The 46063-nt window shown below is 63.8% G+C and carries 44 protein-coding genes and 1 riboswitch (1 of these 45 only partly in view); of the genes, 22 read left to right on the top strand and 22 right to left on the bottom strand.

The features are described 5' to 3' along the window. The first annotated feature begins 392 nt into the window (after window positions 1-392). The 13 genes from cobT to AC07VL_RS17965 all read left to right on the top strand — a co-directional run bounded on the left by cobT (window position 393) and on the right by AC07VL_RS17965 (window position 13276). The gene (gene cobT, locus AC07VL_RS18025; RefSeq protein ID WP_494807044.1) at window positions 393-1433 is read left to right on the top strand and encodes a nicotinate-nucleotide--dimethylbenzimidazole phosphoribosyltransferase; all 1041 of its coding nucleotides are present in this window, start codon (window positions 393-395) and stop codon (window positions 1431-1433) included. 4 nt (window positions 1434-1437) lie between these two features. Beyond that, the gene (locus tag AC07VL_RS18020) at window positions 1438-2244 is read left to right on the top strand and encodes an adenosylcobinamide-GDP ribazoletransferase (RefSeq protein WP_494807043.1); all 807 of its coding nucleotides are present in this window, start codon (window positions 1438-1440) and stop codon (window positions 2242-2244) included. Between the two features lie 17 nt (window positions 2245-2261). Next, window positions 2262-2816 carry a histidine phosphatase family protein gene (locus tag AC07VL_RS18015; protein ID WP_494807042.1) on the top strand — a complete coding sequence of 185 codons (555 nt, stop codon included), beginning with the start codon at window positions 2262-2264 and terminating at the stop codon, window positions 2814-2816. Window positions 2817-2860: 44 nt separating this feature from the next. After that, window positions 2861-3102: riboswitch (cobalamin riboswitch) on the top strand. Window positions 3103-3229: 127 nt separating this feature from the next. After that, a complete protein-coding gene (locus tag AC07VL_RS18010; RefSeq protein WP_494807041.1) occupies window positions 3230-5101 on the top strand; it encodes a TonB-dependent receptor domain-containing protein in 1872 nt (623 codons plus the stop codon). A gap of 89 nt (window positions 5102-5190) precedes the next feature. Then, on the top strand, window positions 5191-6216 hold the full coding sequence (locus AC07VL_RS18005; RefSeq protein ID WP_494807040.1) for a FecCD family ABC transporter permease: 1026 nt from the start codon (window positions 5191-5193) through the stop codon (window positions 6214-6216). Window positions 6217-6223: 7 nt separating this feature from the next. Beyond that, on the top strand, window positions 6224-6997 hold the full coding sequence (locus tag AC07VL_RS18000) for an ABC transporter ATP-binding protein (RefSeq protein WP_494807039.1): 774 nt from the start codon (window positions 6224-6226) through the stop codon (window positions 6995-6997). Then, window positions 6994-7626 (top strand): cob(I)yrinic acid a,c-diamide adenosyltransferase, encoded by a 633-nt coding sequence (gene cobO / locus AC07VL_RS17995; RefSeq protein WP_494807038.1) that lies wholly within the window; start codon window positions 6994-6996, stop codon window positions 7624-7626. Before AC07VL_RS18000 ends, cobO begins: the two co-directional genes overlap by 4 nt. A 7-nt stretch (window positions 7627-7633) precedes the next feature. Further along, window positions 7634-8200, top strand: coding sequence for a bifunctional adenosylcobinamide kinase/adenosylcobinamide-phosphate guanylyltransferase (gene cobU, locus AC07VL_RS17990; RefSeq protein WP_494807037.1), 567 nt, complete (start codon window positions 7634-7636; stop codon window positions 8198-8200). Then, the gene (cbiB, locus tag AC07VL_RS17985) at window positions 8194-9147 is read left to right on the top strand and encodes an adenosylcobinamide-phosphate synthase CbiB (RefSeq protein ID WP_494807036.1); all 954 of its coding nucleotides are present in this window, start codon (window positions 8194-8196) and stop codon (window positions 9145-9147) included. Before cobU ends, cbiB begins: the two co-directional genes overlap by 7 nt. After that, window positions 9140-10126: a threonine-phosphate decarboxylase CobD gene (gene cobD / locus AC07VL_RS17980; RefSeq protein WP_494807035.1), complete on the top strand. Its 987-nt coding sequence runs from the start codon at window positions 9140-9142 to the stop codon at window positions 10124-10126. The genes cbiB and cobD overlap by 8 nt, the downstream gene beginning before the upstream one ends. Then, window positions 10123-11022, top strand: a complete 900-nt coding sequence (locus tag AC07VL_RS17975; protein WP_494807034.1) for a cobalamin-binding protein — start codon at window positions 10123-10125, stop codon at window positions 11020-11022. The genes cobD and AC07VL_RS17975 overlap by 4 nt, the downstream gene beginning before the upstream one ends. Continuing rightward, window positions 11019-11825: an ABC transporter substrate-binding protein gene (locus AC07VL_RS17970; RefSeq protein ID WP_494807033.1), complete on the top strand. Its 807-nt coding sequence runs from the start codon at window positions 11019-11021 to the stop codon at window positions 11823-11825. Before AC07VL_RS17975 ends, AC07VL_RS17970 begins: the two co-directional genes overlap by 4 nt. Next, entirely contained in the window at window positions 11822-13276 is a 1455-nt protein-coding gene (locus AC07VL_RS17965; RefSeq protein ID WP_494807032.1) for a cobyric acid synthase, read from the top strand. The genes AC07VL_RS17970 and AC07VL_RS17965 overlap by 4 nt, the downstream gene beginning before the upstream one ends. Window positions 13277-13279: 3 nt before the next feature. Here the strand turns inward: AC07VL_RS17965 and AC07VL_RS17960 are convergent, their stop codons facing one another. Both AC07VL_RS17960 and AC07VL_RS17955 read right to left on the bottom strand, forming a co-directional pair. After that, window positions 13280-14434, bottom strand: a complete 1155-nt coding sequence (locus AC07VL_RS17960; RefSeq protein WP_494807031.1) for a hypothetical protein — start codon at window positions 14432-14434, stop codon at window positions 13280-13282. 114 nt (window positions 14435-14548) lie between these two features. Beyond that, complete coding sequence (locus AC07VL_RS17955) at window positions 14549-15508, bottom strand: helix-turn-helix transcriptional regulator (RefSeq protein WP_494807030.1); 960 nt, start codon at window positions 15506-15508, stop codon at window positions 14549-14551. Window positions 15509-15687: 179 nt separating this feature from the next. Here AC07VL_RS17955 and AC07VL_RS17950 point away from each other — a divergent pair, with 179 nt between their 5' ends. The 6 genes from AC07VL_RS17950 (at window position 15688) to yacG (ending at window position 21093) form a co-directional block, all read left to right on the top strand. Further along, a complete protein-coding gene (locus tag AC07VL_RS17950) occupies window positions 15688-17160 on the top strand; it encodes a DHA2 family efflux MFS transporter permease subunit (protein ID WP_494807029.1) in 1473 nt (490 codons plus the stop codon). Between the two features lie 73 nt (window positions 17161-17233). Next, complete coding sequence (locus AC07VL_RS17945; RefSeq protein ID WP_494807028.1) at window positions 17234-18430, top strand: type II secretion system F family protein; 1197 nt, start codon at window positions 17234-17236, stop codon at window positions 18428-18430. Window positions 18431-18536: 106 nt separating this feature from the next. Next, window positions 18537-19406 carry a prepilin peptidase gene (locus tag AC07VL_RS17940; protein ID WP_494807027.1) on the top strand — a complete coding sequence of 290 codons (870 nt, stop codon included), beginning with the start codon at window positions 18537-18539 and terminating at the stop codon, window positions 19404-19406. Window positions 19407-19427: 21 nt separating this feature from the next. Then, window positions 19428-20075 carry a dephospho-CoA kinase gene (gene coaE, locus AC07VL_RS17935; protein WP_494807026.1) on the top strand — a complete coding sequence of 216 codons (648 nt, stop codon included), beginning with the start codon at window positions 19428-19430 and terminating at the stop codon, window positions 20073-20075. Window positions 20076-20137: 62 nt separating this feature from the next. Next, complete coding sequence (gene zapD / locus AC07VL_RS17930) at window positions 20138-20893, top strand: cell division protein ZapD (RefSeq protein WP_494807025.1); 756 nt, start codon at window positions 20138-20140, stop codon at window positions 20891-20893. A gap of 11 nt (window positions 20894-20904) precedes the next feature. Beyond that, entirely contained in the window at window positions 20905-21093 is a 189-nt protein-coding gene (yacG, locus tag AC07VL_RS17925; RefSeq protein ID WP_494807024.1) for a DNA gyrase inhibitor YacG, read from the top strand. Window positions 21094-21096: 3 nt separating this feature from the next. Here yacG and AC07VL_RS17920 read toward each other — a convergent pair whose 3' ends face one another. The 5 genes from AC07VL_RS17920 to argJ form a co-directional block, all read right to left on the bottom strand. Continuing rightward, the gene (locus AC07VL_RS17920; RefSeq protein WP_494807023.1) at window positions 21097-21513 is read right to left on the bottom strand and encodes a PIN domain-containing protein; all 417 of its coding nucleotides are present in this window, start codon (window positions 21511-21513) and stop codon (window positions 21097-21099) included. 6 nt (window positions 21514-21519) lie between these two features. After that, window positions 21520-21729 carry a FitA-like ribbon-helix-helix domain-containing protein gene (locus AC07VL_RS17915; RefSeq protein ID WP_290601241.1) on the bottom strand — a complete coding sequence of 70 codons (210 nt, stop codon included), beginning with the start codon at window positions 21727-21729 and terminating at the stop codon, window positions 21520-21522. Between the two features lie 118 nt (window positions 21730-21847). Then, window positions 21848-22270 carry an NUDIX domain-containing protein gene (locus AC07VL_RS17910; RefSeq protein ID WP_494807022.1) on the bottom strand — a complete coding sequence of 141 codons (423 nt, stop codon included), beginning with the start codon at window positions 22268-22270 and terminating at the stop codon, window positions 21848-21850. A gap of 5 nt (window positions 22271-22275) precedes the next feature. After that, complete coding sequence (locus tag AC07VL_RS17905) at window positions 22276-23157, bottom strand: ATP-binding protein (protein ID WP_494807021.1); 882 nt, start codon at window positions 23155-23157, stop codon at window positions 22276-22278. After that, window positions 23154-24392: a bifunctional glutamate N-acetyltransferase/amino-acid acetyltransferase ArgJ gene (argJ, locus tag AC07VL_RS17900; protein WP_494807020.1), complete on the bottom strand. Its 1239-nt coding sequence runs from the start codon at window positions 24390-24392 to the stop codon at window positions 23154-23156. The genes AC07VL_RS17905 and argJ overlap by 4 nt, the downstream gene beginning before the upstream one ends. Before the next feature lie 258 nt (window positions 24393-24650). On the opposite strand from argJ, the gene AC07VL_RS17895 reads away from it, so the two are divergent. Then, window positions 24651-26021, top strand: a complete 1371-nt coding sequence (locus AC07VL_RS17895) for an alpha/beta hydrolase (RefSeq protein WP_494807019.1) — start codon at window positions 24651-24653, stop codon at window positions 26019-26021. Window positions 26022-26096: 75 nt separating this feature from the next. Here AC07VL_RS17895 and secA read toward each other — a convergent pair whose 3' ends face one another. Continuing rightward, window positions 26097-28865, bottom strand: a complete 2769-nt coding sequence (gene secA / locus AC07VL_RS17890; RefSeq protein WP_494807018.1) for a preprotein translocase subunit SecA — start codon at window positions 28863-28865, stop codon at window positions 26097-26099. Between the two features lie 280 nt (window positions 28866-29145). Here secA and AC07VL_RS17885 point away from each other — a divergent pair, with 280 nt between their 5' ends. Next, entirely contained in the window at window positions 29146-29655 is a 510-nt protein-coding gene (locus AC07VL_RS17885) for a DciA family protein (RefSeq protein WP_494807017.1), read from the top strand. A gap of 158 nt (window positions 29656-29813) precedes the next feature. Here the strand turns inward: AC07VL_RS17885 and lpxC are convergent, their stop codons facing one another. The 3 genes from lpxC to AC07VL_RS17870 form a co-directional block, all read right to left on the bottom strand. After that, the gene (lpxC, locus tag AC07VL_RS17880; RefSeq protein ID WP_494807016.1) at window positions 29814-30749 is read right to left on the bottom strand and encodes a UDP-3-O-acyl-N-acetylglucosamine deacetylase; all 936 of its coding nucleotides are present in this window, start codon (window positions 30747-30749) and stop codon (window positions 29814-29816) included. 75 nt (window positions 30750-30824) lie between these two features. Beyond that, a complete protein-coding gene (locus AC07VL_RS17875) occupies window positions 30825-31667 on the bottom strand; it encodes a DMT family transporter (RefSeq protein WP_494807051.1) in 843 nt (280 codons plus the stop codon). Between the two features lie 166 nt (window positions 31668-31833). Then, window positions 31834-32604, bottom strand: a complete 771-nt coding sequence (locus tag AC07VL_RS17870; protein ID WP_494807015.1) for a helix-turn-helix transcriptional regulator — start codon at window positions 32602-32604, stop codon at window positions 31834-31836. Window positions 32605-32708: 104 nt separating this feature from the next. On the opposite strand from AC07VL_RS17870, the gene AC07VL_RS17865 reads away from it, so the two are divergent. Then, entirely contained in the window at window positions 32709-33476 is a 768-nt protein-coding gene (locus AC07VL_RS17865) for a class I SAM-dependent methyltransferase (RefSeq protein ID WP_494807014.1), read from the top strand. Window positions 33477-33617: 141 nt separating this feature from the next. Here the strand turns inward: AC07VL_RS17865 and AC07VL_RS17860 are convergent, their stop codons facing one another. The 11 genes from AC07VL_RS17860 to AC07VL_RS17810 form a co-directional block, all read right to left on the bottom strand. Then, a complete protein-coding gene (locus AC07VL_RS17860; RefSeq protein ID WP_494807013.1) occupies window positions 33618-34124 on the bottom strand; it encodes a peroxiredoxin in 507 nt (168 codons plus the stop codon). Window positions 34125-34347: 223 nt separating this feature from the next. Beyond that, a complete protein-coding gene (ftsZ, locus tag AC07VL_RS17855) occupies window positions 34348-35556 on the bottom strand; it encodes a cell division protein FtsZ (RefSeq protein WP_290601223.1) in 1209 nt (402 codons plus the stop codon). A gap of 155 nt (window positions 35557-35711) precedes the next feature. After that, a complete protein-coding gene (gene ftsA / locus AC07VL_RS17850; RefSeq protein WP_010394955.1) occupies window positions 35712-36944 on the bottom strand; it encodes a cell division protein FtsA in 1233 nt (410 codons plus the stop codon). 53 nt (window positions 36945-36997) lie between these two features. After that, entirely contained in the window at window positions 36998-37810 is an 813-nt protein-coding gene (locus AC07VL_RS17845; RefSeq protein WP_494807012.1) for a cell division protein FtsQ/DivIB, read from the bottom strand. 1 nt (window position 37811) lies between these two features. Further along, window positions 37812-38780 carry a D-alanine--D-alanine ligase gene (locus AC07VL_RS17840; RefSeq protein ID WP_494807011.1) on the bottom strand — a complete coding sequence of 323 codons (969 nt, stop codon included), beginning with the start codon at window positions 38778-38780 and terminating at the stop codon, window positions 37812-37814. Window position 38781: 1 nt separating this feature from the next. Continuing rightward, window positions 38782-40185 carry a UDP-N-acetylmuramate--L-alanine ligase gene (gene murC / locus AC07VL_RS17835; protein WP_494807010.1) on the bottom strand — a complete coding sequence of 468 codons (1404 nt, stop codon included), beginning with the start codon at window positions 40183-40185 and terminating at the stop codon, window positions 38782-38784. Between the two features lie 10 nt (window positions 40186-40195). Further along, entirely contained in the window at window positions 40196-41290 is a 1095-nt protein-coding gene (gene murG / locus AC07VL_RS17830) for an undecaprenyldiphospho-muramoylpentapeptide beta-N-acetylglucosaminyltransferase (RefSeq protein WP_494807009.1), read from the bottom strand. After that, complete coding sequence (gene ftsW / locus AC07VL_RS17825; protein ID WP_131376201.1) at window positions 41287-42498, bottom strand: putative lipid II flippase FtsW; 1212 nt, start codon at window positions 42496-42498, stop codon at window positions 41287-41289. Before ftsW ends, murG begins: the two co-directional genes overlap by 4 nt. After that, on the bottom strand, window positions 42498-44054 hold the full coding sequence (gene murD / locus AC07VL_RS17820; protein ID WP_494807008.1) for a UDP-N-acetylmuramoyl-L-alanine--D-glutamate ligase: 1557 nt from the start codon (window positions 44052-44054) through the stop codon (window positions 42498-42500). The genes ftsW and murD overlap by 1 nt, the downstream gene beginning before the upstream one ends. Further along, the gene (gene mraY, locus AC07VL_RS17815) at window positions 44054-45229 is read right to left on the bottom strand and encodes a phospho-N-acetylmuramoyl-pentapeptide-transferase (protein WP_494807007.1); all 1176 of its coding nucleotides are present in this window, start codon (window positions 45227-45229) and stop codon (window positions 44054-44056) included. The genes murD and mraY overlap by 1 nt, the downstream gene beginning before the upstream one ends. A gap of 2 nt (window positions 45230-45231) precedes the next feature. Continuing rightward, a protein-coding gene (locus tag AC07VL_RS17810; protein ID WP_494807006.1) for a UDP-N-acetylmuramoyl-tripeptide--D-alanyl-D-alanine ligase crosses the window boundary here: on the bottom strand, window positions 45232-46063 show its 3' portion. 599 nt of this gene lie beyond the right edge of the window; the window shows 832 of its 1431 coding nt (coding positions 600-1431); the start codon falls outside the window, past its right edge — the gene reads right to left on this strand; its stop codon occupies window positions 45232-45234.

The raw sequence follows: 46063 nt of genomic DNA, 5'->3' as shown, positions 1-46063 counted from the left end.
AAGTATCCTATTTCATTATTTCTTGTGAACATTTGATATTTTAAGTATGACGCCAATCCGAAGATCGGCGCTGCACTTGCATCAAATGTCCACACTTATCGACTGTTAATTGTTAAAGAACGGTATTCGGCACTGCTTATTTGCCACTCTCGCGCTATCGACAAAGCGTTGTGTTTGTCAGCTGCGAAGAAGGAAGAGTATGAAGCATTTCGCTACGTCCGTCAACTCCTTCTTTTTTCTCACTTTACGTTGCATTTGCATGCGTCGTTCAGCGAGGGGGCGAATTATAGCCCTGTCCCGCGCAGCCCGCAAGCGCTAATTTGCAGCTGGGCAAATATTGCTGTGTGATATCGTAGCGCCGACTACACTTTGCCTCATCCATATAGAGTCCCATGCCTATCCCACATATTTTCCCTACCGCCAACGCCGCGCTGTCCAGCGAACTCGACCACGCCATCAATAGCAAGACCAAGCCGCTGGGCAGCCTGGGCTTACTGGAAACCCTGGCCCGCCAGGTCGGCCTGATCCAGCAAAGCACCCGGCTGGCACTGCATCAGCCTGCCATCATCGTTTTCGCCGCCGACCATGGCGTCGTTGCGGAAGGCATTTCCGCCTATCCACAGAGCGTGACCTGGCAAATGGTGGAGAACTTCCTCGGCAACGGCGCCGCCATCAATGTCTTTGCCCGCCAGGCCGATTGCGCCCTCCATATAGTTGACGCCGGGGTGAATCACGATTTCGGCCCGCGCGACGGCTTGCTTGACCGCAAGCAAGGCCCTGGCACGCGCAACTTCGCCCAGGAACCCGCCATGAGCGAGGCCCAATGCCTGGCCGCCATGCAGGCGGGCATGGTCCTGGCCGCCACACTGGAAGGCAATGTGCTGGGCTTTGGCGAAATGGGCATCGGCAATACTACTGCTGCCGCCGCACTGATGCACAAGCTGACCGGCACGCCCGTCGCCGACTGCGTGGGCGCAGGCACCGGCCTGTCCAAGGAAGGTATATTGCACAAGCAGCAGGTGATCGAGGCGGCCGTCGCCCACCATGCGGCAATCCATGAGCCACTGGCCGTGCTGGCCACCTTTGGCGGTTTCGAGATCGCCATGATGACCGGCGCCATGCTCAAGGCAGCCGAACGGCGCATGATTCTGCTCATCGACGGCTTCATCGTCAGCAGCGCCCTGCTGGTGGCGGCCCGCTTGCAGCCAGCCATCCTCGATTACTGCGTGTTTTCGCACTGCTCCGATGAAAACGGCCACCGCCAGTTGCTGGCCAGCCTGGGCGCGCGTCCGCTGCTGCACCTCGATTTGCGCCTCGGTGAAGGCACGGGATCGGCGCTGGCCTTGCCGCTGCTGCACGCGGCCGTCAACTTCATGCGCGAAATGGCCACCTTCACCTCGGCCCAGGTCAGCGAAAAGTCCACGCCAGACTGAGATCATGAGCAATCCCGTTTCCGCCGCAATCCATCAGTGCCGCCTGTTCTTCATCGCGCTGCAGTTCTTCACGCGCCTGCCGATACCACGCTGGGTGGGGTTCGAGCCGACCTGGCTGCAGCACGCCTCGCGCTACTTTCCGCTGGTCGGCGTGGTGGTGGCGGCGCTTTGCGGCGCAGTGTATCTGCTGGCCAGCTGGCTGCTGCCGTCCGCAGTGGCAGTGCTGCTGGCGGTGGCCGCCGGCATCTACCTGACGGGCGCCTTCCATGAAGACGGCTTTGCCGACATGTGCGACGGCTTCGGCGGCGGCCTGACGCGCGAGCGGGTGCTGGAAATCATGAAGGATTCGCGCATCGGCGCCTATGGCGCCATCGGCATCATCTGCCTGCTCGCCGTCAAATGCATGGCACTGGCAGCGCTGCCACCGGCCGTCGTCGTGGCCACACTGTTCATCGCCCATCCGCTCTCGCGCCTGGCGGCCGTCTCGCTGATCTGGCTCATGGACTATGCACGCGACGAAGGCAAGTCCAAGCCCATGGCGCAGGAAATGCGCACGGGAGAATTCATCATCGCCGCCGCCTGCGCCCTGCTGCCCGCCATCGCCTGCAGACTGCTGGGCATATTTGACTGGGGGGCGCTGGTCCTTGCCATCGTGGCGGCGGCGGCTGCCGCATTCTGGCTGGGCCGCAAATGCCAGCGCCGCCTGCAAGGCTACACGGGCGACTGCCTCGGCGCCGTGCAGCAACTGGCGGAAGTGGCGATTTACCTGGCCATCCTGTCCAGCTTTCAGCCCCCTGTCCGCTTCTACTAGATAGAGTCGAAATACCCATGCGCCTGATCCTCATTCGCCACCCCGCACCGCAAGTGACGGACGGCACCTGCTATGGCCGCAGCGACGTGGCAGTGGCGCCGCATGAAATGAGCAGGGCACGCGCCAGCCTGCAAGCGACCCTGCCCGCCGGCGTCCCGCTGTATGCCAGCCCGCTGCGCCGCTGCGCCGACCTGGCGACACTGCTGGCGCAGGACCTGCCCGCCACTGCCCTGCATCTTGACTCCCGCCTGGCAGAGATGGATTTCGGCACATGGGAAATGCGTCCCTGGCACGCGATCGCGCGCCAGGAAATCGATGCCTGGGCCGCCGACGTGGCCTACTACCGGCCCGGCGGCGGCGAGAATGTCGTGGCGATGGCCGCCCGCGTGGACGCGTTTTTAGGCGAACTGTTGCGTGAACAACACGAAACGGCCGTCATCATCTGCCATGCCGGGACCATCCGCCTGCTGTCCGCGCTGCAAACAGGATTGCCATTGGAGGACACGGCCCTGCTGGCGGCCCGTTCCGCCCACAAAATCGCCTACGGCGCGGCGCTCGCCCTCGATTTCTGATACCGAATCGTCCAGCCTGCCATTTCAGTCCCCGCTCACTGCACGTATAATGGCGGGGTTTTGGTGCCCGCGCTCATGTCCATGAGCGCAGTTAAACGGGAAACACGATGCCGCGCCTGCGGCGAACGTGTGCTGCCCCCGCAACGGTAAGCAAGTGTCGCCCCTCCCGACCGGAAGCGGACGACAAGCTCTCTCTGACAACCACTGTGCTTGCAATCATCGAGCATGGGAAGGTGGGATAGCCGTACTTGCCAGCCCGGATACCGGCCAGGACAGGTGGAAGTGTGCGAACGGGGATGTTCGCGATCCGAATGGCCCATGGCCATCTTCGATCGTCATCTTCAGTTCCCACTTCTGTTCAATCTGGCCAACGGGGACGTCGGCTGGTTGCATATTACTTACTGAAAATTATCATGACCCATGCTGTTTCCCGCCACGCGGCGCTCACGTCGCTCGCGCTAGCCATTGCCGCGCCTGCCGCTTTCGCCCAATCCACGCCCGACACCTTCGACCCGGTGGTCGTCACCGCCAACCGCTATCCGCAGCACCTGAGCGAAGTACTGAGCGACACGCAGACCATCAGCTCGGAAGAAATCGCCCGTTCGGGAGCCGGCTCGCTGATCGACCTGCTGCAAAAGCAGCGCGGTATCGAAGTGACCCGCAATGGCGGCGCAGGCACCTCGGCCAGCGTGTTCATCCGCGGCGCGAACAGCAACCAGAATATCGTCCTGGTAGACGGCGTGCGCATCGGCTCGTCCACCCTGGGCACGGCCAACTGGAGCGCCCTCCCCCTGTCGAGCATCGACCACGTTGAAATCGTCTACGGTCCGCTGAGCACCACGTACGGCGCCGATGCCATCGGCGGCGTGATCCAGATCTTCACCAAGAAAGGCGACGGCGCCACGCGCTTCTCCGCTTTCGCCGGTTACGGCAGCAACAACACGCGCCAGGCGGAAGCCAGCGTTGCCGGTTCGACAGGCGGCGTGAACAGCTTCAGCTACGCGCTGGCGGCAGGCAAGGAAAAATCGGATGGTTTCTCCGCATCCAAGCTGGGCGCCTCCTCGTTCACCTACAACCCGGACAAGGACGGCTACGACAAGGAAAGCATCAGCGGCCAGTTCGGCTACCAGATGGCCAAGGGCCATGAAGTCGGCCTGGTGTTTCTGAATAGCGAACTGAAAGCCCAGTACGACGCCGGCCCGGGCTACGATGCGCGCAGCAACCAGAAGCTGCAAAACGTTTCCGTCTTCACCAAGAATGAATTCCTGCCTAACTGGACCAGCGAACTGCGCTACGCGGAAGCGCGCGACAAGTCGGGCGACGACAGCAGCGCGGCATCGTATGGCAAGAGCCAGATCGACACCAAACAGACCGACTTCACCTGGCAGAACGACATCCGCATCGGCCGCGACAACCTGCAATTGCTGGCCAGCTACCGCGATGAAGACGTCATGTCGAGCAGCACGCCGGAAGTGACGGGCGCACGCAATACCAAGTCCTACGCAGCGGCATACAACATGGTACGCGGCGCGCACCTGTTCAATATCAGCGGCCGCCGCGACGACAACTCGGCATTCGGCTCGCACAACACGGGCAGCATCGCCTACGGCTACCGCATCAGCAATGCGCTGCGCGCAAACGCCAGCTACGGCACCAGCTTCCGTGCGCCGACCTTCAATGAACTGTACTACCCGGGGTATGGCCTGGCATCGAACAAGCCGGAAACGGGCCGCAACGCGGAAATCGGCCTGCACTACAACGACGGCGTCTCGCAAGCCAGCGCGACCTACTACCATAACAAGGTCACCGACCTGCTGGTCAACACCACGCCATGCCCGGACCCGCTGTTCAACGGCAGCTATGGCTGCGCCTACAACGTCAACAAAGCCCTGCTCGAAGGCGTGACCCTGGCGGCCAGCCGCAAGTTCGGCGCCTTCAATGTCAGTGGCAATATCGACCTGCAGGACCCGCGCGATGAAACCAAGGACAAGCAGCTGCAGCGCCGTGCCAAGCAGCACGCCAATGTCGCCGTTGACTACACGCTGGGCGCGCTGACCTCGGGCGCCGAATGGCAGCTGTCGGGCAAACGCTACGACGATGCCGCCAACAAGAACATTCTGGGCGGCTATGGCCTGGTCAATCTGTACGCCACCTACCAGTTTGCTCCTGAGTGGTCGGTGCTGGCCCGCTGGAACAACATCGCCAACAAGAACTACGAACTGGCCCGTTTCTATGCGACGCCAGGCTCGAAAGTCTTCGTCGGCGTACGCTACGGCATGAAATAAGCATGATGTAATGATGTAAGCTGCGGGCAATGGCATCCACGCCATCGCCCGCAGTGCAGTCCTGCAGTCCCCGCTTCTTAAGGCAGTCAATGCACCCATTCTTTCGCAACATGCGCCACCGCGCCACCGTGATCATCACGGTACTGGCCGCGTGCGCCGTTGCCAGCCTGATTTTCTCCGGCATGATCGGCTCGATCGCGATCCCGCTCGCCGACCTGCCTTCCGCCCTCTTCCATCTGCTGCAAGGCAAGACCGATACCCTCGCCGCCACCCTGCTCGATCTGCGCCTCGGGCGCGCGCTGACCGCCTTTGTCACGGGCGCGGCGCTGTCGCTGGCTGGCGTCATGATGCAGGCCCTCCTGCGCAATCCCCTGGCCGATCCGTATGTGCTGGGTATTTCGGCCGGTGCTTCCGTCGGCGCCCTGGCCGCGCTGCTGTTCATGTGCGCGCTGTGGGTGGTCGATGCGGCGGCATTCGCCGGCGCCGTCGGCGTGTCCATGCTGCTGTACTTCTTTGCCCGGCGCGACCTGCGCGGCGGCGCGGCGGCCGAAGGCGGCGCTTCGCTGTTGCTGCTGACGGGCGTGATCCTGGCCTCGGCCTGCATGGCCATCGTCACCCTGATGCTGTCGATTGCCCCGGAAAGCCGCCTGCGCAGCATGATCTTCTGGATGATCGGCGACCTGTCCGGCGCGCCGGCGCGGCTGATGCCCTGGCTGGTCCTGGCGGGCGCCCTGTTCTTCGCCCTGCGCTGCGCGCGCTCGCTCAACATCATGGCGCTGCACGCGGAAGCGGCCAGCACCCTCGGCGTGCGCGTGGGCGCCCTGCGCAAGGGCCTGTTCTTCTGTTCCGGACTGCTCACGGCCAGCGCCGTCACCAGCGCCGGCAGCGTGGGCTTCGTCGGCCTGATCGTGCCGCACGCGCTGCGCTTTGCCTGCGGCCCCGACCACCGCCTCCTGATTCCAGCCGCGGCGCTGGCCGGCGGCACCTTCCTCGTGCTGGCGGACACCTTGGCGCGCACCGTGCTGGCGCCCTTGCAGCTGCCCGTCGGCGTCGTCACGGCGATGATTGGCGCGCCCGTCTTCCTGTACCAGTTGCACCGGCTGCGCCGGAGATGAAACAACCATGATCCGCACCTACCAACTTGGCCTGAAGGCAGGCACGCGCTCCCTCGTGGAAAACCTCACCTGGCAAATCAAGGATGGCGAATGCTGGAGCGTGATCGGCCGCAACGGCGCCGGCAAGAGCACCCTGCTGCGCGCGCTGGCCGGCCTGCGCGAACCGGATGCCGGCCACGTGACGGTGCAGGGCCGCGCCCTGGTCGACTGGCCGCTGGAGGAATTGGCGCGCGAACGCGCTTTCCTGGCGCAGGCGCGGCATGACGCGTTTTCCTACCGCGTCATCGAAACCGTGCTGTCGGCGCGCCACCCGTATCACGACAGCCATTACTGGGAAGGCAGCGACGACCAGCGCATCGCCCTGGCGGCGCTGGCCTCGATGGAAGTGGAACACCTGGCCGAGCGCGATGTGCGCAGCCTGTCCGGCGGTGAGCGCCAGCGCGTGGCAATCGCCGCCATGCTGGCGCAGGACACGCCCCTGCTGCTGCTGGACGAACCGGCCAACGCGCTGGACCTGGCGCACCAGGTCAGCGTCATGGGGCTGCTGGCCCGGCTATGCCGCGAACAGAACAAGACCGTGGTGATGGTGGGGCATGACCTGAACTTGGCGCACAGCATCTCGACGCATGCGCTGCTGCTGATGGGCGACGGCGGCTGGCTGGCCGGTCCCGTGGCCGACGTGATGCAGGCATCCATCCTGGGCGACTACCTGGGCCACCCGATCGAGATCATCGATCACGGCAAACGCAAGATATTCATACCGAAAGAGGATTTAACATGAGCGATAACAAACCCATCGACGCGGACACCGCCGCCATCAACGAGCGCCACCGCGTGCGCATGGAACGCAAGAAGGCCATCATCGATGCGGCCATCGCCAAGGCCGACAAGGAAATCGGCATCATCATCGTCAACACGGGCAATGGCAAGGGCAAGAGTTCGAGCGGCTTCGGCATGGCCATCCGCGCCATGGGACACGGCATGAAAGTGGGCGTGGTGCAGTTCATCAAGGGCGCCATGTCCACGGGCGAAGAAAAATTCCTGCGCCGCTTCCCCGATGAAATCAGTTTTCATGCGATGGGCGAAGGCTATACCTGGGAAACGCAGAACCGCGAACGCGACATCGAAAAGGCCGAACTGGCGTGGGAACAGGCGAAGAGCTTCCTGGCCGATCCCGCCTATGGCCTGGTACTGTTCGACGAACTCAATATCGCCCTCAAGTACAAATACCTCGACGTGCACAAGGTCATCGCCGACCTGCTGGAACGCCCGCACATGCAGCACGTGGTCATCACGGGCCGCGGCGCGCCCGATGAACTGATCGCCATCGCCGACACCGTCACCGAGATGGCCGTCGTCAAGCATGCGTATGCGGCCGGCATCGGCGCGCAACTCGGCACCGAGTGGTAACAGCGCCATGACGCGCACCCTGGTCTTCGGCGGCGCCCGTTCCGGCAAGAGCGCCTACGCCGAGCAGCTGGCCCGCGCATCGGGCAAGGAAGTGCTGTACATCGCCACGGCGCAGGCGGGCGACGGCGAAATGGCCACGCGCATCACGCATCACCGCGCGCAACGCCCGGCCGAGTGGACCACACTGGAAGAGCCGCTGCGCCTGGGAGACGCGCTCCTGCAGCATGCGCGCCCCGGCCGCCTGCTGCTGGTCGACTGCCTGACCCTGTGGCTGACGAACCTGATGTTTTCCAGCGGCGAGAGCTATCCCGACGTGGGCGATATCGCCCTGCCGGAGCTGTTCCACAGCGAGCGCGCGCACCTGCTGTACGCGCTGGCCGAAATCGGCGACACGGACTGCGACCTTGTGCTCGTCTCGAACGAAGTGGGCATGGGCATCGTGCCGTATGGCGCCATCTCGCGCTGCTTCACCGATGAAGCGGGCCGCCTGAACCAGGCCGTGGCCGCCGTCTGCGACAGGGCCGTGTTTGTCGCCGCCGGCCTGCCCCTGTACCTGAAAGGCGGCCCATGCTGAGCGGCTTGTCGCTGCCCATGCTGGCCGCCCTCATGACGGCCGGCGTGCTGCTCGACATGCTGCTGGGCGAGACGCGCCGCTGGCATCCACTGGTGGGCTTCGGCCGCCTCGCCAGCGCGCTCGAGCGCCTGCTGAACCGGGGCCGCGGACGCTTCCTGCGCGGCGCGCTGGCCTGGTCATTGGCCGTGCTGCCCATCAGCTATGCCGCCTGGTGGCTGTGCGGCCTGGCGGGCGCCGCCCTCCACGTCTTCCTGCTGTACCTGTGCCTTGGCTTGCGCAGCCTGCGCGACCATAATCAGCCCATCGCCGACGCCCTGGCCATGGATGACCTGGACAACGCGCGCCTGCTGACGGCGCGCATCGTCAGCCGCGATACGGCCAACGCGGACGCGGCCAGCCTGGCCAAGGCCAGCACAGAATCCCTGCTGGAAAACGGCAACGACGCCGTCTTCGGCACCCTGTTCTGGTTTGCCGTGGCCGGCGGCCCCGGTGCCGTGCTGTTCCGGCTCGCCAATACGCTGGACGCCATGTGGGGCTACCGTAACGAACGCTACGACTGGTTCGGCTGCTGCGCCGCGCGCATCGATGACATCCTCAATTATCTGCCGGCGCGCCTGACGGCCCTGTCGTACGTCTTGCTGGGCAAAAGCATGGCCGACAAGCGGCGGGCCTGGCACTGCTGGCGCACGCAGGCACCGACCTGGGGCAGCCCGAACGCGGGTCCCGTGATGGCCAGCGGCGCCGGCACCCTGGGCCTGGCCCTGGGCGGCGACGCCGTCTACGACGGTGAACTGGAACGCCGCCCGCCGCTGGGCAGCGGCCGTCCCGCAGAAGCGCGCGACATCGACCGCGCCTGGCGCCTGGTGGCCGAAACGGCCGTGCTGTGGCTTATCTGGGTGGCGCTGCTGGCAGGCCTGTTTTATCTACGGGAGACCTATCTTGCTTGAACATGGCGGCAACCTGCGCGACGCCGCGCGCGAATACGGCCGGCCCATCGGCGAGTGGATCGACCTGTCAACGGGCATCAACCCGCACGGGTATGCAGCGCCAGCACCGGATGCCAACGCCTGGCACCGGCTGCCGGAAGCCGATCCCGCCCTGGCCGCAGCCGCCTGCAGCTACTACGGCGCGCCAGCCATGCTGCCTGTGGCGGGCACGCAGGCGGCCATCCAGGCCCTTCCCCGCCTGCGCGCGCCATCGCGCGTGATGGTGGCGGCGCCCTCGTATGCGGAACACGCGCACCACTGGGCCCAGCACGGCCACCAGCTGCGCCAGCTGCCGTATGCGCAGCTGGGCGATGCGGTGGACCACTGCGACGTGCTGGTCGTCTGCAATCCGAACAATCCCACGGGCGAGCGCATCGCCGCTGAAGTTTTGCTGGAGTGGGCGCATAAACTGGCCGCACGCGGCGGCTGGCTGGTGGTCGATGAAGCCTTTGGCGACACGGAAGCGCATGCCAGCCTGGGACAGCATACGAGCCAGCCGGGCCTGATCGTGCTGCGCTCGGTGGGCAAGTTCTTTGGCCTGGCGGGACTGCGCCTGGGCTTTGTCGCCGCCCATCCCGCCTTGCTGTCCCAGCTGGCCGACCTGCTGGGACCGTGGACCGTCAGCGGTCCGGCGCAGCAGGTGGCGCTGGCCGCCCTCGCCGACACACACTGGCAGGACACCATGCGCGAGCGCCTGCGCGGCGAAGGCCTCCGTTTGCAGCAGCTGCTGGCCGCCCACGGTATCGCCAGCGGCGGCACGGCGCTGTTCCAGTGGTGGCCGGAAGCGCGCGCCGAAGCCTGCTGGCGCCATATGGCCGAACAAGGCATCTGGGTGCGCCTGTTCCGCCACGCCGCCCACGGCATCCGCCTGGGCCTGCCCCACGACGAACACGCCTGGCTGCGCCTGCAGCAGGCCCTCACCGCATGGAAAAACACATGAACACCTTGAAAATATCGCTGCTGCTGGCCGGACTGATCTCGCTGCAGGCGCATGCCGCCATCAGCGTGCGCGACGACGATGGCAATGTCGTCACCCTGGAAAAACCGGCACAGCGCATCCTGGCCCTGGCGCCGCACATCACGGAAGTACTGTTCGCGGCCGGCGGCGGCGAAAAGATCGTCGGCGCCGTCAGCTATAGCGACTATCCGGAAGCGGCAAAAAAAATCCCGCAGGTGGGCGACAACCGCCAGTACGACATGGAACGCATCATCGCCATGAAGCCGGACCTGATCGTCGTGTGGATGCATGGCAGCGCCGAACGCCAGATCGCCATGCTGCGCCAGTTGAAGGTCCCCATCTACCACAGCGAGCCGCGCAAGCTCGCCGACATCCCCAGCGGCATCGAGCGCCTGGGCCAGCTGATGGGCACGGAAGCGGTGGCGAAACCGGCCGCCGCGCAGCTGCGCGCCAAACTGGCCAGCCTGACGGCGCAATACGCGCAGCGCCCGCCCGTGCGCGTGTTTTACCAGGTGTGGGACAAGCCGCTGTACACCCTGAGCGGCGCGAGCATCGTCAGCGATTCCATGCGCGTGTGCGGCGGCCAGAACATCTTTGCCGCGATGAAGGTGGTGGCGCCCGTCGTCACGCCGGAAGGCGTGCTGCAGGAAGACCCGGAGGTCATCTTCGGCACCAGCGAAAAGAGCGACCCGCGCAGCGAAGGCGGCCTGGCCATGTGGCGCACCTTCCCGTCGATGACTGCCGTGCGCAAAAATAACCTGTTCCGCCTGAACGGCGACCTGCTGAACCGCGCCGGACCGCGCATGATCGAAGGCACGGCCGCCATGTGCGAACAGCTGGAGGTGGCGCGCCAGCGCCGCGCCAAGTCCGCGCCATGAGCCACTACGAGCGCATCGCCTGTCTGTCGACGGAAGCCGTGGAAACCCTGTATGCGCTGGGCGCGGAAGACGTCATCGCGGGCATCTCCGGCTTTACCGTGCGCCCGCCCCGCGCGCGCGAGGAAAAGACCAGGATCAGCGGTTTTTCGTCTTCGAAGCTGGAACGCATCCTGGCCGTGAAACCGGACCTCGTGATCGGCTTTTGCGACATGCAGGCCGATATCTGCCGCGACCTGGTCAAGGCCGGCATCGAAGTCCACCAGTTCAACCAGCGCACGGTCGACGGCATCCTGCGCATGATCGGCGTGCTGGCCGCGCTGGTACAGCGCGAAGAGGCGGGCAAGGAGCTGGTAGCCAGCCTGCGCGCCGACATCGCCGCCGCGCAAGCCCGCGCCGTAGCCTGGACGCGCAAGCCCGTGGTCTACTTTGAAGAGTGGAACGACCCCCTGATGAGCGGCATCGGCTGGGCGGCGGAACTGATCGGCATCGCCGGCGGCGCCGACGCCTTCCCGGAGCTGTCGACGCAGCCGGGCGCGAAGGAGCGCATCATCGCCGACCCGCAGGACGTGGTGGCGCGCGCGCCCGACATCATCATCGCCAGCTGGTGCGGCAAGAAATTCCAGCCCGCGCAACTGGCGACGCGCCCGGGCTGGGCAACGATACCGGCCGTGCGACACCAGATGCTGTTCGAGATCAAGTCGCCCGATATCCTTTCGCCCGGCCCGGCCGCCATCACGCATGGCTTGCGCCAGATCAGCGACATCATCGCGCAATGGCAGCATCAGCAGGAGCAAGCAACATGAAGACACCCTTCCCCGCCCTGATGGTACAGGGCACGACCTCCGACGCGGGCAAGAGCACCGTCGTCGCGGCCCTGTGCCGCCTGCTGAAACGGCGCGGCGTGACGGTGGCGCCCTTCAAGCCGCAAAACATGGCCCTGAACAGCGCCGTGACGAGCGACGGCGGCGAGATCGGCCGCGCCCAGGCCCTGCAGGCGCTGGCCTGCGGCATCGCGCCGCACACGGACATGAATCCGGTGCTCTTGAAACCGTCGTCGAACACGGGCGCGCAAGTGATCATCCACGGCAAGGTACGCGCGGAAATGGATGCGCGCGACTACCAGCAATATAAGACCATCGCCATGGACGCCGTGCTCGAATCCTACGCGCGGCTGCGCAGGCAGTACGACGCCGTCGTCGTCGAAGGCGCGGGCAGCCCGGCGGAAGTGAACCTGCGCGCGCGCGACATCGCCAATATGGGTTTTGCCGAAGCCGTCGACTGCCCCGTGATCCTGGTGGCCGACATCGACCGGGGCGGCGTCTTCGCGCACATCATCGGCACCCTCGCGTGCCTGTCCGACAGCGAGCGGGCACGCATCGTCGGCTTCGTCATCAACCGCTTCCGCGGCGACATCTCGCTGCTCACGCCAGGCATCGAGTGGCTGGAACAGCAGACGGGCAAGCCCGTGCTGGCCGTGCTGCCCTACCTGCAAGGCCTGTTCCTCGACGCGGAAGACGCCGTCGAGGCGATGCAGGCCGAACGGGGCGCCTTCAAGGTAGTGGTGCCGCAGCTGCCGCGCATCAGCAACCACACGGACTTCGACGCCCTGCGCGCCCATCCCGACATCGACCTGCAATTCGTCAAGCAGGGACAGCCGATTCCGCCGGCCGACCTGGTGATCCTGCCCGGCAGTAAAAACACACGCGGCGACCTGGCCTGGCTGCAGCAGCAGGGCTGGCCTGCCTATCTGGCGAAGCACCTGCGCTATGGCGGCAAGGTGATCGGCATCTGCGGCGGCTTCCAGATGCTGGGGCAGAGCGTGCGCGATCCGCTGGGCGTGGAAGGCACGGCGGGAGAGTCAATCGCACTGGGCCTGCTCGACATGGCGACTGATTTAACAAGCGAGAAGCGGCTGGAACAGGTACGCGGCCACTGCGCGTTTGCCGGCCCGGCCGACGCGCCCGTGGCCGGCTATGAAATCCACATGGGCGTCTCGCATGGCGCGGCGCTGGCGCAGCCAGCCTTCGTCATCGACGGCCGGCCCGAGGGGGCCGTATCGGACGACGGGCAAATCCTGGGCAGCTATTTGCACGGCATGTTCGACACGCCCACCGCGTGTTCGGCGCTGCTGCGCTGGGCGGGGTTGGAATCGGCGCACTCGGTCGATACGGCAGCCCTGCGCGAAGCCAGCCTGGAACGCATCGCCGATGCCGCCGTACCGCTGCTCGCTGCGCTCGATCACATGAAACGCTAGCAATTATTTTTTCAGGCACGTGCCCATGTACGTGCGATCAGTCGAAAACTCGACCGCCATGCTCGACGACACCGGCATGAACATCGAGTAATCTGCCGGCACGTCGGCCGGGTCCTTGAACACGGCGATGCCATCGAAATCGACGGCTTGCGCGCCCAGGCCCAGCTTGTTGACGGTGATGGTTTCCGCATGCGTCTTGCCAGTCGTGTTATTCGTCAGGGTGGCGGTGCTGCCGGCAACCTCGATCTTCGCGCTGATGCCCGGCGCCGCGCAGGCGTAGCTACCGGCGATTTCGGTGCCGATCTTTTGCTGTTTGGCGGCGACGATGGTACCGACGCGCAGCACGTTTTCCTGGTTGCGGCCATAGCGGTCGATGAACAGCGCCAGCCCCCGGTCGCCGGCATGCACGTGGACAATGCCGAATTCCTGCTGGCCCTGGCGGGCGATGATCAGGCCACGCGCCGCGTCACGGACGAAGGTCAGGCTGGCGTTTTCCGCTTCCAGTTGCGGAGAAACCGCAGAGCACACGCCTTGCGCATTGAACACACCGCCATTGCACAATTGCGCGCTACCATCGGCCGCCACCTTGAGACTGCCCTTCGGATTGAAGCGGTCGCCACCATTCGAGGCATTGCGCATGGCGCCCAGGAAGATATAGTTGCCGGCCAGCTTGGCCACGTCGGTGGCGGCATAGCCACTGCCGCTGACGTTGGAATTCATGCTGCCCAGCTTCACCGTACCTGTCAGCAGGCGCGTGCGCGCATCGACGGTAACGCTGAAATCCGTTGCCGTGTAAGTGGTGAGATGGCCGGTGGTGGACGCGGTAAACGTACCGCTGCGGTCGCTCAAGCCGAATTGCGTCGACAGGACACGGATGGCGTAGGTCTTCTTTGCGCTGTCGAACGTGATGCGCCAGGTGTCGCCGATATCGGCGGCCACGTCATACACCGTCTCGTCCGCATTGGCGCCAGCGATCACGGTCAGGCCAGCCTGTGCCGCGACCGCTTGCGAGGCGACCATCACGCTGTCGGCGGGGACGACAGGAGGCGTCACCACGACGGGCGGCGTGACCGGTGCTTCCGGCGTGCCGCCATCGCTGCCGCCACCGCATGCGGAAAGGGCCGCACCTAACAAAACGATTGAAATTGCATTCTTCATCAGTAACCTTCCAGGAATCCGCGACAAATTGCGAGCAAGAGACATCGCAACGACAGCGCTCATGCTAGGTCCGGCCGGAAGTTATTGCTATAGGACATATGTTCTATGGACTTTCTACGGCAACATCTCGGTCAGCACGGCCAGCGCCGCCGCCAGCGCCGTCTTGTTTCCCACGTCGAGCTTGGCATACACGCTGTGCAGCTGATTCCTGACCGTGGCCGGCGATACGCCATGCCGCCGGGCAATGTCCTTGTAACTGAGGCCACTGGCCGCAAGCCGCGCCACCGCTGCTTCGCCCCCGGTCAGCGGCCGCCCCGCCGGGCGTTGCGCCAGCTGGATATGCAAGTAGCCGCCAGACTCCGCCACCTGCGCTACCAAGGTTTTACCCACATAGCGCCCCGGGCCGGGGCGCCGCAGTTCTTCAACCAGGTCTGCTGGCAACATGGGCGGTTCCCACTCAGGCCATTCCCGCTGCAGCATGTCGGCGGCAATCGGCTCCACATATTGCAGACAGCCATTCAGGCTGGCCAGCAGGCGCACACTGCCGGGTGGCTCCACGTCCGGTGCCCGAAACAAACGGCTGTTGATCGCCTGCGCCTGGGTCAGGTGCGGCAACAGCAGGTTACCCAACTCGGTCTCGGCAGCGGAATACGCGCGTTCCGGCCCTGCCCGCCACAAGGCAACCAAGTCCAGGTTGGCGTGGTGAGTGGCCGGTGAAATTAGTACCATGCTGTGGGCAATCGCATATTTCCTGCAATAGGCGTGCAAGTCGAGGTATCTCCTGTCGATATCGACCGACTCCATCGTCACGCAGCGGCCGCGCGAACGGCAGGCCTCGGCCAGGATGGCATCGGGGCTGACGAGCGCCTTGCGGTCGGCCAGTTTCTCGATCGGTTGCTGATACATATGCAGGCTGTGCAGCGAAATCGCCATATCAGGGGAAAAAGAGGCGGCGATGATGGCGGCGGAATCGAAGGGCAGCGCCTGCCTCAGCATATCGAGCGCCTGCCCCTGGAACTCGCCCGACGTGCATTCCTGGGCCGTGCCGTACAGATTCAGGATCAGGTGATTCAATTCTCTCATGGTGCAATGAGTCCGCTTTCATCCAGGAATGGCGGCATTGTGCTGCGCGGCAAAAGCCATGTCAACATTGCAACCACGGCAAACCGGAGGGCACGGGCGGCACGTCTGCGCCATTTATGTAACAATTCATCGCACTGTCGGCTCCGTTTCTCTTCCCCAGGCTCGCATCCATGACCAGTTCCCCCATAAAAAGCTACCTTCCCTGGGTGGTCGCCACCGCCCTGTTCATGGAGCAACTCGACTCCACCATCGTCAACACCGCCATTCCCGCCATGGCCGCCAGCCTGAATGTGACGCCGCTGAGCTTGAAGGCGGTCGTCACCAGCTATATTTTGAGCCTGGCCGTGTGCATTCCCATCAGCGGCTGGATGGCCGACCGTTTCGGCACGCGGCGCGTATTTTCCGCCGCCGTTGCCATCTTCACCATCGCCTCCATCCTGTGCGGCCTGTCCGTCAATTCGCCGATGCTGGTCGCAGCGCGCCTGCTGCAGGGAGTGGGCGCGGCCATGATGATGCCCGTGGGCAGGCTGACCATCATCCGCACCTTTCCCAAGTCACAATTGCTGGCGGCCATGAATTTCGTCATCATCCCGGCCCTGATCGGCCCGCTGCTGGGCCCCACCGTGGGCGGGCTGATCGTGCACTGGCTGTCGTGGCGCGAGATTTTCTTCGTCAACGTGCCCGTGGGCCTGGTGGCGCTGTACCTGGCGCACCGCTACATGCCCGACTATTACGGTGACAAGCCGCGCCCGCTGGATCTGATCGGCCTGGTGCTGTTCGGCACGGGCATCGCCCTGCTGTCGTGGCTGCTGGAAATCTTTGGCGAACACAAGATCGATCCCACCTCGGCCGCCGTGCTGCTGTTCATCTCCATCAGCCTGCTGGCCGCGTATGCCTGGCATTCGAGCGAAGTGCTGCACCCGCTGCTGCGCCTGACCCTGTTCAAGATCCGCACCTTCCGCGTCTCGGTCGTGGGCGGCTTCGTCACGCGCCTGGGTGTGGGCGGCCTGCCCTTCCTGCTGCCGCTGCTGTACCAGCTGGGCCTGGGCTTGCCCGCCTGGCAGTCGGGCTTGCTGATGATGCCGTCGGCGGCCGCTGCCATGGGCATGAAATTCATTTCCGCGCGCGTGCTGGCCCGCTTCGGCTACCGCCAGGTGCTGATCGTCAACACGGTCTTGATCGGCGTCACCATCGCCATGTTTTCGCAAGTGAGCGCGGGCACGCCCCTGTACGTGATCGTCTTCATCAGCCTGTGCATGGGCTTTTTCAACTCGCTGCAGTTTTCCAGCATGAACACGATTGCCTATGCCGACGTCGACAAGAGCGACTCCAGCATGGCCAGCACCATCGCCAGTTCCATGCAGCAACTATCGATGAGCTTTGGCCTGGCCTTCGGTTCGCTGATCACGGGCTGGTATCTGGGCGACATGCCGCAGTCCGACCGTGCCATGCTCAGCACGGCACTGCACCATGCTTTCCTGACCCTGGCGGCACTGACGATCCTGTCCTCGCTGACCTTCTGGACCTTGCGCCGCGACGATGGCGAAAGCATCAGCAAGGGCAACGATAGCGATGCAGATGACGCGGACGACGTCAAGGCCCAGGCCGTTGTACAGACGGAAGTGCAAACGACGAAAGGCTGAGCCAGATCAAGCCTGCCCCTGCCGCGGCTGGCGCTTTCACCTGGCCCTGCTACCGTGACGGCAGGAGGCGCACATGGCGGCCGAGCGGCGGTTTGCATGGAAGGGAACGGACCGGCATGGCAAGGCGGTCGATGGCATCGTGCGCGCCGCCGATGCGGCCGCTGCCGGCCTGGCCCTGCGGCGCCAGGGCATCCTGGCAAGCAAGATCAAGGCCGCCCGCGCCGGGCCGGGCAAGGCCATCACGCACAAGGATATCGCCCTGTTCACGCGCCAGCTGTCGACCATGATGGCGGCCGGCGTGCCGCTGCTGCACGCCTTCGATATCGCCGGCAAGGGCCACGCCAAGCCCGCCATCACGCAGCTGATGCGCGACCTGCGCCACGACATCGAAGCGGGCAGCAGCCTGCAACAGGCATTCCGCCAGTTCCCCCTGCTGTTCGACGAGCTGTATTGCAACCTGCTGGCGGCCGGCGAACAGGCAGGCATCGTGCAGGAATTGCTGGCGCGCCTGGCCACGCACCAGGAAAAAGCCATCGCCCTGCGGCGGCAGGTGCGCGGCGCGCTGATGTATCCGCTGGTCATCGTGCTCGTCGCCATCGTCGTCACGGCCATCATCCTGAGCGTGGTCGTGCCCGCCTTCCGCCAGGTCTTCGACAGCTTCGGCGCGCCCTTGCCGCTGCCGACGCTGGTCGTCATGCGCGTATCCGCCTTCTTTGTCCGCTACTGGCTGGCCTTGCTGGCGGTGCTGGTGCTGGCCTGCGTGCTGCTGCGCGTGGCCTGGCGCCGCTCTCCCGCCCTGCGCCGCCACGCGCAAATGCAGACGCTGCGTCTGCCCCTGTTCGGCCCGCTCCTGCGCAAGGCGGCGATCGCCCGCTGGACACGCACCCTGGCCGCCATGTTTGCCGCCGGCGTGCCGCTGCTCGACTCGCTCGGCCTGGTGGGCGCCGCCGCCGGCCACGCGCTATACCGGGAAGCGACAATCCAGATCGACCGCGAGATCCGCGCCGGCGGCAGCCTGGCCCTGGCCATGGAGCACAGCGGCGTGTTTCCCCCGCTGCTGACCCAGCTGACCCTGATCGGCGAGGAATCGGGGGCGCTCGACGCCATGCTGTCGCGCGCGGCCGACATCGTCGAAGCGGAAATCGAAGCGACCGTCGCCGTGCTCGCCTCGCTGCTGGAACCGGCGCTGATGGTGGTGCTGGGCGTGCTGGTCGGCTCGCTCGTCATTGCCCTGTATTTGCCGATTTTTAAGCTCGGCGCCGTCATTTGACAGATCGCCCCATGCAAAACGGCCCCATGTGGTGGCGGATGTTTTACACTGCGGCAGTGCCAGGCAATGTTTGCGCGGCAACAACTTTCACCTCAGACAAATCACCATGCTGCAAGATACCCTGTTGTTCGCCGCGCCAGGCAATCTGCCTGTCGCCCTCGTCGCCGCCCTGTTCGGCCTGATCGTCGGCAGCTTCCTGAATGTGGTGATCCACCGCATGCCGAAGATGATGCAGCGCGACTCCGACAATTACGTGGCGGAAGAAAGCGGCCAGCCGCTGCCGCACACGGACCGCTACAACCTGATGCTGCCACACTCGAACTGCACCGCCTGCGGCCACCGCATCACGGCCATGGAAAACATTCCCGTCGTCAGCTACCTGTTGCTGCGCGGCAAATGCAGCGCCTGCCAGGCGCCCATCTCGGTGCGCTATCCGCTGGTGGAACTGCTGACGGGCGCGCTGTCTGCCGTCCTGATCTGGCATTTCGGCAGCGGCTGGACGGGCCTGGCCACGCTCGTGTTTGCCTACCTGCTGATCGCCATGACCTTCATCGATGCCGATACGCAAATGCTGCCCGATGACCTCACCTTTCCCCTGCTGTGGGCGGGCCTGCTCGTCAATATCAACGGCACCTTCGTGCCCCTGCAGGACGCCGTCATCGGCGCTGCCGCCGGCTATCTTGCACTGTGGAGCGTCTACTGGGCCTTCAAGCTGGCGACAGGCAAGGAGGGAATGGGCTATGGTGACTTCAAACTGCTGGCGGCACTCGGTGCGTGGCTGGGCTGGACCATGTTGCCGACAATCATATTGTTGTCGTCGCTGGTGGGCGCCGTGGTCGGCATCGGCCTGATCGTTTTCGCCAGGCGCGGGCGCGACAAGCCGATCCCGTTCGGCCCCTATCTGGCGGCGGCTGGCCTGATCGCGCTGCTGTACCGCACGCCCCTGTCGCAGCTCACGCTGGGCCTGGCCGGCTGACCGGCCACACTGGATAAATACATGCACATACAAAACGCCCCCTATTTCAGCGTGGGACTCACCGGCGGCATCGGTTGCGGCAAGAGCACGGTGGCCGACATGTTCGCCGCGCTGGGCGCGTCCATCGTCGATACGGACCAGATCGCCCATAGCCTGACGGCGCCGAATGGCGCTGCCATGCCCGCCCTGGTGACGGAATTCGGCCCCGACTGTGCCGATGCGCGTGGCGCCCTCGACCGCAAGAAAATGCGCGAGCTGGTATTTTCCGACCCTGCCGCCAAGGCCAGGCTGGAAGCCATCCTGCATCCGCGCATCCGCCAGGCCACGTTGACGGCCGCCGCCGAAGCGACGGGCAGCTACGTGATCTTTGCCGTGCCCCTGCTGGTCGAGTCGGGCGGCTGGGTGGAGCGGGTCAACCGCGTGCTGGTCATCGATTGCCTGGAAAGCTTGCAGATTGCACGTGTGATGGCGCGCAACGGATTATCGGAAGAACAAGTCAAAGCCATCATGGCCACGCAAGCGACGCGCGCCATGCGCCTGGCGGCGGCGGACGACGTCATCGACAACAATGGCGATTTGGCCGCCCTGGCACCGCAGATTGCCCAGTTGCACGATTTATATCTGGCATTTACAAAAAGAATGGCCGGAATCGGGTCGCAACGTTTGTAATTTGTCGACGCTTGGTTCAAAATCACGGGATTGTTTGCAGGTCCTTACTTAAGGGAATTATTTTGATTGTCTACGAATACCCTTTCAACGAACGCATACGTACCTTGTTGCGGCTGGAAGACCTGTACGACAAATTCAAGTTCTTCATCCAGCAAGAGCATGCAATGCAACACCATGTCGCCTTGGCAACAATTTTCGACATGCTTGAAGTGGCCGGCCGCGCCGATTTGAAATCGGACCTGCTGCAGGAACTCGAACGCCAGCGCCAGAGCCTGCTGGGCTACCGCAGCAATCCGAACGTGGAACCGGAAACCCTGGACGCCATCTTGGGCGAACTCGACAGCGTCAGTGGCGCCCTCGTGGCGGCGCAAGGCAAGACGGGCCAGAATATCCGTGACAATGAATGGCTGATGAGCATCCGCGGCCGCACCATCATCCCGGGCGGCGCCTGCGAATTCGATTTGCCGTCATATTTCGCCTGGCAAAAACGCAGCTCGGAACAGCGCCTGGCCGATATCCAGGCCTGGTTTGCCCCGCTGGCCCCCCTGTTCGATGCGCTGGCCCTCGTGCTGCGCCTGCTGCGCGATTCCGGCGGCCCCGTCAAACTGATCGCCAGCGGCGGCAGCTACCAGCAAATGCTGCAGGGCAAGGTGTACCAGATGTTGCGCCTGAGCCTGGATGAAAGCAGCGGTGCCATCCCGGAAATTTCCGCCAATAAATACATGCTGTGGGTACGTTTTACCACCCAGGGCGGCGATTTGAAACCCAAGCCGCTGGAAGAAGATGTACCATTCGAGCTCACGCTCTGTAATTTTTAACTGTAATTGCCATGACTGTAGTCAACTGCCCTACCTGCGCCGCCAAAGTCGAATGGACTGAAGCCAACAAATACCGCCCCTTCTGCTCGGAGCGCTGCAAGCAGATCGACCTGGGTGCCTGGGCGGAAGAGAAATACACGATCCCCGCCGCCGACCATTTCGAAGATCCGCTGGCAGACGAAGACAACAAGCCCCAATAAGCCTCAGCGAAACGGATTTTCCAGGCACAGCCCCTGCGCCACGAAACTGTCGAGCCTGCCACTGACCACCGTCAAGCCATAGGCGATGCCCATCGCCGCGATCTGCCTGTCCACACCCTGTACGGCGCCACGACCCTGCAAACGGGCACAGACGAGCGCGCAATCGAGGTCGAAGTCAAGCAGCCGCGCCGCATAATCGGCCAGCAGCGCTTCCAGCCAGCCTTCCAGGGCCAACGCTTCCAGGGATGCTTCGCGCCGCCAGCTGCACTGTATGCCTGCGCGCAATTGCCCGATCACCTGTACCGGTAAGTAGCGCGCCTCGGGCGCCACCCGCTCGAAGAAAGCGGCAATGCCCGCCGGTGCACCTGTCCCTTTGCGTGCCGCAACGATCACATCCGTATCGACCAGATAGGCGCCCATGGCGGCTCAGGAGCGGCGCTCGAAGTCCCCATCGGCTCCCACGTCGGGCATGCCGCGCAAAATATCGTCGAGCGGCCGCTTCGGCAACGGCCGCAAGGCGCTGCGCAGGATGTCGCGGTGCTCTTCCTCGATGCTGCGCCCATGGGCGCGGGCACGCTTGTGCAGCGCCGCGAGCAGCAGTTCATCGGTATCGGTGAAGGTCAGGGTCAGCGGCATGCGAACTCCCCAGTGCGTCATGAGAGCACTGTAGCGCAAAATACCGGCGTTACAAGGGAAGGACAGCACAGGTTTGCGCCAGCGCAGCGCACGGGCTGCATGCTGGCACAAATCGGACTCAGGCGGCCAGGGATTCCCGGCGCACCTCATCGAGCCATTCCAGCAAGGGAATGGTGGCGGGCAGCAAGGGTTCCACGCCCACCGTGCCTTGCCAGGCGAACGCCTGCCCTTCCAGGCTTTGCGGCTCGCCGCGCCAGTCGCGGCTGATGTAGAAATGCAGGCGCACATGGGCGTGCGGATATACATATTCGACGCCGCACCAGGCCTCGGCGCTGTCGATGTATAAACCCAGCTCCTCGACAAACTCGCGTTTCAAGGCGTCGAGGATGGCTTCACCCGGCTCGACTTTGCCACCAGGAAACTCCCAATAGCCGTCATACGGCTTGCCGGCCGGGCGCTGGCCCAGCAGCACGTCACCATTCGGCTTCATCAGGATGCCGACGGCCACGTCAACCGGCTGGATTTTTTCATTCAATGTCATCTCGCTCATTGCGGCAGCTTTCCCGCAGGTAGTTTCCCAGCATAGTCGCGCGCGAATTGCCACGCCACCCGGCCCGAGCGCGAACCGCGCTGCAAGGCCCAGCGCAGGGCGTCGCCGCGCGCTTGCGCGACCTGTTCCGGCGTGCAACCGAACGAGGCCAGCCAATGCGCGGCAATATCAAGGTAGTCATCCTGCTTGAACGGGTAGAACGACAGCCACAGGCCGAAGCGCTCGGACAGCGAGATTTTCTCTTCCACCGTCTCACCCGGATGCAGATCGCCATCGTCGTCCGTCTTGTAGCTGCTGTTGTCCGACATGCGTTCCGGCATCAGATGACGGCGGTTCGAGGTGGCGTAGATGAGCACATTGTCCGATTGCGCGGCAATGCTGCCGTCTAGCGCCACCTTCAGCGCCTTGTAGCCGCTTTCGCCCTCTTCGAACGACAGGTCGTCGCAAAAAATGATGAAGCGCTCGGCGCGGGCCGCCACCAGGTCGACGATGTCGGGCAAGTCGGCCAGGTCGGCCTTGTCCACTTCGATCAGGCGCAAGCCCTGGTCGGCGAACTGGTTCAGGCACGCCTTGATCAGCGAGGACTTGCCCGTGCCCCGTGCACCCGTCAGCAGCACGTTGTTGGCCGGACGGCCGCTGACGAACTGGCGCGTATTCTGCTCGATCTGCGATTTTTGCGTGCCGATGTTGTGCAAGTCATCGAGGGCGATGGTCGACACGTGGGCCACGGCCTGCAGATACGGCACGGCGCCAGGGCGCCGGCGCCAGCGGAAGGCAAAGCTGTTCCAGTCCGGCGCGGGCGCGGCCTGCGGCAGGATCGCTTCCACCCGCGCCAGCAACGCCTCGGCACGGATAAGGAATTGATCGAGGCCGGTCATGAGCGGTAATCGGCGTTGATCGACACGTAGTCATGCGACAGGTCGCACGTCCACAGGGTGGCCGTCGCATCGCCGCGCGCCAGTTTCACGCGAATCGTGATTTCGCTTTGCTGCATCACGCGCTGGCCATCCTGCTCCTGGTAGTCGGGATTGCGGCCGCCATTCTTGGCCACCCACACGTCGTCCAGGTACAGGTTCAATTGGCCCACGTCCAGGTCGTCCACGCCCGCATAGCCGATGGCGGCCAGGATGCGGCCCAGGTTCGGGTCGGAGGCGAAGAACGCCGTTTTCACCAGCGGCGAATGGGCGATGGAATAGGCGATCTTGCGGCACTCTTCCACGTTGCGGCCGTCTTCCACGGTCACGGTCATGAACTTGGTGGCGCCTTCGCCGTCGCGCACGATGGCTTGCGCCAGGAAGGTCGACAGTTCGGTCACGGCAGCGGCCAGTTCAGCGTAGTGCGGCGAATCGATGGAATCGATGACCAGGCTGCCGGCGCCCGTGGCCACCAGCATGAACGAGTCATTGGTGGACGTGTCGCCATCGATGGTGATGCAATTGAACGACTTGTCGGCCGCCTGTTTCACCAGCTGGTCCAGCACGGGCTGGGCCACGGTGGCGTCAAAGGCCAGGAAACCCAGCATGGTGGCCATGTTCGGCTTGATCATGCCGGCGCCTTTGCTGATGCCCGTCAGGGTCACCGTGTGGCCACCGATGGTGACCGTGCGCGAACCGGCTTTCGGCTGCGTATCGGTGGTCATGATGGCTTCGGCGGCCGAGAACCAGTTGTCCGACGTCAGCGCGGCGACGGCTTGCGGCAAACCGGCGACCAGGCGCTGCACCGGCAGCGGTTCCAGGATCACGCCCGTGGAAAACGGCAGGATTTGCTGCGGCGTGCAGCCCAGCAGTTCGGCCAGCGCGGCGCAGCTGGCCTGCGCGTCGGCCAGGCCCGATTCGCCCGTGCCCGCATTCGCGTTGCCCGTGTTAACCAGCAGCGCGCGGATCGGCGCGGCGCCGGCCGTCACGGCCGCCAGGTTGGCTTTCGAGATTTGCACGGGTGCGGCGCAGAAGCGGTTCAGGGTGAACACGCCGGCCACGGTGGCCGTCGGCGCCAGTTTCAATACCAGCAAATCCTTGCGATTGGGTTTCTTGATGCCGGCTTCGGCAACACCGATTTCAATGCCGGCGACGACTTTCAAGTCGGCGGCGACGGGCTTGGGAGAATTGACGGCCATAGGAGTTCTTCTGCGAGGGAAAATGGAAGCGCTATTGTAGCGCCTTCGCGCCGCAGGTGAACATGCGGCAAGTGAATAGTCGCGGCGGTCGCGGCAGCGTCGCAGCGGACTGGCAGCATGGCCAGGCTTGCGATTTATCAGAACCATGCCACCAGGCGACGCTAAGATGGAGGAACCGATGATCGCGGGTCTGGCGCAAGCGCCCTGGGAGACGTCATGGTGCACGGCAAATCATATCGAAGCCTGGGGAAGGGAACGGTGTGTTCATATCCGCTGTACTTGCTTTGCCTGCTTGGCCTGTCAGCCGGGCTGACGGCATGCACGGCGCCGCGCGGCCCCGCCGACAACACCGACCGCGCCACCCTGCCTGCGCCCGCGGAACAGGAGACTGCGCCGCCGGTCGTCCACGCGCCGCCAGCCCAGGATGCCCCGCGTCCTGACGCGCAAGCTCCTGCGCCTCCGGCAGTCCCAGTCCCGCCGCCCGGCGACACGGCCCGGCCACCCGAAAGCAGCCGCTGGAGCAGTTCATGGCCTGGCCTGGGCGGGCTGCTCGGCAACCTCGGCAAGCTTGGCGGCGCAGCCATCGGTGCAGGCCACGCCAAGGCCAAGGCCGCCCCACCCGCCAAGGCCCATGGAGATAGCGGCGCCACGCAAGTCACCGTGTACTACGCCACCGACAGGCAATACCAGCCGGAGCGCAACAACTATGGCTGGCAGCCCAACCGCGCAGCGCCCTATCTTACCTACGGCAGCGTGCAGGTGAGCATCCCTGACAAAAGGGCGCCGGGCGAGCTGCCGCTGCCGCCCTGGTATGCCATCCTGGCCGGCGACGATGCGCAAAAATATGTGCTGATCCAGGGAGTTACGCGCCTGTCGCGGGCGGAATTTCTCGCCACCGTCCAGGCCAGGATACGGGCAGCCCCGGAACGGCACGCCGCCTTCATCTACATCCATGGCTACAGCAACTCCTTCGACGATGCGGCCCGGCGCACGGCGCAGATGGCGGTCGACCTCGATATCGGCGCCCTGCCCGTCTTCTACAGCTGGCCGTCGAAAGGCACCTTCGCCGGCTATGAATTCGACGAAAATTCCGCCGAATGGACCCAGGCGCACCTGCAGGCCTTCCTCGCCGACTTCGCCGAGCACTCCTCCGCCACCGATATCTACATCATCGCCCACAGCATGGGCAACCGCCCCATGACCGTGGCCCTGGCCAACCTGCTGGAAAAACGCCCCGACCTGCTGCCACTGTTCAAGCAGGTCGTGCTGGCCGCGCCCGACATCAATGCCGACGTCTTCCGCGACCAGATCGCCCCCCGCTTCGCCAGCCTCAAGCTCCCCGCCACCCTGTACGCGTCCGCGAACGACAAGGCCATGCGCGCTTCCTACAGCTTTGCCGACTGGGACAGGATAGGCGACATCCGCGGCCCCGTCGTCGGCATCCCCGGCATGGAACTGGTCGATGCCTCCGCCGTCATCATGAACTTCATGGGCCATGATTACTTCGCCAGCAACCGCGTCCTGCTGACCGACATCGCTACCATGATCAAAACGGGGCAGCGGGCCAGGAACCGCGGCGGCCTGAAAGGCATTCCCTCGCAGGCGCCGCAGTACTGGGCGTTTCCCTGAGCAGGCGGCCACGCGCGGCTGGCAAAAAAAAACGGAGACCGCAGTCTCCGTTTTTTTCAAGCCGGTACCACCGGCTTAGGCCAGCTTGCCGTGGCAAGCCTTGTACTTCTTGCCGCTGCCGCAAGGGCATGGATCGTTGCGGCCCACTTTGACGCCCATGCTCACGCTCATGTCGTCGACGTTATCCATGTTACCGCCAGGCGCAGGCGCCAGCAGTTCTTCCGGCGCCGCGTTCGGGTCGAATTCGGCGTGCTGGTAGTGCACGTTTTCCACGTGCGACTGCTGCATCGCCTGTTCGGCCGCATCGACTTCTTCGCGCGACTGGATACGCACCGTCATCACGTGCTTCGTGACGTCGTTCTTGATCATGTCGAGCATCTGGCCAAACAGTTCGAACGCTTCGCGCTTGTATTCCTGTTTCGGGTTCTTCTGCGCATAGCCGCGCAAGTGGATACCCTGGCGCAGGTGGTCGAGCGCTGCCAAATGTTCGCGCCAGTGGCTGTCCACGCTTTGCAGCATGACATTGCGCTCGAAGCCGCCAAACGATTCCTTGCCGACGATGTCGATCTTCGACTGGTACACGGCGTCGGCCGCGGCCAGCACTTTTTCCAGGATTTCTTCGTCCGTCAGGGTCGGATCGGCTTCCAGCATTTCATGCAGCGGCAAATCGATCAGCCATTCGCTGGACAAGGTCTTTTCCAGGCCCTTGATATCCCACTGCTCTTCCACCGATTCCTGCGGCACGTACTGGTGCACCAGGTCGGTGAACACGCCGTGGCGCAGGGACGCGATCATTTCCGAAATGTCGGTCGTTTCCAGCAGCTCGTTACGCTGCTGGTAGATGACCTTGCGCTGGTCGTTGGCGACGTCATCGTATTCCAGCAATTGCTTGCGGATGTCGAAGTTGCGCGCTTCCACCTTGCGCTGGGCCGACTCGATCGAACGCGAGACGATGCCTGCCTCGATCGGTTCGCCTTCCGGCATTTTCAGGCGGTCCATCACGGCGCGCACGCGGTCGCCCGCGAAGATGCGCAGCAGCGCGTCGTCGAGCGACAGGTAGAAGCGCGACGAGCCAGGATCGCCCTGGCGGCCGGCACGGCCACGCAGCTGATTGTCGACGCGGCGCGATTCGTGGCGCTCGGTGCCGATGATATGCAAGCCGCCCGCATTGACCACGTGGTCATGCAGCGACTGCCATTCATCGCGCAGCTTCTGCGACTGGGCTGCCTTGTCGGCGTCGCTCAGTTCAGGATTGGCTTCGATGAACTTGATCTGGTTTTCCACGTTGCCGCCCAACACGATGTCGGTACCGCGACCGGCCATGTTGGTGGCAATGGTGATGGCTTTCGGACGGCCTGCCTGGGCGATGATTTCCGCTTCGCGCGCATGCTGCTTCGCATTCAGCACGTTGTGCGGCAGACCGGCCTTGGTCAGGATGCCCGACAGCAATTCCGAGTTCTCGATCGAGGTCGTGCCCACCAGCACGGGCTGGCCGCGCTCGTAGCAGTCACGGATGTCGTTCAACATCGCGTTGTACTTTTCCGCCGACGATTTGTAGACCTGATCCTGGCGGTCCTTGCGCTGCAGCGGACGGTTTTGCGGAATCACGACCGTTTCCAGGCCATAGATTTCCTGGAATTCGTAGGCTTCCGTATCGGCCGTACCCGTCATGCCGGCCAGCTTGGCGTACATGCGGAAGTAGTTCTGGAAGGTGATCGAGGCCAGAGTCTGGTTCTCGTTCTGGATTTTGACGCCTTCCTTCGCTTCGACAGCCTGGTGCAGGCCGTCGGACCAGCGGCGGCCCGTCATCAGGCGGCCCGTGAATTCATCGACGATCACCACTTCATTGTTCTGCACCACATAGTGCTGATCCTTGAAGTACAGGGCATGCGCGCGCAGGGCCGCATACAGGTGGTGCACGAGGGTGATGTTGGCCGAATCGTACAGCGAGGCGCCTTCCGGCAGCAGGCCCATTTCCATCAGGATGCGCTCGGCCTTTTCGTGGCCCGCTTCCGTCAGCAGCACCTGGTGCGCTTTTTCATCCTTGGTGTAGTCGCCCGGCACTTCCACTTTACCCTTGCCATCCGGCGTTTCTTCGCCGATCTGCAGGGTCAGCAGACTTGGGACTGCATTGATCTTGTGATACAGGTCGGTGTGGTTCTCGGCCTGGCCCGAAATGATCAGCGGCGTACGCGCTTCATCGATCAGGATCGAGTCGACTTCGTCGACGATGCCGAAGTTCAGGCTGCGCTGCACGCGCTCGCGCGCTTCGTAGACCATGTTGTCACGCAGGAAGTCGAAACCGAATTCATTGTTCGTGCCATACGTGATGTCCGAGGCGTACGCCTGCTGCTTGGCGCTGTGCTCCATCTGCGACATGTTCACGCCCGTCGACAGGCCCAGCCACGCATACAGGCGGCCCATGGTCTCGGCATCGCGCTGCGCCAGGTAATCATTGACGGTGACGATATGCACGCCCTTGCCCGACAAGGCATTCAGGTAGGCCGGCAAGGTTGCCATCAGGGTCTTACCCTCGCCCGTGCCCATCTCCGCGATCTTGCCATAGTGCAAGACCATGCCGCCGATCATCTGCACGTCGAAGTGGCGCATGCGCAGGACGCGCTTGCTGGCCTCGCGGCAGACGGCGAACGCCTCCGGCAACAGGGCATCGAGCGATTCGCCAGCGGCGATGCGTTCCTTGAAGGCAGGCGTCTTCGCTTGCAGCTCGGCATCCGACAGCTTTTCGATGACCGGCTCGAGCGCATTGATCTCGCGTACCGTTTTTTGGTATTGCTTGAGCAGCCGCTGGTTGCGGCTACCGAAAATCTGGGTCAGTAATGACATGCTTGAATTCTTGAAAAAACGCCGTTAAAAAAAGCTCGGTAGGGAACAACGAGGTAGGTATCGTGTCACCGCACGGAGTTCGACTATGGCAAAAGACGATGATTTTATCATGCGTTCCCGACATGGTTGGGGTAATGCGCCATATAACAATAGCTTAATGACAAACAAATGGCAGAAATTGCGGACATTTTCCATGCTGTAAGGCAAGACCCACAGCCGGCCGGGGTTTCCGCGGCCGCCCCGCTCGTCAGGCGCGGGCCACTTGTGATATGTTTCGCCCATGCGAACTCCCACTTACTCTCCGGCGCCGCGCCGCGGCTACGGCTTTGCCCGTTCAGGCCCTGCCGTCACGGGCGCGACAGACTTTCTGCGCGGCAATGCGACGATGGCATCCCTGATGCCCACCGTCCAGCGCCTGGCCGCCCTGCAAAAAGACTGCGCCAAGGCCCTGCCGGTGATGTTCGAGCACTGCGATATCCTGCAGTTCGAAGGCGGCCAGCTGGTGCTGGCGACGCCAAACGCGGCGCTGGCGGCCAAGCTCAAGCAGCAATTGCCGAAACTGCAAGGGGAGCTGGAAAGAAAGGGCTGGCAGATTTCCGCCATCAAGCTGAAAGTGCAAGTGATCAAGAGCATCGCGCCCATCGTGCATACGCGGGCGCTGGTCTTGCCGGAAAAAGCCATGTCCGCCCTGGAAGAACTGAGCGCGGCCCTGCCCGCGTCGAAGCAGAATGAACAGTTGATCGCGGCGCTGCGCAACATGCTGCGCCACCACCGCGAACCTCAAGATTAAGAGTGCCCGGCAACATTTGACACCTCGGAAAACCATAGCGAGCGGCAGGGAGAGGTGGCTAAGCAGCGCAACCGTACGATGTACGGAGGCGCCGAGCCGGTGAGCATCGCAGGCCGCCTATACCGACGCGCACGAGGTTTAATGTGGTGGCGTTCAGATCAGGTAAGCGACCATTCGCGCTGCATTTGCCGTAAATACGACTGCGGCGCTTCCTCGTTCGTGGCGAACGAGACGATTTCATACGCATCGGGCTGCTCCAGCAGCGCCAGCAGCAGCTGGTTGTTCAGCGCGTGGCCCGACTTGTGCGCCGTGTAGTAGGCCAGCAAGGGGTGTCCCACCAGGTACAGGTCGCCGATGGCGTCGAGAATCTTGTGGCGCACGAACTCGTCTTCATAACGCAGGCCGTCCGCGTTGAGGATGCGGTACTCGTCCATGACGATGGCGTTTTCCAGTGAACCGCCACGCGCCAGGCCCATGCCGCGCAAGCTTTCCACGTCCTGCATGAAGCCAAAGGTGCGCGCGCGCGCCACGTCATGCACATAGGACACGTCACCGAAGTCCACGGAGGCGCGTTGCATCGTGCCATCGACGGCCGGATGATTAAATTCGATGAAGAAATCGAGCTTGAAGCCGTCGTACGGCGACAATCGCGCCCATTTCTCCGCATCGCCCTTGCCGTGGCGTACTTCCACGGGCTTGACGACCTTGATGAATTTCTTCGCCGCTTCCTGCTCTTCCACCCCCGCCTGCTGCAACAGATAGACGAAGGACGAGGCGGAACCGTCCATGATGGGAATTTCTTCCGCATTCACATCGATAAACATATTATCGATGCCCATGCCGGCCGCGGCCGACATCAAGTGTTCCACCGTGGACACCCGCGCGCCATCCTTGATCAGCACGGAAGCCATGCGCGTATCGCCCACGGCCATGGCGCTGGCGGGAAACTCCACGATGGGATCGAGGTCGATGCGGCGAAACACGATGCCCGTGTCGATCGCGGCGGGCCGCAGGGTCAGCTGGACCTTGGTGCCAGAGTGCAAGCCGACACCGATGGTGCGGACCAATTGTTTGATAGTGCGTTGTTTTAACATCTGTCGATTATATCCATTTGGCGTCTTTTCGTTGCGGCGCGGCATGGGCCGCGCCAGAAAAACCACAATGCGCCGTCAGGGATGCTCGCTTTCCGCATGCACGGCTTCGCGGCGCACCAGATAAATGCCGCTGCCGATGATGATGGCCGCGCCGATCAGCGTGTAGTGGTCGGGCAAGGCGCGCCACAGCAGCCAGTCCAGGGCCATGCCCCACGCCAGGGCCGAATATTCGAATGGCGCCACGCTCGATGCCTTGCCATGGCGAAACGCCTCCGTGATCGCCAGCTGGCCCAGGAAGCCGCTGACGGACAGGCCTGCCAACAGCCACCAGTCGTCGCGGCGGATGCTCACCCACTCATGCGCCGACAGGGCCACGCCGCCGAGGGCCATCATCACCATCAGCCAGAAGACCATGCTTTCGCTGGCATCCGTGCGGCTGAGGATGCGGCCCGTGACGGCCGAAATGGCGTAGCAGGCGGCCGAACCCAGCACGGCCAGGCCGGCCAGCGAGAAGAAGCCGGTACCGTCCGGACGCAGCGCCACCAGCACGCCCAGCAGGCCAACGGCAATGGCGCACCAGCGGGCGAAGTCAACCTTCTCCTTCAAGATAAAGACGGACAGGACCGTGATCAGCAAGGGGGCGACGAAGAACAGCGCATACGTCTCGGCCAGCGACATGCGCTTCAAGCCATAGGCGAACAGGGTAATCATCAGCACGCCCAGGGCGCCGCGCAGCAGGTGCAGCGGCCAGCGCACCTGCATCACATTGTTAAAAGCGCCGCGGTACAGCAGGTACAGGCAGACGAGCGGCAAGGACGACAGGGCGCGCAGGGCCGTCACCTGCATGGGCGGATAATGGGCGGACAGCAGCTTCATGGCCGTGTCCATCAGGGAAAACATGGCGACGGCGACCAGCATCACGTAGATGCTGCGCAGGTTGGGATTGCGGGGTAACAGGACAGCCTCCTGGCGACAGAGCGGGGCCGTCATCATGGCGACGGCCGGAGCCAGGACAGCATGGCGGGAGCCAGGCGGTCGCCCCGATTATAACAAGCGCTGCCATTTTACATTTTCAAAGGGGCAACTATACGGGCAGCAGCATCACCAGTTTCAAGTCGTGCTGGCGCGCAAGGTGCAAGGTCACCTGATGAAATGCCAGCAAGCCTTGCTGCGGATGCTGGAAGCGGCGCAATCCCCCGTCGCGGCCTTGCACCTGCTGCGCCTCCCACCACTGGCGAAATGGCGCGCTGGCGCCGGCCAGGTCGGCGATCAGGCCGGCCAGCGGCGCCTGGTCCGCATGGCGGCCGATATCGGCGCGGAACTCCGCCACCAGCCGCTGCGCCCGTTCGGGCCAGCCGACGACCAGCTCACGCGCGCCAGGTTCGAGGAACATGAAACGCAGCTGGTTCGGCCCAGTGGCATCGGCATACAGCCAGCCCGCGAACAGGCTGGCGGCGGCGGCATTCCACGCGACCGCATTCCACGCGCGATCCAGGATGTAGGCGGGTGACGCGATGGCGGCGACGATGGCGGCCAGCTCGGCGGCGGCGGGACCATCGCCCTCGCCTGCCCCGTGGCTCGGGTCATGCTTGTCGGCCACCTCGAACAGGTAGGCGCGCTCGGCCGCGCTCAGCTGCAGCACCTGCGCCAGGCGCGCCAGCATCTTGGCCGACGCGGACACAGGCCGCCCCTGCTCCAGCCACGTCAGCCAGGTGGGGCTGACGTCGCACAGCTGCGCCAGCTCCTCGCGCCGCAAGCCGGGCGTGCGCCGCCGTCCGCCGCCGGGCAAACCGGCCATGGCGGGCGTGACGGCTTCGCGCCGGGCGCGGATGAATTCAGCGAGTTTGGTGGACATGAGCGGCCTGCATGGTAGTCGATATACCAGTATAAGTTATGGTCTTGTTACAGGATAATTTTATCCTTATTCTGCAGGTACTCACCCATCAACAGGAGAACACCATGCAGCAGCACGATGTCGTTACCGAACAGTTTGGCAAGACGGCCAATGCCTACCTGAGCAGCGCGGTCCACGCGCAGGGAGCCGACCTGGTGCTGATGCAGGAATGCGCGCGCCGCCATGGCAAGCCGGTGGTGCTGGACCTGGGCTGCGGCGCCGGCCACGCCAGCTTTGCCGTCGCCCCCGTGGCGCAATCGGTCATCGCCTACGACCTGGCGCAGCCCATGCTCGACGTGGTGGAATGCGCCAGGGTGCAGCGCGGCTTGCACAACATCAGCACGCAGCAGGGCGACGTGGCCCGGCTGCCGTTTGCCGACGCCAGCTTCGACATGGTCGTCACGCGCTTTTCCGCACACCACTGGAACGACGTGGCGGGCGCGCTGGCCGAAGCGTGGCGCGTGCTGCGCCCGAACGGCACCTTGCTGGTGATCGACATCGTGGCGCCGAAAACGGCCCTGTACGACAGCACCTTGCAGGCAGTGGAAATGCTGCGCGACGCCTCGCACGTGCGCGACTACCGCAGCTGCGAATGGGGCGCCAAGTTCGACAACGCGGGCTTCACGCACAGCTTGCGCAGCGTGTGGAAACTGACGATGCAGTTCGACGAGTGGGTGGCGCGCATGCGCACCCCAAGCGAGCGCGTGGCGGCCATCCGCAATCTGTTCGACGGCGCGCCCGAGGAAGCGCGGCGCTATTTCGCGTTGCAGGACGATTATTCGTTCAGCATCGACGCGGCCATGTTCGAGGCAATAAAACCGCAGGTGCAATAAAAAAACGGCGCCGATGGCGCCGTTTTTACGTCAAAAAAGGATACGTCCCTGAAAAATGTTCAGGACAAGGCGCATTGCCGCAGGCAGTACGAGTAGTATGCCAAGGCAGTGCAACGCCGCCATGGACTTTTTCTCAGGGACTTAAGCCAGTTGGCCCAGCAAGGTTTCCGCGTTCGACACTTCGAACTTGCCGCCTTGCTCGATGTTCAATTGCGTCACGACGCCATTGTCGACCAGCATCGAGTAGCGCTGCGAACGCGTGCCCATGCCGTGCTTGGAGAAATCGGCGTCCAGGCCCAGGGCCTTGCTGTAGGCGGCGTTGCCGTCAGCCATCATGCGCACGACGCCGGTGGCTTTCTGGTCGCGGCCCCAGGCGCCCATCACGAACGCGTCGTTGACGGAGATGCACCAGATTTCATCGACGCCCTTGGCCTTCAGGTCGGCGGCGTGCTTGACGTAGCCTGGCACGTGCTGTGCGGAGCAGGTCGGGGTGTAGGCGCCTGGCAGGCCGAAGATGGCGATCTTCTTGCCCTTGACCAGGTCTTGCACGTTGAACGTGTTCGGGCCCAGTGTGCAGCCTTCGGTTTCGCTTTCGATGAATTCAGCCAGGGTGCCTTCTGGCAGGGTGTCGCCGATCTTGATGGTCATGTTGACTCCTTGTGTACTGTCGGTTGAAGACGCTGCCCGCCGCATGGAGCGGACAGCGCCCGTGATCTGGTTCTGCCGGCATGATGCCGACACTGCGCGATAGTATGCCTGACTTGCCGCATTTGTGCAGAAAGTGGCCGGAAAGGCAAAGCCAAAAATCAAAAAACGGCAAAAAAAACGGCGGCCCTCAGGCCGCCGTCATCGTTACTGACATCAGATCACCTTAATCTGCTTGCTTACGCAGGAACGCTGGAATGTCGTAGGTCTCCATGCCATTCTTTTCCATCGCGCGCACCTGCTCGGAAGCCGATTCGCGGCGCCATACGGCCGGCGCCTTCATGCCGTCGAAACCGGCTGCCGGCGTGGCCACGCCCACCGTCGTCGTCGCCGCCTGTGCGCCGCCCATCGCTGCCGACGGGGTCAGCGGACCGTTGTGGGTGCCGGTGCGCAGCACTTGCTGCGGTACCAACTGGATGTTTTTCTTCGCGCGTCCCAGGCCCGTCGCCACCACGGTGACGCGGATATCGTCGCCCATGGCGTCGTCGTAGGCGATGCCTTGGGCGATCGACGCGTCCGGCGCCGCAAACGCGCGCACGGCGGCCATGACTTCCTTGATCTCTTTACCCTTCAAGCCACGGCTGGCCGTGACGTTGACCAGCACGCCGCGCGCGCCGGACAGGTCGATACCGTCCAGCAGCGGCGAAGCGACGGCCTGTTCGGCAGCGATGCGCGCGCGGTCGACGCCGGACGCCGTCGCCGTGCCCATCATGGCCTTGCCCTGCTCGCCCATGATGGTTTTCACGTCGTTGAAGTCGACGTTGATATGGCCTGGCACGTTGATGATCTCGGCGATGCCGGCCACCGCGTTGTTGAGCACATCATCGGCGTGCTGCATCCATTCCAGCATGCTTTCGTCTTCGTAGATCTCTTCCAGCTTTTCATTGAGGATGATGATCAGCGAATCGACGTGCAGCGACAGCTGCTCCAGACCTTCGTCGGCGATATCCATGCACTTCTGGCCTTCGTACGAGAATGGCTTGGAAACCACGGCCACCGTCAGCGCGCCCAGTTCCTTGGCCACTTCGGCCACGATGGGAGCGGCGCCCGTGCCCGTGCCGCCGCCCATGCCGGCGGCGATGAAGACCATGTGCGCGCCGCGCAGCGAGTCAGCGATGCGCGTGCGCGATTCTTCCGCCAATTGACGGCCGACGGCAGGCTTCATCCCGGCGCCCAGACCCGTGTCGCCGATCTGGATGATGTTGTGGGCCTTCGAGGTTGACAGGGCCTGTGCGTCGGTATTGGCGGCAATGAACTCCACGCCCGACATGCCTTTGTTGATCATGTGTTGGACTGCATTGCCACCCGCACCGCCGACGCCGACGACCTTGATGACGGTACCTAAAGCTGTGTTATCGACCATATCGAACTCCATGATGTGCTCCTATCAGAATGCGGTTTCCAAGCGCCAGGCCTCATATTGGTAGGAGAACTGGAGATTGAAAACTGCGGTTAAATATAAAATTAAGTTATGTGTGTTTACCTGCGATGCTGCCAAAAAACCTGTGCTGCCGGGCGAAAATCATGCCCTTAAAAATTCCCTAAAAACCATTCCTTCATGCGCTGCCAGACTGCCTTCACCGAGCCGTCCTGACGCGTCACGATGTGGCCGCGCAGGTATTGCTTTTTCGCTTCCAGCAGCAGGCCAAGCACCGTGGCATAGCGCGGACTGCGCACCACATCGGCCAGTTGGCCCCGATACTCCGGCGTGCCCAGGCGCGCCGGCTTCAGGAAAATGTCTTCCGCCATTTCCACCATGCCGGGCATGATGGAGGTGCCGCCAGTGAGCACGATACCCGACGACAGCACGCCTTCGTAACCGGATTCGCGCACCACCTGGTGCACCATGGCGAACAGCTCTTCGACGCGCGGTTCGATCACGGCGGCCAGCGCCTGGCGCGACAGGTTGCGCGGGCCGCGGTCGCCCAGGCCAGGCACTTCCAGCGATTCGCCGGGATCGGCCAGGACCTGCTTGGCCACGCCATAGCGGATCTTGATTTCTTCCGCTTCCGCGGTCGGGGTGCGCAAGGCCATGGCGATGTCGTTGGTGATCTGGTCGCCGGCGATAGGAATGACTGCCGTATGGCGGATCGCGCCATCGGAGAACACCGCCACATCGGTCGTGCCGCCGCCGATGTCGATCAGCACCACGCCCAGTTCCTTTTCATCGGGCGTGAGCACGGCGTCGGCCGAGGCCATCGGCTGCAGGATCAGGTCCGACACTTCCAGGCCGCAGCGGCGCACGCACTTGACGATGTTCTGCACCGCCGACACGGCGCCAGTGACGATATGCACCTTCACCTCCAGGCGGATGCCGCTCATGCCGATAGGCTCGCGCACATCTTCCTGGCTGTCGACGATGAACTCTTGCGGCACCGTGTGCAGCAATTGCTGATCGGTCGGAATGTTAACCGCTTTTGCCGTCTCGATGACGCGCGCCACGTCGGTCGCCGTCACTTCCTTGTCCTTGATGGCCACCATGCCGCTGGAATTGAAGCTGCGGATATGGCTGCCGGCGATGCCCGCATACACATTGCGGATCTTGCAGTCGGCCATCAGCTCGGCCTCTTCCAGCGCGCGCTGGATGGACTCCACCGTGGCCTCGATATTGACCACCACGCCTTTTTTCAGGCCCTTCGATTCGTGCTGGCCCAGCCCGATCACTTCGTGGCGCCCGTCGGACATCACTTCGGCTACCACCGCCACCACTTTCGAGGTGCCGATGTCGAGGCCGACGATCAGGTTTTTCGCGTCTTTTGTCATTTCTGTCGCCTAGTTTTTTGGGCTAATAATTAATTGATTAATTGGGTATTCGGTCAAGCCGGTTTTTTAATCGGACTGCTGTTCTTTTTCTTCATCACTGGCTTGCCATCCTTGCCTTCGGCCGGTATCACGAGGCCAGCGGAACTCAAGGCCAGGCCATTCTGGTAGCGCATGTCGATCGTGTCGATATTTTCCAGGCGGCTCGCCAGCTGCGGATAAATCCCCACCAGCCGGTCGACCCGCGCCTTCAGGGTCGTATGATTCTGCTCGCGCCCCAGCGCCACGCTCATGCCGTTATTCAGTTTCACGGTCCACGCGTAACGGCTCGACAGCGACAGGCTTTCCGGCACCATCTTCAGCGGCGCAAACCATTTTTCCAGCTGCACGTAGGTGGCCAGCACTTCCTTCTCGCTGCCGTCCGGGCCCGAAAACGCGGGCAGCTCATGGTCGTCTTCCGCTTCGGCCACATTGGCCGTAAACACGTCGCCCTTGACCGACAACAGGCGTCCATCCTCGCCCCACGTGCCCAGCGCCTCGTGTTCTTCCAGTGCCACGATCAGCTGGTTGGGCCACTCGCGCCGCACGCTGGCGCGGCGCACCCAGGGCACCGCCTCGAACACGCCGCGCACGCTTTCCAGGTTGGTCGTGAAAAAATTACCCTTGATGCGCCCCAGGGTGCCGCTGCGCAGGGTCAGGTAGTTCACGTGACGCAGGCCCTTGTCGTCCGCGCTTTCCACCTTGATGGTGCGCAGGTCGAACATGGGACGTTGCGATACCCACCAGACGCCGGCCGCCACGCACACGACCAGAACCGCGGCCAGCAAGCCGTTGGCAGTCGTATTCAGGCTTTTAGCGTCATGCCACATATCAGTGCTGTCCCTTGTGCATTTTCAGGCGCGCGCCGGAGACGATTTCCAGGCACAGGTCTTCATAGCTGATGCCCACCGCGCGCGCCGCCATCGGCACGAGCGAATGGCCCGTCATGCCGGGCGAGGTATTCACCTCCAGCAGGAACAGTTTGCTGTCGGCCGCGCGCATCAGCACATCGACCCGTCCCCATCCTTCGCAGCCAAGGGCACGGTAGGCTTCCACGGCAATGCGCTCCATCTCCGCCACGATCGCCGGGTCCAGCTGCGGCGGGCAGAAATACTGCGTATCGTCGGTAAAATACTTGTTCTGGTAGTCGTAATTGCCTTGCGGGGCGACGATTTCAATCGGCGGCAGCGCGCGCGCCGTGACGCCCTTGCCCAGGATCGCCACGGTGAATTCGCGACCCTGGATGAATTCCTCTGCCAGCACCGAATCATCGAGGCCGGCGGCGATATCGTAGGCCGCCTGGAAAGCCGAAGCCTCCTTGACAGTCGTGATGCCGATGCTCGAGCCTTCATGCGGCGGCTTGACGATCAGCGGCAAACCCAGTTCCGCCGCCACCTTGGCCAGGTCGGAGCTGTCGTCCAGCACAGCGTACTGCGGCGTCGGCAGCTTGTGCATCAGCCAGATCATCTTGGTGTAGACCTTGTCCATGCCCACGGCGCAAGCCATCACGCCGCTGCCCGTGTAGGGGATGCCCAGCTGTTCCAGCGCGCCCTGCAGGCTGCCGTCTTCGCCGAAGCGGCCATGCAGCGCGATGAAGACGCGGTCAAATTTCTCAGCGGCCAGTTCGGCCAGGCTGCGCTCGCCCGTGTCGAAGCCGTGCGCATCCACGCCATGGCTTTTCAGCGCGGCCAGCACGCCCGTGCCGGACATCAGCGACACTTCGCGCTCGGCCGAGCTGCCGCCGAACAGGACGCCGACCTTGCCCAATTGTTTTACATCGATAGCTGAAGCTTGGTTCACATCAGGCCTTTACAGTGTTGGATTGATACGTAGTCAGTTGTTGCGGGATGCCGCTGATGGAACCCGCCCCCATGGTCAGCACGACGTCACCGTCGCGCGCCACGCTCATGATGGTGTCGGCCATGTCGGTCATGGATTCGACGAAAATCGGTTCGATCTTGCCGCGCGCGCGCAGCGCATGCGCCAATGCGCGGCCGTCGGCGGCAACGATGGGCGCTTCGCCTGCCGCATACACTTCGGACAGCAGCAGCACGTCGGGCACGCCCAGCACCTTGACGAAATCCTCGAACAGGTCGCGCGTGCGGCTGTAGCGGTGCGGCTGGAACGCCAGCACCAGGCGGCGGCCCGGATAGGCGGCGCGTGCGGCTGCCAAAGTCACTTCCGTTTCCACCGGATGGTGGCCGAAATCGTCGACCAGGGCGAAGCTGCCGCCATTGGGCAGCGCCACGTCGCCATAGCGCGTGAAGCGACGGCCCACGCCGGAAAACTCCGCCAGGCCCTGCTGCGTGGCGCTGTCGGCGATGCCGATTTCGCGCGCGATGGCGATGGCAGAGCAGGCATTCTGCACATTGTGCATGCCGGGCTGGTTCAGTACCACGTCGAGGTCGGGATAGCCTTCCTGCAGCACGGTGAAATGCATTTCCAGGCCCACGGCGCGCGCATTGATGGCTCGCACTTGCGCGTCTTCCGCGAAACCATAGGTCGTGACCGGCTTGGTCACGGACGGGATGATGGCGCGCACGTGCGGATCATCGATGCACAGCATGGCGCGGCCATAGAATGGCAGGCGGTGCGTGAACTGCACGAAAGCCTGCTTGAGCTTTTCGAAATCGTGCTCATAGGTGTCCATGTGATCGGCATCGATATTCGTGATCACTTCGATCATCGGCGTCAGGTTCAGGAACGAGGCGTCCGATTCATCGGCCTCGGCCACCAGGTAGTCGCCCGAACCCAGCTTGGCGTTCGCGCCGGCGCTGGTCAGGCGCCCGCCGATGACGAAGGTGGGATCGAGGCCGCCCTGCGCCAGCACGGAGGCGACCAGGCTGGTGGTGGTGGTCTTGCCGTGCGTGCCGGCGATCGCGATGCCGCGCTTCAGACGCATCAGTTCACCGAGCATCACGGCACGCGGCACCAGCGGGATCTTGCGCGCGCGCGCGGCTGCCACTTCCGGATTGTCCTGCGGGACGGCGCCCGACGTCACCACCGCGTCGGCGTCGCCGATATTTTCCGCCGCATGACCGAGCATGACGGTCGCGCCCAGGCTCGCCAGGCGCTGCGTTGCCGCATTGCTGCCCAGGTCGGAGCCCGACACCTTGTAGCCCAGGTTGACCAGCACCTCGGCGATGCCGCTCATGCCGCTGCCGCCAATGCCGACAAAGTGGATATTGTTTACTTTATGCTTCACAGAGCTAACCTCATGCCAGTTTTTCCAATACGTGTGCGATCGCCTCATTGGCGTCGCGCTTGCCTGCTGCCAGTGCCGCCTGCGCCATCTGCTGGCAGCTATCGCGGCTCAGCGATGCCAGCAGGGCGCTCAGCGACGCCGCACTCATTTCCGTCTGCGGCAAATGAATCGCCGCGCCTTGTTTCGCCATCCACTGCGCGTTGTCGCGCTGGTGGCTGGTAGTCGACGCCACCAGCGGCACCAGCACGCTGGCCACGCCGGCCGCCGTCAGCTCCGACAGGGTGATCGCGCCAGCGCGGCAGATCACCAGGTCCGCTTCGGTATATGCCTTGGCCATGTCATCGATGAAGTCGACCACATTGGCTTGCACGCCCGCCTGCGCATACGCGGCATGCAGGGCGTCGATATTCTTCTTGCCCGACTGGTGCGTCACCAGCGGACGCTCGCCTTCCGGCATCAGCGCCAGCGCCGCAGGCAGACTGTCGTTCAGCGCCTTCGCACCCAGGCTGCCACCCACCACCAGGATGCGCAGCGGCCCGCTGCGGCCAGCAAAGCGCGCGGCCGGCGGCGCCATGGCCAGAATCTCGGCGCGCACGGGGTTGCCCGTGACGACGGCCTTGCCGGCGGCGCTGCCGAAATCGGCGGGAAAGCCGAAGCATACTTGCTGCGCCAGCGGTACCAGCGTCTTGTTCGACAGCAGCAGCGCGGCGTCGGCATTGACCAGCACCAGCGGCACGCCCTTCAGGCGCGCCATCAGGCCGCCCGGCACGGTCACGTAGCCGCCCATGCCCATCACCACGTCCGGCTTGCGGCGCGCGATGAAGCGGCGGATGGCAAAGAAACTGGCCAGCATCCTGAAGCCGCCCTTAACCGTGTGCGCCAGGCCCTTGCCGCGCATGCCGGAGAACGCGATGGCGTCCATGGGAATGCCGCTCTTCGGCACCAGGTCCTGCTCCATGCCGTGGGTCGTGCCCAGCCAGCTCACTTCCCAGCCGCGCGCGCGCATGGTTTGCGCGATCGCCAGGCCAGGGAAAATATGGCCGCCGGTGCCGGCCGCCATGATCATCAGTCTTTTCGTCGGTTTCAATGTCGTTACATTAGTCATAGCCGGCCTCCGCGCATCAGGATCCGGTTTTCGTAATCGATGCGCAGCAAAATCGCCAGGCCGATACAGTTAATCAGTACGCCCGTGCCGCCATAGCTCATCAAGGGCAAAGTCAGGCCCTTGGTCGGCAGCAGGCCCAGGTTCACGCCCATGTTGATGAAGGTCTGCACGCCGATCCAGATGGCGATGCCCTTCGCCGTCAGGCCCGCGAACGTCTGGTCGATGGCGATCGCCTGGCGGCCGATGTCGAAGGCGCGCTTGATGATCCAGTAGAACAGGCCGATCACGACCAGCACGCCCACCAGGCCCAGTTCCTCGCCGATCACAGCCAGCAAGAAGTCCGTGTGCGCTTCGGGCAGGTAGTGCAGTTTTTCCACGCTGCCGCCCAGCCCCACGCCAAACAGTTCGCCGCGCCCGAAGGCGATCAAGGAGTGCGTCAGCTGGTACGCCTTGTTCAGCGCATTGTCTTCCTGCCACGGGTCGAGATACGCAAAAAACCGCTCGCGGCGGAATTTCGACAGGGCGATGATGGTGACGAAGATCGCCGTCAGCATGGCGCCAATGCCACCGAACCAGATGGCGTTGACGCCGCCCAAAAACAAAATGCCCATGGCGATGCAGACGATCACGCCGAAGGCGCCCAGGTCAGGCTCCATCAGCAGCAGCAGGCCGACGAAGCTGACGGCCAGCGCCATCGGCATGAAGCCCTTGGTCAGCTTGTGCATGTATTCCTGCTTGCGCACCGTGTAGTCGGCCGCGTACAGCACCATCACCACCTTCATCAGCTCGGACGGCTGCGGCCGCAGGCCCGGCAGGTTCAGCCAGCGGCGTCCGCCGTTGACGGACACGCCCAGGCCCGGTATCAGCACCATCACCAGCAGCACCAGGGTGCCGATGAACAGCCACGGGGCGATCTTTTGCCAGGTGGCGATGCGGATGCGGAACACCATCGCCCCGACGATGATCGATACGCCGATGAACAGCGCCTGGCGCACGACAAAATAATTGTTCGTGTAGGCGGCGAACTTGCGCGCGTCCGACAGCGAAATCGACGCCGAGTACACCATCACCATGCCCAGCAACATGAGCAGCAGCACCACCCACACCAGCGGCTGGTCGTACTCCATCATCTTCGACTGCCGCGCGCGGCCGTCCAGCGGCTTGGCAGCCGAGCCGGAACCGAAGCGGAATGGCAGTTGGAAGGCCATCAGATATCCTGTCCGTTTTCCAGGGCGATGTCGCGCACGGCGTCGACAAACACCTGCGCCCGATGCGCATAGTTCTTGAACATGTCCATGCTGGCGCATGCGGGCGACAGCAGCACCGCGTCACCGGCCAGCGCCAGGCTGCTGGCGCGCTTGACGGCTTCCGGCAAGGTGGCGCAGTCGAGAATGTCGACGCCGGCCGGCTCGAGTGCGGCGCGCAAGGCTGGCGCATCGCGGCCGATCAGCACCACGGCACGCACGTAGCGCGACACGGGTTCGGCCAGCGGCGAGAAGTCCTGCCCCTTGCCATCGCCGCCGGCGATCAGCACCAGGCGCTGCTCGGTGCCGCCGAAGGCCTTGCCCAGGCCGGACAGGGCCGCGACGGTCGCGCCCACATTCGTGCCCTTGCTGTCGTCGTAATATTCGACGTCGTTGACGGCGGTGATCAATTCCACCCTGTGCGGCTCGCCCTGGTATTCGCGCAAGCCATGCAGCAGCGGCGCGAACGGCAGGCCGATGGCGCGGCACAGGGCCAGGGCCGCCAGCGCGTTCGCTGCATTGTGCTGGCCACGGATCTTCAGCGCATCGGCCGGCATCAGTTTTTTCGCCATCGTCGGCACCGGCTCCGGCGCCGGATCATTCTTCCTGCGCTTCTTCTCGATCACTTCTTCGCTGGGCACGGCTTGCGCCAGCCAGAAGATGCCCCGTTCATTGACCAGGCCAAAGCTGTCGACTTCCGCCGGTTCGCCCGTGCCGAAGGTGACGGTCTCGCGCAGCGGATCGGCCATGCGCATGACGGCCGCGTCGTCGCGGTTCAAGATGCGCACGGTCTCATCGCCGAAGATGCGCGCCTTGTCGGCAGCATAGGCAGCCATGTCGCCATGCCAGTCCAGGTGGTCCTGCGACAAGTTCAGCACCGTGGCCGCATCGGCCTGCAGGCTGAAGGTCGTGTGCAGCTGGAAGCTGGACAGCTCCAGTATCCACGCCTGCGGCAAGGTGCTGGCGACGGGCTCCGCCACTTCAGCGTCCGCATCCACCTTCTGCGGCGCCGGCTCGGCGTCGAGCACCTCGCGCAGTACGTCGAGCGCCGCCGGGCTGATATTGCCGGCCACGCGCGTGGCCAGGCCGGCGCGTTCGCACAGCAGCCCGACCAGGCTGGTGACGGTGGTCTTGCCATTCGTGCCCGTGATGGCGACGACTTTCGGCGCATAGCCGCGTTCCGCCTTCAAAGCGGCCAGCGCTTGCGCGAACAGTTCGATCTCACCCCACACGGGAATGTTTTTCCCGGCGGCGGCCGGCGCGATAGCAGCCAGTTCACGGTGCGGTGCCAGGCCGGGGCTGACGGAGACGAAATCGACGCCATCGAGCAAATCCGCCGTGAAGGCGCCGGCGATGAATTGCGCCTGCGGCACGGCGGCCTGCAGCGCGGCCAGGCGCTCAGGGTTTTCCCTTGTATCGGCCACGCGCACGCAGGCACCGCTGCGGGCAAGCCACAGGGCCATGGCCAGGCCCGACTCCCCGAGGCCCAGTACCAGTGCGGTTTTAGCGTCGTACATCATCAGCGCAGCTTCAAGGTGGTCAGGCCGAGCAGCACCAGCATCATGGTGATGATCCAGAAACGCACGACAACCTGCGTCTCTTTCCAGCCTTTTTGTTCAAAATGGTGATGCAGTGGCGCCATCAGGAAGACGCGGCGGCCGGCGCCATAGCGTTTCTTGGTGTATTTGAACCAGACGACCTGGATGATCACGGACAGCGTTTCAACGACGAAGATGCCGCCCATGATGAACAGGACGATTTCCTGGCGCACGATGACGGCGATGGTGCCCAGTGCGCCGCCCAGTGCCAGCGCGCCCACGTCGCCCATGAAGACCTTGGCGGGATGCGTGTTATACCAGAGGAAGGCCAGGCCGGAACCGGCCAGCGCGCCGCAGAAGATCACCAGCTCGCCGGCGCCCGGAATGTGCGGGATGAACAGGTAGCGCGCATACGTGGCGTTGCCCGTCAGGTAGGCGAACAGGCCCAGGGCCGTGCCCACCATCACGGTCGGCATGATGGCCAGGCCGTCCAGGCCGTCCGTGAAGTTGACAGCGTTGCTGGTGCCGACGATGACGCAGTAGGTCAGCGCGATGAAGCCCCACACGCCCAGCGGATAGCTGATGGTCTTGAAGAACGGGACGATCAGGTCGGCCTTCGGCGGCAGGTCCATGGCGAAGCCCGACTGCACCCAGGCGTAGATCAGGTTCCACACGTGGCCGGCGTCCGGTTCCGACACGGAGACGGAGAACGCCAGGTAAAACGCGGCGATGATGCCGATCAGCGACTGCCAGAAGTATTTTTCGCGCGAGCGCATTCCTTCCGGATCCTGGTGCACCACCTTGCGGTAGTCATCGGCCCAGCCGACGGCGCCAAAGCCCAGCGTGACGATCAGCACGGGCCAGATGAAGCGGTTCGACAGGTCGGCCCACAGCAAGGTGGAAATGCCGATGGCGATGAGGATCAGCACGCCGCCCATGGTGGGGGTGCCGTGTTTTTTCAGATGCGTTTGCGGACCGTCCGTGCGCACGGCCTGGCCGACCTTCATGCGCGTGAGCATGCGGATCACGGCGGGACCGGCGCACAGGCCGATCAGGATCGCCGTCAACGTGGCGAAGACGGCGCGGAAAGTGATGAAATTAAAGACCCGCAGTGGGCCAATGTCGTCCTGGAAATAATGAGCGAGCCAGAGCAGCATGATTAGTGAGCTTCCTTGTTTTTGTTGTTTGAACCAATCAAATGCTGCACGGCCCGTTCCATTTTCATGAAGCGGGAGCCCTTGATTAATACTGTTGCATCCGAACGGCCGGACAAATGCGCATCGAGCGCCGCCAGCAAACCGTCGAACTGTTCGAAATACTCCACGACCGTGCCTGATTCCTGGCTCGCAGCTGCCTGCGCCGCATTCACCAGATGGCGCGCCAGGCCGCCCGTCGCCAGCACGTATTCAATGCCTTTGGCGGCGGCGTAGGCGCCGATCTCTTCGTGGAACTGCTGTCCCTGCGTACCGACTTCACCCATCTCGCCCAGCACCAGGATGCGCGGCGCTGCCGCTTGCGCCAACACGTCGATGGCCGCGCGCGCCGAGTCCGGATTGGCGTTATACGTGTCGTCGATGATGGTGGCACCATTGGCGGCGCGCTTTTTCTGCAGGCGGCCATTCACGGGAGAAAACGCCTCCAGGCCCTGCTTCACATGCTCGATGGCGATGCCGGCGCCAATGGCGCATGCCACCGCCGCCAGCGCGTTGCGCACATTGTGTTCGCCGGCCGCCTGCAGGCCCACAAAAAACTGGCGCAAGCTGCCGTCCTGCGCGCGCACGCTGATGAACATGTCGCTGCCAAAATCCTCGGCCGCGCGGTGCGTGCAGCTCACGTCCGCCTCTTTCGACAAGCCGAAGGTGATGACGGCGCGCGCGCCGGCCAGTTCGCGCCACAGGGGCGTGAATTCGTCGCCGTGCGGGAAGACCGCCACGCCGTCGTCGGCCAATGCCGCCAGCGCCGCGCCGTTCTCGCGCGCTACCGCTTCCACC

The sequence above is a fragment of the Janthinobacterium sp. GW821-FHT03C08 genome (assembly GCF_059420905.1).
Note: the sequence above shows the minus strand (reverse complement) of the source record. Positions and strands in the feature narration are given on the sequence as shown.

Bases quoted from the DNA above. Each gene is read 5' to 3' on its own strand.
- cobT (WP_494807044.1), top strand. From the start codon at position 393: ATGCCTATCCCACATATTTTCCCTACCGCCAACGCCGCGCTGTCCAGC.
- AC07VL_RS18020 (WP_494807043.1), top strand. From the start codon at position 1,438: ATGAGCAATCCCGTTTCCGCCGCAATCCATCAGTGCCGCCTGTTCTTC.
- AC07VL_RS18015 (WP_494807042.1), top strand. From the start codon at position 2,262: ATGCGCCTGATCCTCATTCGCCACCCCGCACCGCAAGTGACGGACGGC.
- AC07VL_RS18010 (WP_494807041.1), top strand. From the start codon at position 3,230: ATGACCCATGCTGTTTCCCGCCACGCGGCGCTCACGTCGCTCGCGCTA.
- AC07VL_RS18005 (WP_494807040.1), top strand. From the start codon at position 5,191: ATGCACCCATTCTTTCGCAACATGCGCCACCGCGCCACCGTGATCATC.
- AC07VL_RS18000 (WP_494807039.1), top strand. From the start codon at position 6,224: ATGATCCGCACCTACCAACTTGGCCTGAAGGCAGGCACGCGCTCCCTC.
- cobO (WP_494807038.1), top strand. From the start codon at position 6,994: ATGAGCGATAACAAACCCATCGACGCGGACACCGCCGCCATCAACGAG.
- cobU (WP_494807037.1), top strand. From the start codon at position 7,634: ATGACGCGCACCCTGGTCTTCGGCGGCGCCCGTTCCGGCAAGAGCGCC.
- cbiB (WP_494807036.1), top strand. From the start codon at position 8,194: ATGCTGAGCGGCTTGTCGCTGCCCATGCTGGCCGCCCTCATGACGGCC.
- AC07VL_RS17975 (WP_494807034.1), top strand. From the start codon at position 10,123: ATGAACACCTTGAAAATATCGCTGCTGCTGGCCGGACTGATCTCGCTG.
- AC07VL_RS17970 (WP_494807033.1), top strand. From the start codon at position 11,019: ATGAGCCACTACGAGCGCATCGCCTGTCTGTCGACGGAAGCCGTGGAA.
- AC07VL_RS17965 (WP_494807032.1), top strand. From the start codon at position 11,822: ATGAAGACACCCTTCCCCGCCCTGATGGTACAGGGCACGACCTCCGAC.
- AC07VL_RS17960 (WP_494807031.1), bottom strand. From the start codon at position 14,434: ATGAAGAATGCAATTTCAATCGTTTTGTTAGGTGCGGCCCTTTCCGCA.
- AC07VL_RS17950 (WP_494807029.1), top strand. From the start codon at position 15,688: ATGACCAGTTCCCCCATAAAAAGCTACCTTCCCTGGGTGGTCGCCACC.
- AC07VL_RS17945 (WP_494807028.1), top strand. From the start codon at position 17,234: ATGGCGGCCGAGCGGCGGTTTGCATGGAAGGGAACGGACCGGCATGGC.
- AC07VL_RS17940 (WP_494807027.1), top strand. From the start codon at position 18,537: ATGCTGCAAGATACCCTGTTGTTCGCCGCGCCAGGCAATCTGCCTGTC.
- coaE (WP_494807026.1), top strand. From the start codon at position 19,428: ATGCACATACAAAACGCCCCCTATTTCAGCGTGGGACTCACCGGCGGC.
- yacG (WP_494807024.1), top strand. From the start codon at position 20,905: ATGACTGTAGTCAACTGCCCTACCTGCGCCGCCAAAGTCGAATGGACT.
- AC07VL_RS17920 (WP_494807023.1), bottom strand. From the start codon at position 21,513: ATGGGCGCCTATCTGGTCGATACGGATGTGATCGTTGCGGCACGCAAA.
- AC07VL_RS17915 (WP_290601241.1), bottom strand. From the start codon at position 21,729: ATGCCGCTGACCCTGACCTTCACCGATACCGATGAACTGCTGCTCGCG.
- AC07VL_RS17910 (WP_494807022.1), bottom strand. From the start codon at position 22,270: ATGACATTGAATGAAAAAATCCAGCCGGTTGACGTGGCCGTCGGCATC.
- AC07VL_RS17905 (WP_494807021.1), bottom strand. From the start codon at position 23,157: ATGACCGGCCTCGATCAATTCCTTATCCGTGCCGAGGCGTTGCTGGCG.
- argJ (WP_494807020.1), bottom strand. From the start codon at position 24,392: ATGGCCGTCAATTCTCCCAAGCCCGTCGCCGCCGACTTGAAAGTCGTC.
- secA (WP_494807018.1), bottom strand. From the start codon at position 28,865: ATGTCATTACTGACCCAGATTTTCGGTAGCCGCAACCAGCGGCTGCTC.
- AC07VL_RS17885 (WP_494807017.1), top strand. From the start codon at position 29,146: ATGCGAACTCCCACTTACTCTCCGGCGCCGCGCCGCGGCTACGGCTTT.
- lpxC (WP_494807016.1), bottom strand. From the start codon at position 30,749: ATGTTAAAACAACGCACTATCAAACAATTGGTCCGCACCATCGGTGTC.
- AC07VL_RS17875 (WP_494807051.1), bottom strand. From the start codon at position 31,667: ATGCTGGTCGCCGTCGCCATGTTTTCCCTGATGGACACGGCCATGAAG.
- AC07VL_RS17870 (WP_494807015.1), bottom strand. From the start codon at position 32,604: ATGTCCACCAAACTCGCTGAATTCATCCGCGCCCGGCGCGAAGCCGTC.
- AC07VL_RS17865 (WP_494807014.1), top strand. From the start codon at position 32,709: ATGCAGCAGCACGATGTCGTTACCGAACAGTTTGGCAAGACGGCCAAT.
- AC07VL_RS17860 (WP_494807013.1), bottom strand. From the start codon at position 34,124: ATGACCATCAAGATCGGCGACACCCTGCCAGAAGGCACCCTGGCTGAA.
- ftsZ (WP_290601223.1), bottom strand. From the start codon at position 35,556: ATGGAGTTCGATATGGTCGATAACACAGCTTTAGGTACCGTCATCAAG.
- ftsA (WP_010394955.1), bottom strand. From the start codon at position 36,944: ATGACAAAAGACGCGAAAAACCTGATCGTCGGCCTCGACATCGGCACC.
- AC07VL_RS17845 (WP_494807012.1), bottom strand. From the start codon at position 37,810: ATGTGGCATGACGCTAAAAGCCTGAATACGACTGCCAACGGCTTGCTG.
- murG (WP_494807009.1), bottom strand. From the start codon at position 41,290: ATGACTAATGTAACGACATTGAAACCGACGAAAAGACTGATGATCATG.
- ftsW (WP_131376201.1), bottom strand. From the start codon at position 42,498: ATGGCCTTCCAACTGCCATTCCGCTTCGGTTCCGGCTCGGCTGCCAAG.
- murD (WP_494807008.1), bottom strand. From the start codon at position 44,054: ATGATGTACGACGCTAAAACCGCACTGGTACTGGGCCTCGGGGAGTCG.
- mraY (WP_494807007.1), bottom strand. From the start codon at position 45,229: ATGCTGCTCTGGCTCGCTCATTATTTCCAGGACGACATTGGCCCACTG.